Source organism: Myxococcales bacterium (genome assembly GCA_012517325.1).
Taxonomy (GTDB): Bacteria; Lernaellota; Lernaellaia; order Lernaellales; family Lernaellaceae; genus JAAYVF01.
In genome coordinates this window covers 1-43113 of record JAAYVF010000094.1, presented here as the reverse complement: position 1 = coordinate 43113, position 43113 = coordinate 1, and the positions used below count along the sequence as shown (strand labels likewise).

Here is a 43113-nt window from a genome sequence, read left to right as displayed (position 1 = left end):
TCGAGCCGCCCGCCGGGCGGCCCGCGCCGCCCCGGCGGCACCAAATATCCCACCAGCGATCGCCGTTTTTGCTGCCGCAACCGCCATCAACCCGCTTCACTTCGAAAAATCATGCCGGAAAGTCGATTCTTCAACAGCCTGCTAAAGCAGGATCACCGAAACGACGGCGCCGGCCAAGACGACCCAAAGCAGATCGACCTTGCAAAGCAGCGCCGCCATCGCCAGCGCGGCGATGATCCCGGAACGGATGCTCCACGGCGCCGCCTGGGCGAAGTGTATGGTCACCGAAATTAATAGCCCGACGAACGACAGCGTCAGGCCCCTGGTCACGCCGCGAAAAGTGGGCGAGGACTGCAGGCGCCGGAAATACGGCTCGACAAACGTGACGATGAAAAGCGACGGCAGGAAAATGCCGACCGTCGCCGCGACGGCTCCGGCGGCGCCCGCGGCCTGATAACCGATGAAGGTCGCCGTGATGACGATCGGCCCCGGCGTCACTTGTCCGAGGGCGATGCCGTCCATGATGGCGGACGATGACAGCCACCCGTGCACACCGACCGCTTCGTGAAGCATCAGCGGCAGGGCCGCGAAACCGCCGCCGAACGCGAAGGCGTCCACCTTCATCATGATCAAGGCGATGGTCGCCAACTTCCGATCCCAGGCGAGAAAAATAACGAGAAAGACCGCGGCCGCGACCAGCAAAAGCAGCGGCGACCATGACGAACGGTCGTCCGAGACTACCGGCCCGGCGCTTTCGTTCTTCCGGTCTCGGAAAAAAACGCCGCCCGCCACGCCCGCGCCGAGCAGACAAGCGAAGGGACTGATTCCGGACAGGAAAAAAACCGCCGCCAGGAAAACCAGCAAGGCTTCCCGCCAGTCCTTCACCCACGACCGACCGAAGGTCCAGGTCGCGTTCGCGACCAACGTCACGACGATCACGCGCAACCCGGTCAAGGCGGCGGCCGAGTCGGGAAGGCCGGCCGCCCGGCGATACACGATCGCGAGTCCGACCATGACCAAAAAAGCCGGCAAGCCGAAGCCGGTAAAGGCGGCGATGGCCCCCAGCAGACCCCGGGTTCGCCAGCCGACGTAGGCGGCGCACTGCATGGCGGTCGCGCCGGGGATCGTCTGGCACAGCGCCACGCCGTTCTTGAAATCCTCCGGGGTCAACCAACCCTTTTTTGTCACGGCGAGTTTTTGGATGTAAGCGATCATCGCCGGCCCGCCGAAGGCGGTCGCGCCGAGCCGCAGGAACGAGGCGAAAAGCTCGGTCAGCGACGGCGATTGGCGGATGGAGGGAGGCAATACAATTACCATTGAGGTTTGTCGCGCGGATCCGCCGGCGGTTTACAGGGGCTGCACACCAGGACGCTGCGCCCGTCGATCTCGAACGAACATTCGCGCTGGAGGATTTCCTTCAGCGCCCGCCGAGCGCGGTGCAGTCGGACCTTCACCGCGCCGATGCTCAGGCCCAGCAGCTCGGCGATCTCCTGGTGGGAAAACTCCTCTTGATCGAACAGCACGAGCACGGTCCGGAGCGGTTCGGGCAATAAGGCGATCTTGTCCCGGACGCATTGGCTCATCTCCTGGCGCTCGATCTCGCCGACGAACGCCTCGCTGGCGGGATCTTCCGTGCGCGATTCCTCTTCGTCTTCGTTGGTCGTCGAAGGTTCCCGCTGACCCGCGCGCACCCGGTCCACATATAGGTTGTGCGCGATGCGAAATACCCAGGCCTTCGCCTTTTCCGGATCGCGCAACTCGGCCAGGGATGTGTGAACGCGGGCGAATGTCTCTTGCGCCAGATCGTCGGCCGCCGCTTCATCGCGCAGGCGCGCGGCCAGGAACGCCCGCACCGGGCCGTACCAGCGATCATAAAGTTCCCACCAGTCCAAGCCTCGTCTCCTTGGTGTGGTCACCCGCAGCAACAACCAGAGGTGTTCGGCTCACCACAGGGCGCGTCCCGCTTCGCGTTGCCCTTCATCAGGTCGCTGATGCGGTTCAGCAGCGCGAGGTGGGCCCCCTTCTTCACCTTCGCCGACACCTCGAGGACCTCGGCGATCTCACTGGCGGTGATGCCTACCGCCGTTGCCTTACCGTAGTAGTGCTCGAAGCAGGGTCCGCAGTTGGCGGCCATCGCTGCTCCGATGCATACCAAGAGCGTCGTCTTTTCGTCAATGGACATTTTTCCTCCTGTCTGTCATGCGCCGGCCATTCTCGGCGCTCAAATACCAGACGTATTTCGGGCGGTCGAGGTTACAGGAACCGGCGGTGAGATTTTCTGTAACCTTGAGCAGTCGGGAAACGTCTGGTTCGGTGCGCAACGAAGTGCGCCCTAGCCGGGTGTTGAAAAACACCCGGCGTGCGATTCAGGGATGGATCGCCATTTTCGGCAACTTCCGAAATTGCCGAAAATGAAGCGAAATAAAAACCACGCTTTTTGTTGAGCGCGGTTGAAAAAGGCCAGGACGGCCTTTTTCAACAGTCTGCTCGATGGGCAGGAGGAAAGTCATGAAAAACCTGGTTGCTTATGTGTTGATCGCGTTCGCCATCCTGGTCGGCGGCGGGTCCATCGTTTTGTTGCTTCATTTCCCCGGCATCGGCCCCGCTTTTACGTCGCTTTCGTCGGCGGAACGCCTGTCGCTCGACGCCTTCCTCTGCCTGCTGTTCTTCGTCCAGCACAGCGGCATGATCCGCCGTAAGTTTAAGCGCTGGGCCAGCTCATTTATCCCTGCCTACTTCTATCCTTCCGTTTACGCGATCGCTTCCGGCGTGGCGCTCGCCCTCCTGGTGGTTTTCTGGCAGCGGACGGACGAGACGCTCTTCACGCTGACGGGTCCGGTCCGTTGGCTGCCGACGGGGCTGTCGCTGCTGGCCGCGGCGGGGTTCTTCTGGGGAGCCTGGTCCCTGGGTAAGGGAGGCTTCGATCCGCTGGGGCTATCCCCGTTGCGGGCGCACCTACACGGCAAGACCAATCAGCCGGAGGGACTCGCGATCCAGGGGCCCTATCGCCTCGTCCGGCACCCGCTCTACTTCTTCGTACTCATCGCCTTCTGGTCCGTACCTGCCCTCACGACCGACATGCTTCTCTCCAACGTGCTCTTCACGGCCTGGATCGTCGTCGCCACCCGCTGGGAGGAACGGGATCTGGTCGCGCAGTTCGGCGCCGCTTATCGCCGGTATCAGGAGGATGTTCCGATGTTGCTTCCCTTTTCTTTCCGGCGAATGAAGCAAGGCCAATGGGGGCGAATTGCCAACGATACGGTCGCCAATTTAAAATAAAGTCATTCCATTTCGAACATGATCTTGGCGGGAGGTATTAAAATGACCGGCGATCGGTTTATCTGGGGACTTGTACTCTTCGCTTTTTTGACGTTGGCGGCCTTTACCTGCGGCGACGACGACGACAATGACAACGACGACGACACCGGCGGTGACGACGACGCGGGCGATGACACTGCGGCCGATACCGTTCCCGCGGGCCAAGTGTGGCTGGATTCCTCGACCGGGCTGACCTGGCAGGTCCAGGCCCAGGATGAGGAAAACCGGATGCTCTGGAATGAAGCGAAATCCTATTGCGAACGGATGGTCGGCGGCGGTTTCACCGATTGGCGGTTGCCGACGATCACCGAACTTCGCTCGTTGGTACGCGGTTGTCCGAACATGGAGGAAGACGGCGCTTGCGGGGTGACGGAAAACTGTATCGTCGAATCGTGTTTGGACGATTGCATTCGTTGCTATTGCGGGGATGGGCCGGCGGACGGGTATTATTGGCCGAACGAGCTGAGCGGCAGCGACAACGGATACTGGTCGACGACGCCGATCCAATATCCAGACGGGGATACGACCTTGGGAGTCTGGCTGCTTGGTTTCGGTTGCGCGGAAATTTTTCCCGAAAGCAAGGGTTTCATGGCGCAAGCCTTTTTCTGCGTGCGCGGCTGAATCGCGCCAATCAATATTTTGCGGTTTCGCCGGGATGGCCGTTTGGCCTTTTCCCGGCGATTGTGTACGATGCGATCCATAAAAATTCCGACGGCTCCGCCGCGCCGAATGACCGGCGCGGTCGACCGACCAGGGAGAGAAAATGAAGCCGCCAAAGAACCGTTATTCGATTTGGTTTCGCGCGATTTTTCCGGCCTTCGTCGTTTTGTTGTTCTGGATCGGGCCGGCGACGCCGCTCTTCGCGGCCTGCAATGCCGCGACCTGTCCCGACGGCTGCTGCCTCGGCTTCCTTTGTCAGCCGGGCACCGCGGACAACCAATGCGGCACGGGCGGCGCGGCCTGCGTCAACTGCGCGGCGTCCGGTCAGGCCTGCGGGTGGGAGCAAACCTGTCTGACCTGCGGCGAATATCTGCACCAGGAAATGGACCTGGAGCCGGTCACCGGCGTTTTGTCCACCCAGTTCGCGGAGGATTACGCGAACTACAACGCCTATTCGGCGGAGGATTTCACCGTGCCCACGGATCAGCGGTGGGTGATCGACCGCTTCGACTTCAACGGTTGCGGCACCGATGGCGGCGATCCCGGGCACGCGACCGGTTTTCACGTGTTGATCTACCGCGATCAGGACGGCCATCCGGCGGGCTATCCCGAGGGCGGCGACGCGCCGGTGTGGTCGGATTACTGGTCGTACAACGATCCGCGCATTTCGTTCGACCGCGACTACCATAACGGCATCACGTTGTTCGCCACCGACACCGCGTCGGGCCTGCCGCCCGGGCATTATTGGGTGATGCTGTATCTCGATTGGGTCACCTGGGAAACCGACGTGTTCTGGTACTGGGCGCTTTCGGCGGCCGGCGGCGGCGACCCGGCGATGTACATCAATCCGGGCGGCGGCTGGCTCATCGGCAAGAATTGGCAACCGGTGCACGAGGTGGCGAATTTTTCGAACTACGAGCTCGGCCTGACGCTGTCGAACTGCGGCACGCCCGACGACGGCACCATTTTGGATGACGACACGGCAGACGACGACGCCACGCCCCCCGATGACGACGCCACCAATGACGATGCGGCCGGCGACGATGATGACGATTCCGCCGGCGAAACCGACGACGATGCGGCCGGCGACGATGATGATGACGACAACGACGACAGTGGTTGCGGCTTCTGAAAAGAGGAACCATGCGCGAATTATGGTTTACCGGCGATCGGACCAAACTGTTTGTCGTCGAGGACGGCGCCGGTCGCCCGGTGGTCATGCTGCACGGCGGGCTGGCCGATCATACGGCCGCTTGGGGCCTGGTGGCGCCGCTGGCGGCGCGGTTTCGCGTCGTGGCGCCCGATCTGCGCGCCAGCGGCAAATCGTGGGATGCGCGGCCGCTTTCGTGGAATAGGCTTGCCGACGATCTGGCGGCGCTTCTGGATCGACTCGAAGCGCCCCGCGCCGTGGTCGGCGGCGTTTCCGGCGGGACGGGGGTCGCGCTTCGTTTCGCCTTGCGCCGGCCGGAGCGGGTCGCGGGACTGGTAATGGCGATGCCGGTATACGCCGGCGCTCAACGCGGATTGACCGAGGTGCAACGGATGGCGTTCGGCCTGGCCGACGCGCTCGGCCGCCGCGCCCCGGCCGAGGGAGTCGACGTGTTGCGCCCGCTGTACGGGAACCTGCCGCCCGAGATGCGGGATCAAGCTTTGGCCATGTTGGACGGTTTCGACGCGGGCAGCATCGCCGCGACGACGGCGTTCCTGGCCGCGGGCGCCCAGCCGTTCGATGATTTCGCTGAATTGCGCGCGCTGGCGGTGCCGACTCTGTTGCAGCCTGGCGGTGACGACTTGCATCCCGCCGCGGTGGCGGCGCTCTATGCCAAAGCGATTCCCGGTTGCCGCACGCTGGCCCCCGGCGCGGATTTCGCTGCCGCCCTGGCCGACTTTTGCGACCACGATGCGCAGTGGTAGTTCACTGAACCGACCGGATCGTTTTTTAGCGGCGCGGTAGTCGCTTCACTCGCAATCCCAGACATATTCCCAACAGTCGTCGACGGTGCCGTCGCAGCCGTTGTCATCGGATTCGGACACGTAGTTGTCATTCTCGTCGAACTCGAAGGTCGAACAATAGTCGTCAGGCGACGGGCCGTCGCAGTTGTCGTCGAGATTGTAACCAATCTCGTGGCCTTGTTCGTCGTAGACGTATTCCGAGCAGAATTCGGGAGTCCCGTCACACCCAGTGTCGCCTTGATAGGTCGCCACCCGTCCGTTCGCATCGTACGTCCAATGAACGCACCAGTCATTCGTTCCGTCACAACCGGTATCTTCACGCAGGTCTGTTTCCAGCCCGTCCGCGTTGTATTCGTAGGTGCCGCACGTATCCGGAACGCCGTTGCAGTCGGTATCCAGTTCGTAGGAGACGGCCTGGTTCTCGGCGTTGAATTCGGTCGCATCGCACCAATCGGGCGTGCCGTCGCAGTCGTTGTCCAACTGAATCAGAATTTGATTGCCGTTCGCATCGTATTCGTAATCGCCGCAGGTGTCGATGACATCGTCGCAATCGATATCCCGTTCCTCGTGCTGCAAACGGTTGGCCGCGTCGTATTCATAGGTGGCGCAATAATCGTCTTGCGAAGGCCCGTCGCAACCGTCGTCCAGCATTTCCGACGTCTGGTTGCCGTCGGCGTCATAGGTGTAGTCGGCGCAGTAGTCGTCGACGCCGTCGCAGCCGTAATCGCCGGTATATGAATCGAGCCGGCAGACGTCGTCATCGGCCGCGTCGTCGTCCGTCTGGTCGTCGTCATTTTCATCGTCGCCGGAGTCGTCATCCTGACCGCCGGAGTCGTTGTCGTCATCGTCATCGTCGCAGGAACAGCCCGTTGTGAAGATCGCCAGTAGGAGCAGCGCCGCCAACCACAGCCAGGTTTTCATTGTTGCCGCCTCTTTCGGTTTGTCTTGTTTCCCGCCCGCCGGGAGAAAATATTACTTCTGAAAAAATGCATCCAGAAGCCTATATCGCGATCGACGCTTTTCGGCAATAGGCACCCGAACCGGACGCCGCCCACCGCAATCCCCCAAGCGTTTTTTAGTCGGGCGGAATGAATTTCGCCCGCGGCATGATTAATCTGCAAGTAGAACGGAGGCGGCAATGAAAACGATGATTCTGGCGTTAATTCTGACGACGCTGGCCGCGACCTCGGCCTGGGCGAAAATCGTGGTCGAACCGGCGCCCTATTCGCATGCGGGAACCACCTTGGCCGGCCGGCTGGTTTACGACGATACCGGGAAGGACAAGCGTCCCGGCGTGCTGGTCGTTCATCAATGGATGGGGCCGACCGATTACGAATTGGGACGGGCCAAACAACTGGCGGAACTCGGTTACGTGGCGTTGGTCGCGGATATCTACGGCCAGGATTTGCGGCCGAAAAACCCGGCGGAGGCGGGCGCGGCCGCCGGTAAATTCCGGGCCGACCGGGCGCTGTTGCGCGCCGTCACCGCGGCGGGGCTGGCCCGGCTCAAAGCCAGTCCTCTGGTTGATGCCAGGCGCGTGGCGGCCATCGGCTATTGCTTCGGCGGCGGTGCGGTGCTCGAACTGGCCCGCGGCGGCGCGGATCTGGCCGGCGTCGTCAGCTTTCACGGCAATCTGGATACGCCCAACCCGGCGGACGCCAAACAGATCAAGACCCGGCTGTTGGTCCTGCAAGGGGCCGACGATCCGGTCGTTCCGCCGGCGCAGGTCGCGTTGTTCAAGAAGGAAATGGACGACGCCAAGGTCGATTATCGTTTCGTTTCCTACCCGGGAGCGGTTCACGCCTTCACGCAAAAAGAGGCCGGGAGCGATCCGGCCAAGGGCGTGGCTTACAACGCCGCGGCCGACGCCGATTCGTGGCGGGAAATGGTCGCGTTTTTCGCGACAATCTTCCGCTAAGCGCGACAGTGTGTCCGCCGAAAAATTAAAGCCGGCGAACCGGCTTTAATCTTCCCGTTTTTTCGCGCGGCGAGGGGCCGCGATCAACTGTAACAAGTGCGATTGATGATGATCTTTTTCAAGTCGTCGGAGAGGTCGTTGAAGTACGCGCAGTAACCGGCGACCCGCACCAGCAAATAGGGATATTTCTCCGGGTGCTCGTACGCATCCAGCAGGATTTCCCGGTTGATGACGTTGGGCTGGAACTGCATGCCGCCCTTCTTGAAATAGGTGCTGAAGATGCTCGCCAGATTGCGGACCCCGCCCGGTCCCTGGAACAGCGCGGCGTCGATCGTGAAGGTGACCGTGGTGCCGTTCGGCGCGTACTCGACGAAATCGACCCCGGCGACGGAATTCAGCGACGAGAGCAGATCGGCGAACTGCATGCCATAGTGCGGCGTGACGCTGTTGGCCAACGGAACGCCGCGCAAGCGGCCGGAGGGCAGGGCCGGTGTCTTCTTGCCGTAAATGTCGTTGACGTTGAGCGCGTAATAGCCGGCGGCGTAAATGCCGTTGCGCGGGCAGTTCGGCACCTGTTTCAGGGCGTCGGTATACGCCTGCAAGGTCCGGTTCACCCAGGCGACCGCGGCCGGCGATTCGTCCTGGCCGAATTTCGGCACGGCCAGCAAGGCTTCGCGGATTTGCGGGCGATTCTCCCCGACGAAGTCGTGTTCGATGGCGTCGATGATTTCCAGTAGCGTGTAGCGTTGTTGCTTGAAGACGACCTCGTCGATGGCGTGCAGCGAATCCGCGACGTCCGTGATGCCCACGGCCTGGATGCCGCTGCTGTTGAAGCGGGCGCCGCCCTCGGTCACGTCCTTGCCGCGCTCGATGCAGCTTTTAAAGAGCGTCGAGGCGAGGGGCGTCGTGAAGTTTTCCCGGATGGCTTTTTCGATCGTCTGGTGATCGGTCAGGATGGCGGTCGCCAGGTGGTTCAACCGCCGCTGGAACCGCGCCAGCAGTTCATTCATGTCGGCGGGCGGATTGGGCTTGGCCGCGCGCGATTTTTTAAACAGGTCGCGGACCTTGTGATAGTTGGCGGTGACCGCCTGGGAGATCCCGCCGTCTTTCCCGTCGAAGTTGAAATCGATGAATTTGGTGGCGATTTTTTCCACCTGGTCGGGGATGCCGAAATTCCACAGGTCGTCCTCTTCGCCCTTCAGCGCCTGCAGGAAGGGCAGGGTGACGTTCATGTTGGCGCAGTCGGTGTTGCCGTAGTGATCGTCCGAGGCGTTGGGTTCGACGCAGCCGATGATCGCGTAGTTGCGGGCGTCTTCCAGCGTCGTGTCGTAGTGCTTTTGCAGGGTTTCGAGATAAATCTCGTCGTTGTACAACGCCGGCATGGGCGCGCCGTTGATGTACACTTCCGCCAGCCGGTCCAGGTATTCGGGCGGGCTGTCGGGATGGATGCGGGCCGTCATGTTCGCGGCGTAGGGCTGCAATTCGCAGATATCCAGCAGCGCGTAGGTCAGGTCGTTGGTGGCGTCCTTGCCGTCCTTGTCCAGCCCACCCGCCGTAATGGTCTGGTCGATCGACATGGTTTCGAAAAGCCGGCCGAAACGCATATAGGTGTTGCCGTCGTTGGCCAGGATGGATTCGTCCAGCTTGAGGATGAACAGCGCCAACAACTCCTTCGCTTTCTCGTAATCGATGAGGCCGGCCGCTTTGTCCTTTTCGTAATAGGGATTGAGGATCTGATCGAGGCGGCCGGGGGAAATGGCGTTTTCGTAGGATTCGATGCAGATGGCGATGTGCAGAAACATCATGCTCTGCAAGGCTTCATGGTAGGTGCGGGCCGGGTTCTTCGGAACCCAACGACAGATGGCGGCCATTTCCTCCAGTTCCCGGCGGCGGATCGGGTCGGCTTCTTTCCGGCTCAGGGCGGCCAGGCTGTTGGCGTAATTTTCGGCGAAAGTCTCCAGCGCTTTCAGGCCGATGATCGCGCCGAGGTAGAAGTCCCGGTTGTTTTCGGGTTTTTCCTTTTGCGTCGCCTCGATCTCGGCGATGAGGCCCGTCGTGCCGTATTTGAGGATGCGTTCATAGTTGACGACGAAATGCGCGATCGCCGACAGGTTGTTGTTGAACCCGGTATTCATCTCGGAAATCCGGGCCAGGGGCAGGCGGAAGTCGTGGATCGTGGGATAGACTTTCCGTAAAAGGCAATGCTTCATCCAGAACGGCAGAATATTGCGATAAAAGTCGATCTTATCTTCCCGGCTGCACTTGAAGGGCACCGGCTCCTGGGTGTCGATCTGGTGGAGAATGGAACCCAGCAGAATGCCGTAGTGCTCTTCCCACACCTGGGCGCCGCGCCGTTTCGAGGTGAAATTGCCGACCAGCAATTCGCCCGGATAAACGATGACCTGCTTGTTTTGCAACACGTAGGCGAGGCGCTTGGCCCGGTGAATCGGGTTGGGCTGGTCGAAGCCGTTTTTCTTGTAGAAGGCCGTTTTCAGGCGGGACACCTCGAAGCAAAGGCTGTGATCGCTTTCCCGGATCGCCTTTTGGATGTCGTAAACGCGCGGCGTGAAAACCGCTTTGTGCCGGGGCGCGTCCAGGTCGTAGCACTCGGCCTTGATCTTTTGGTCGGCGAACACCCGCACCGCGTTTTTAACCGCGGCGAGGGCCTGGTCGTTCCCGATGTGCAACGATTCACGCTCGATGCCCAGCCGGCGGGCTTTTTCCTCATACATGCTGTGGTACTTCAGCAGTTCGAGCGAGCGGTGGCCGACGGACTTCAGAAATTTGGCGGCCGCCCGGAGATGGTCGTCGGCGTCGTTGTAGCCGGGAACGATCACCATGCGGAATTTGACCTTGGCCTTCAGCGCAAGCAGCTTTTTGATGTTGCCGTGGATCAGGCCGGTGGTCTGGTGGGTGTATTTCTTGTGCAGCAGATCGTTGCCGACGATTTTCAGATCGACGAGAAAGAGGGAGATGTACGGCGCCAGTTTTTCGACGTTTTTCCAGGGCACGTGCAACGAGGTTTCGACCGCGACGTGGATTTTTTCCTTCCGCAATTTTTTCAGCAGGGGGATCAGCGTCGCCGGATCCTGCAGCAGCGGGTCGCCGCCGCTCAACGTCACGCCGCCGCCCGTTTTAATGTAGTAGTCCTTGTCGCGCGTAATGATTTCGACGATCTCGTCGACCGAACGAAACTCGCCGGTCGCGTCGTCGGCTTTCAGCGAAAGCGCCTCGGGATTCTGGCACCAGGCGCAGCGCAACCCGCAGCCGAAAAAGAAAACGGTCGTGCGGATGCCCGGGCCGTCGTGGACGCAGGTGCGCTGGATTTTCAACAAGTGCAGTTGGTCCGCGTGCAGGCGGGGATTCCGGTCGGGGGAGTGATCGGATTCTTGTCGTTCGAAAGGATAGCGGCCGACGGTCACCATGATTGACTCCGTGAAAATCCCTGTTGTCCGCATGCCGCGCGCTTCGAGGCGTGAGTTTCAGGGTTGCTCATGCGGCATGTCTCTCCGTTTCAGGCGCCAAAGCCCAAAAATGCGAAATCCACCAGTTCGTTGATCAACTCGTGAATGTCCGTCCGGTTCGTTTCGTCGTGCAGCCAAAGGTTGATGTGGCGCAACCCCATTCCCACGATGGCCTGAGCCACCATGGTGGTGTTGCAAGGCCGGGCGAATCCCCGGTCGACCGCGTAATCCAGATAAAATGCGGCCAGACCGGCAAACTGGTTGTACAACTCGTTGACGCGTTGCTCGAAGTCGCGATCCACGGTCGGGGCTTCCCGCAACAGCAGCAAGGCCAGCTTGCGGTTTTTTTCCAGCAGCGTGGCCATCGCCTGAATGGCGTTTTTGCTGGCCTCCCGGTACTCGTCGGCGTTGGCGGGCAGGTGGACGGTCATGAAATCGAACTGGCCCAGCATCATCCGGCCGAACTCGTCCATGATGGAATCGATCAGGTCGCGCTTGCTTTTGAAATGGCGGTAGAACGTTCCCTGGCCGACGCCGGCTTTCGTGACAATGTCGGAAATGAGGCTGAAGTGATAGCCTTTGTCACAGAACACGTCGATGGCGGCGTCCAGCAGTTCCTGCCGGGTGCTTTCCTTGCGGTCGAAATCCCGCTGTTTTCGCAGTGGAGAAACCGTGGCTTGCCTCCTACCATGTTTAACGGCGCATCGCGTCAACAACTCCAGGCTAATCGAAACGGACGGACTAGTCAATCTCATTTTTGTCCGTTTTAATCCGGTCTGAAAAACCTTCTGTTTATATCCCCAGGTTCGGCAGCGATATCCATAACCCATCAATAACAAATGATTATTATTTTATTTCCCGGTTGGTTGACGGCCGGCAGGATGGAAGAGGGCGAATGTCGAGTCAGCGTGCATTCGCGGTAATGAGAAGAAAACGGCGGTAGGCGTCCTGGCGCCGTTCGCAACGGATGCCGGTGAAATTCGCTGCCGCGAGCAGGCGTTCGAGTTCCTCCGCTTCGAAAAGCTTCAGGCCGTGGCGGCTGAATTTTTTTACCCGCAGGCTTTCCTTTTCGGTCAGGCACAGCACGAGGCGGCCGGGCGTGGCGAGCCCGCGGCGGATTTCGGCGAAACCGCGCGACGGGTCGTCCCAATAGAACAACGAATTGACGGAAACGACTTGATCGAAAGCGGCGTCCGGAAAGGGGAGCGCTTCGGCGGTCGCGCAATGCAAAGTCAATTTTTGCGCGCGGATCAGCGGCCGCAGGCGCCGCGAGACGAAATGAACGAGCGTCGGCGAGGCGTCGACGCCGTGGAGGACCGCATCGTTGGCCGTGGCGGCCAAACGCTCCAACAGGTAGCCGCCGCCGAACCCGATTTCCAATACCCGGCCGCCGGGGAATTTTAGCAACTCTTCGAGCGCCGCGTCGTTCAGCACGGCATTCCGCCGGTTCCACAGGGGCCCCAGATACCACCGGGCGAAAAGGCCGGTGGGGTTTTTCAGCATCCGGGCTTGCCAGCGAGCGAACATGTTCGTTCATCCCGTTTGGTGGCTGACGATGGCGGAATCATAAACCGCGGTGGCGCGAACCGCCAACCGTAATTCGTTTTCCTTTTGCTATGTGTTACAAAAAGGCAAATTCAATTCTGGAAAACAATGAAAGAAACGTCGCCCGACACCGCGCCGAGAGTTTTGCTGCCGCGCGGCAAACGGTTGTTTTTCGCCCTGGTGCTGACGGCGGCCGTTCTGGGCGCGGCGACGCTGATCGTGGCTTTTCTGGAAGCGCGGGGTTGGATCGACACGCAGCGGCCGGAGGATCGGGTGGCGTATCCGCCGGTCGATTGGCTACGGCTGGAAGACGGTCCGCACGGCAAGGTTTACCGTCTGACCGACGCCAATATGGTCGCCTCGACGTTTCCGCTGCGGAAGGAACCGGGCGTCGTTCGCGTCTTCGTCACCGGCGAATCCTTCGCCATGGGTACGCCGTACGCCCATCAGGATCGCGCGAAAAATCTCGGCGGCGATCTGCCCAACTGGATTCGCGCCCTGCTGGAAACGCGGTTTCCGTCGCGCCGGTTCGAGGTCGTCAACGCCGCCGCCGGCGCGCAAAATTCCACGCGGGTCGCCGAGATCGCGCGGCAACTCGTGCGACTCGACACCGATCTGCTGATTCTTGCCACCGGCAACAACGAAGGCTACGTGCCGCCGACCCAATACAACGCGCTGTTGCATCGGTGGGTGCTGTATCGCCTGTTGAAAAAGGGCATTCGGCCGTCGCCCGCCGCCCAGGGCAATTATTTTTCGCCGGCTGACGCCGATACCGCCGCGATCCGCCGGGCTTTTCAGCGGAATATCCGCGTGATCGGCGAGGCGGCGCGCGAGCGGGGCGTGAAGCTGGTTCTGGCCACGCTGCCGATCAATTTGCGCTACGACGCGAAGCAATCGCCGTATCCGCTGCCGGAGAACGACGCGGCCCTGACGGAAGGCCGCCGCCTGCTGGCCGCCGGAAAGTACGCGGCGGCGCTGAAAGTATTGGCCGAGAGCCGCCACACCGCGTACAGCCTGCTCTATATGGGACGTTGCGCCGAGGCGCTCGGCCGGTGGGACGATGCCCGTCAGTACTACAAGCTGGCGGTCGAGCAGCGGCCGACTTCCCAGATGCGGCCGTCATTCAATCAATTCCTGCGCGACTACGCGACGGAAAACCGGTTCGCCCTGGCCGATCTGGAAAACCTGCTGGAGCAAGCCGCGCCGCACGGCCTGCCCGGCTCTGAGTTGTTCGTCGATGTCTGCCACCTGAACTGGCGCGGCTATCACCAGGCCGCGCATGGGATCGTCGCGGCCATCCTCCAGGCGGGGCTGACGGCCGCCGGCCCCGGCGAACCGCGGCCGGAACCTTCGCTCGACGAGTTGCTGCAAAAATACGGCTGGGAGTGGTTGCGGATGCTGCCGGAAGGCCGGGAGAACGATCAACCGGTTTGAGTTCTCTCAGCGAACTTCGACGATTTATAAAGCAAGCGCCGCTCATTATTGTTCTGGATGAAATCGACCAAATGCCTCTAAAAGATCGCAATGACACGCTTCACACTCTTTCCACGCTTGGCAATGTGGGTATCGTCTGCGCCTGTACGAGCCGCTATGACCTTTATTGCCTTTATAGCTGCGTCGGATCGCGCTTGAACGTCCAGATAATCGGATTCCCGCCATATCTTGACGATGAACTTGTCCATATCTTGATAAATCGTGCTTCCCACGCATTGAAGCCCGACACATGGAGCATGACTCATCTTGAGCAGATTGCTTCGATGGCTCAGGGCGACTCACGAATCGCGATACAAACGTTGCGTAGTGCATCGAATTTCGCGGAACGTGAATTCAAAGGGTTCTTGGAAAGCGAACACCTACACAAGCGATTCAGCAGTACACGAGAACTGAAGCAACTCTATGTATCGAAGAAAATGACTGAGCATCACCAATTGCTCTACGAGATTGTCAAGAAGAATAAAAAGCTACTCTCAGGCGAACTTTATAATTTATACCGCGACGCTTGCATTGAGAGAGACTGGGTTCCAATTGCTAGAAGAATATTTTATGCGTACTATAATGCACTCATGCAGGCGCGATTGATTCATGGAAAGCGTGCGAGAGTCAGAGGCAAAGTTATGGAGTTCAATCCAGCCGAATGAGCTGTAGAGTGAATATCCATACTTGAGACTATATGTCGGAAGGAGTTTTAGGTTGAGCAAAATAAATAAACGAAAACGTAAAAATAAACATATGAAAATTAGGGTTGGCGACCATGAAGTGCACAAATATGGCCCAATAACACTCGAACGAAACGGACGAGTGCTAAGGATGGGATCGGATTTGGGAGAAGCTGAGTTCGAGTCACATTTAAAGAAAATGCGGGAGTCGCGTCCTCGACTTAAAGGTAATATCAATAATAATATTGCTGAACTATTGGAAATAATTGACAAGTATGATCCGTTAGAACTCTTGGCTATAGTCTCAATGACAAATTGTTTTGGTGATCCCGAAGAGTATACGGAGATCACACATCAGGGGAAGGAATCTTATGCGGAATATGCACTGAGCTTGGTCTTAGGAAAATCGAGAAAATCGAAATATGAACACGCCTCAAAGGAGGCGATCAAGAGATTTAGCGAGCTAATTGAAAAGATCTATCAAGAAGTTGCCTGGTATTTTGGTACAGAAACTGTTGAGCATAAGAGAAATTGGGAGGACGACCGTCTTCGCTTTCACTCCATTGTGCGCTTTCTGCACATTCGTGGTGATTCCTATCCTGAACACCACGTTGAAATGGTTTTGGAGATATTTTCAGAGCATGACAACTTTTTTGAAAAACATTATGGATTTTCGGCGAGAACCTTTATTAGCGCTATTCAAGAATTAGAAGACCAAGTTATAGACAATATCAACAACGGACGGAAACGGGGAAAAGCGCTCATAGAGCACTATAATAAATTTCAAATATATGTGGCAAAAAAAGGAAAGAAGGCTTTCGAATCCGAAGCACAGGCCATGGAGATGTTTAGAAAAGAACCAGGAAGTTCGGAATTGGAGGAGAGGGTTGCCGTTGCTTTTAGAGACATAAGTAAAAACCCATTTGAAATTATTCCAAATAATTCGGTCAAGAAAGAGGCTCTGGACCTGATATGCGCCGTCCCCGGTGACAACTATAAGTTTGTGGATTTTAATAAAAGCCCCGGTTGGCCAACGAATGACTCAATAATCTTTGAATTTCCGGTCTTGCGTTGGGGAGAAAAATATTATTGTTTTTCTCCTCAGGTTCCATTTCGAAGTTTGATGACAATATTTGAAAGACTAATTCGAGATGCTGATTCCAGGTATTATGCGGAAATATACTTGGAAAAACGCGGCAAGTATTTGGAAAATAAGGCAATTCAGTATATAAAAAACATCTTCCCGACAGCGCAAGTCTACAAAGGTCTCTTCTATAGGGTTGAGGAAAAGGGAATTCCGGTCCGGGCTGAAACAGATGGCATCATTTTGTTTGATGAAAATATCTTTATCCTTGAAGCAAAATCTGGAGAGATTTCTCTTTCGGCAAAACGGGGAAGTCTTGAGAGAATCCGCAGGGACCTTTCTTCTATTGTTGACGAAGCTTACACGCAAGCCCTACGGACAAAAAATTTCATTGAAAATAGTGAAACCCCGATTTTCGAAGATGAGAAGGGCCAACAAGTTCTAAGGTTAACTGACAAGCAACAATATAAAAACGTATTCTTAATAAACGTCACGCTGCAATACCTGGGGCCATATGCAACACAGTTGAATTCTATAAAGCGGCTAGGTTTGCTTGAGGGAAAAGAATGGCCTTATTCAATATTCATTAATGATTTGCGCATCATTTCCGAGTTATGCGAGTTTCCTTCTCAGTATTTACACTATTTGAAAAAGAGAATTCGATTAAATGATTATCCACAGTTTCAGGCAGAAGACGAGTTGGATATCTTTATGTATTACTTAAACCAAGAATTTTTCCCCGATGAGCTTCCCAAAGAATACGACAATATTGCGTTGGTTGGATATACGGAACAGTTGGACAGATACTATGATCTCCTTGCTGGCCGGGTTTCCAGTGGAGAAAAACCAAAGCAGAAAATACCTCAACCGTTCAAATCTCTGATTCAAGAAATTGAAAATACTAATAAACTGGGGTTCTCCAAACTTACAACAAGGTTGCTTGATCTTAGCGTCGATGCACAGCAGCAGGTTCTTCAGTACATTCAACAAACAAAACAGATGCATTTGCGAGATGGGCGAGACCATGATTTTTCAATGGAGTTTCGCAAGGCAAATTGGGGACTGACCATATGTACGACCGCCGAGATCAATTCTGAAATACTAAAGAGATTGGAGGCGTATTGTCGTATAAAAATGTATGAGACAAGGGCGGAGGAATGGGCTGTTATTCCGCTCAAATGGCGTGGTGAGAACTCAAGAGTTCTTGACTTTGAAATGTTTGAGGGCAAATGGATTTTTGACGAGGAGTTAGAGAAGGAGACTAGGAATCTCAAAGGTAGAAAAATTGCCTTCCAGAAAATCTCAGCCCAAAAAATCGGCAGAAATGATCCGTGCCCATGTGGAAGCGGAAAAAAGTTTAAGAAGTGCTGTATCGACAAGGTTAAAAGCAAATAACGGCATAATTGGCGAGAAAAATACAATGGCTATTAAAAATAGCATGCTATTGGAATATGATGACATATTATAGCACTTATTAGTCATTTCTTTGCTCCTCAAATCTGCCAGCAAACCTCCGGATGCAGGCGATAGAACTTGAGGGCGGTTTCCAGATGACGTTTGAGTTCTTCGTGCAACTTGGTAACGAAGTAGGTGAAATATTGGTTTTTGATGTCCAGCCAAAGGCGTTCGATACAGTTGAGGTCCGACGAGTAAGGCGGTAGGTAGAGCGGCTAGATTCGGCCCCAGTTCAAACGTTTCGCTTTATGCCATGACGCGTTGTCCAGGACCAATACGATCCGGCCGTCAGGAGCTTGGTCTTGGAGATGATTCAGAAAAATCTAAAAGGTTTCGGTATTCACCGCTGGCATCATCAGGCAGGCGAGTTTCCCGTCCCGCGGTCGCACCGCGCCCACCACATTTTCTCGCAAGCATGAGCAGGCGAATGATATTAAGGCGAGTCGAGAGGCGGCTATCTCGTTCCTGTCGATACAGCCGAGTGACTTCCTCAAGATCCCCATATTGCGAGTCTGGCTTGATTAGATGAACCATGAAAAAAGTTTTAACACAGGAAAAATGAAATTAATACCGCTCAGCCAAGAAATCGTTAATAAGTGCTATAATCATTAGGATAAAATGATTCCTCCGATGATGCATTACGACAGGGTTCAGTGGCACGACGAACAAAGCGGTTACCCGTTGAAAAGCCTGTGGCAGGCGCCAGATGGCGCCGTAATAGGTATTAATGAGAATGTCACCAATTTTTACCATTTGCCAACAAATCACCGTTCGAGTGTGGTTATGCGCCGGATGCCGCAATAATCAACTATTGCAAAGAAAAAAGCGGACTCCGTAGAGCCCGCTTTTTTCATGTGGGTCAGTCGATTCTTCGGCCAAGAGCCTCAGAATGAAAGGTTTCCCCTACCGCTTCGGGAACCGCTTGATGATCTGCGCCTCGACGGGCATCGGCAGGCGGCTGCCCGGTTTGAGGTCTTCCGCCCCCGGGGATTTTTTGCCGCCGGCGGGCAGGGGCAGGATCAGGATCGGGCCGAGCGCCGCTTTCTTTTGCTGCACGTAAGCCTGGCCGACGAGCAAGCCCTCGGTGTCGGTGGCGCAACTGGTCACGTAACCCAGGCAGGCGCCCTTGTCGTCGATGATCGGATCGCCCAGCTTGACGGGCTTGCTGCCCTTGGCGGGCACGGCAAAGCGCACGATCTTCATCTCGCGGCCAGCCACCTTTTTCATGTAGGGCCGTTTGCCGATGAAGAACGGTTTGTGCAGCTTGACGTAGCCGGCGAAGCCCGCCTCGTCGGGCGTGATGTCGTAATGGCCCGCCAGTTCGTGGCCGTAGAGCGGCAACCCGGCCTCGATGCGCAGCGAATCGCGGGCGCCCAGGCCGATCGGCAGCGCGCCGAATTCCTTCCCCGCCTCGAGGATGGCGTTCCACAACGCAGTCGCCTGATCGGGATGGACGAAAATCTCGAAGCCGATCGCTTCGCCGGTGTAACCGGTGCGCGAGGCCACGGTGTCGAAGCCCGCCAGCTTGAAGTAGCCGCACTTGGTGCGGCCCAGCTTGCGCAGCACTTCCTTCTGGTGCACATCGACCAACCGGAGCAGGATTTCCTTCGATTTCGGCCCTTGCAGCGCCAGATCGACCCGCCGTTCCGCGCCCCACTGCGCTTCTTTAAGGTTGCGCAGCACCGCCGGCGCTTCCATCGCCCGCTGCGGGGTTTCGGCGTCGAGCAGCACCCGGCCCTCGTTGACCGCGGTCAGCCACGCCCAGTCCTTCGCTTCGTTGGCGGCGTTGACCACCATGAAGAAGCGCTCTTCCTCGAGGCGGTACACCAGCAGATCGTCGAGCAGGTTGGCGTCGTGATCGAAGAGGTAGTTATAAAGCGAATCGCCGACCGCCATCGCGCCGATGTAGTTCGAGCAGACCAGATCGAGGAAAGCCAGGGCGCGCGGACCGCTGACCTCGAAGACGCCCATGTGCGACACGTCGAACAGGCCGGCGGCCTTGCGGACCGCGTTGTGCTCCTCGATGGTCGAGACATAGCGCACCGGCATTTCGTGGCCGGCGAAGGGCACCAGTTTACCGCCGAGCTTTTTGTGTTCCTCATAGAGGCTGGTGCGTTTGAGCGCTTCCGCGGGCTCTTGCCAGGCGAATGCGGGCAGGTCGGGCTTGGGGGCCGCCTTGGCCAGCGCGTGTTGGCCGATGAAATAAGGCCGCTTGACCGGAATCCGCGCCAGCAGTTCGGCGCCGCTCCGGCCGGCCATTTGCGGGTCGGTGTCGGGCAGTTTCGCCGTCCAGGTTTTGACGAACTCGCAGTCTTCCTCGAGTTGCTCGATGACGGCCGGCCCTTCGATTTTCGCCGTGACATCGCCGGGTTCGAAGAGCGTGAAGCCGTCGGACAGGCCGCGCAGCCACACCAGCAGCGACCGGATGTTTTGCGGATTGGCCTTGAGCACGAAGCCGTCGCGGCGCGCGTCGTTTGCCCGCGGCAACCGGGCCAACGACACCTCGTCGATCACCCGGCCGTCGCCGTCGAGCACGAACGCGGTCATGACGCCGCCGTTTTTCAAGGTCGACAGATCGCCGGCGATCGTATCGGCGAGAAACGCCTCGGCGTGCGGGCCGGTGATTTTGATCAACCGGCCGCCCTTGGCCGGATCGAGGTACGGGAAGTGCGGATAGCCGGAAACGCGCGGCGGGCGCACCGCCAGCTTGGCGCAGAAGGCGTCCACTTCCTCGCTGACCTCGCGCAGGACGCGCGGATCGACCTTGCCGCGCGGCAGCGGCCGGGTCAGGCCTTTGTAGAGGAAGGGTTCGCAGGCCGTCAGGATGCGGTGGATGAAGCGGGCGACCTGCCGCACCTCGGCTTCGCCGGCGCCGCGCTGGGTCAGCCACGGGGTGCCCATGCGCAGGCCGGTGCCGAAGGCCGTTTCGGCGTCGCCGGGGATGGTGTTTTTGTTCAGGACGATGCCGGCCAGTTCCAGGATGTGGGCCGCCGGTTCGCCGTAGAGGACGACGCCGTTTTTCTTGCCGAGGGACTTCAGGTCGATCAGCAGCTTGTGGGTGTCGGTGCCGCCGTAAGCCAGGCGAAGGCCGAGCTTTTTGAACTCGTCGGCCAGGTGCCCGGCGTTTTCGACGATCTTGCCTTGCAGTTTTTTAAAGCCGTCGGATTGCGCCAGGTGGAACGCGACGGCGAGGGCGGCGATGGTGTTCATGTGCGGGCCGCCCTGTTCGCCGGGGAACACGGCCGCGTCGATCTTGCGCGCGTGTTCCTCGGTTTTGGTCAGGATGACCGCGCCACGCGGCCCCATCAGCGTCTTGTGGGTGGTGAAGGTCACCACGTCGCAGTGGTCGATGGGGTTCGGATACGCGCCGGCGATCGCCAGGCCCACCGGGTGCGCGATGTCGGCCATCAGAATCGCGCCCACCTCGTCGGCGATTTGCCGGAATTTGGCGAAGTCCGGCGCCCACGGATAGGACGTGTAACCGGTGATGATCATCTTGGGCTTGGCTTCCTTGGCCAGCGCCAGGATGGCGTCGTAGTCGAGCAGCTCGGTCTGCGGATCGACGTGATAGGAAACGATGTTGTACCGCTTGCCGGTCATGTTGAACTTGCTGCCGTGGGTGAGGTGGCCGCCTTCCATCAAGCTCAGGCCCATCACGGTACCGCCCAGGGGCACGAAGGCTTCGTAAACCGCCAGGTTGGCCGCCGCCCCCGACAGGGGCTGCACGTTGGCGAAGATCGAGCCGAACGGCGTCTTGGCGGTGGCGAAACATTCCGCCGCCCGCCGCCGGCAAAGCGCTTCCACCGGGTTGACGTAGGCGTTGCCCTTGTAGAAACGGCGGTCGCCGTAGCGCCGGTAATGGGCCAGGCGCATCGGCAGGTCGCCGAGGTCGGCCGTGGACATCAGGGTGTTGTCGGCGGCCGGATAGCCTTCGGCGTACAGGTTGGAAAAGGAGCTGTCCAGGACCCGGCGGACCGGCCAGGAGCAGATGCTTTCGGAGGGGATCAGCACGATTTGACGCGCTTGCCGTTCGTCTTCCCGATCGATCAATTCCGCGAAGAGGGGGTCGATTTTGGTCAGGTCGGTTTCGAAAAGGAATTGGTTCGTCAAGTCTTTCGGCATGGCATTACCTCTATTCGTTGGCGCGAGGCGATAAACACCTCATTTTAAGGGCTTGCTTTTATTAACACCGTGTCCCGGGAAAGTCAATTAAGCGAACCCCGGACGGGCGGCGCGTCATCAAATCAACTGCTGCTTTTCCCCGGGGCCGTCGCCCCACTGCAACGCTTGCCGGGCGAAAATCGTGGCCCACGAATTGGGGTGCCGCAGGTGCGACGAATAATAGACCCCGCCGGCGGGCGCGATCGAGGCGCGCAGATACGCCAGGCCGCGCGCGATCGGACCGGCGTAAGCCGCCGCGTCCAGGCATTGCCAGAGCCGGACCGCCTGCGCGGTCGCGTCGCCCGCCGCTTCCCGCTCGCCGTTTTCCGGATGCCACCGGGGCAGGGCGCCGGACGGCATTTGCAGCCCGGCCAGCCGGTCGCCGATCGCGGGCGGCAGGATTTCGGCCGGCCGATACCCCGAATCCGCCAGACCCAGCAAACCTTCCGCCGCATAACAATGGGCGTGCAGGTAGACGCGATCGGACGGCCCGGGCAGGACGAAAAGGCCGTCGCGGTAATGCGCGCCGATCCATTCGTCGGCCAGCGCCCGCCAATCCAGCAATTCGCGTAACTCCGACAGCCAGGGAAGAGAAAAAGGCAGCGCCTTCAACAAGTGGAAGGTGAAGGCTTCGGACCAGCGCGGCGAGCCGGCCGGCGCTTCGTCGTCGAGAACGGCCCGGCGTCGCCGAAACAGCGACAAAACGGTCCGGGCCAGCCGCGTCGCCAAAGCCGATAAAGCGGCGCGTTCCGCGACATCGCCGGTTTCGGGTGGCAACGCGAGCACCGAGCCCAGCGCGCGCAGACATACGGCGGTGTCGAAGAGATAAATCCGGCCGTCGCGCCCGCAGCCGGGCCGGTCGCCCAGCGCCCGCGCCAGCGCCGTCGCCGACCGCCAGGCCTCGCGACAGAAACGCGGCTCGCCGGTTTGCCGGTAGAGCCAGGCCAGGAGCGAAATCAGATAGCCGGTCGATTCCTCATAAGGAAAGACGGGCCGCTGATCATCCAGCCAGGCGGCCAGGCGGCCGTCCGGGTAGCGGATCGGTTCGCGCAGCAGCCAGTCGAGCAGAGCGGCGCTCTCGGAACACAAACGAACGGAGCGTTCGCCGGCCCGGCGATCGGGCGCGACGCCAGACGTCATACCCCGATCGTCGCCGGTTTGGTCAGACCATTTTTCGCACACGCCCGGACTCCTGTTGCTGGCTACCGCCTAGGCTTTCTTACCCGGTTTGCCGATCGCCCACAAGAAGAAAAGGCCACTTGAAGCGGCAAGGAAGCGGCGTGATACAATCGGCGGGCCAGAGGGGAGGACCATTCCGATGAGACAGTGGATTACCATCTCGATTGTCTTACTTTTTTTACTATTGGCCGGTTGTGCCTCGGATAAGAAAGCGACGGAGGAAGCGGGCCCGGCCGCCAGCCCTAAGCTCGGCGTGATTCAAGAGGCGGCGAAGTTGATCGATACGGCTAAAAGCGAGGGCCGGTCGGACGGTTACCGCCGGGCGGAGTCGCTGCTCCGCGACGCCCTGGACGCCGATCCGCGCAACGACGCGGTGATGGCGGCGCTGGCGGAAGTGTTGGTTTCCGACGAGGCGGGGCCGACAGGGCGCTGGCGGGAGGCGCGCGAGTTGTTCGCGCAGGCGCTGCAAATCAATCCGCGCAACGCTCAGGCCGCGCGGGGGCTGGCCCAGGTCATTGCCTACGAGGCGCACGCCACCGCGGACCAAGATACCAGATCCGGCGAGAACTGACGGCGGCCGGCGCTACTTGCCCAGCGACCGGCTGACTTCGCCCGCTTCGGGGAAGCGGCCGGTTCGCGTTTTGGAATAGACCAGGCGATCGTCCGCGCGCACCTCGAAATCGCCGTAGGAACCGCGGATCAATTCCACCTCCGCGCCGAATTTTTCTTTTAACTCAGCCGCCAGACCGACGGCCTTGGGCAGGTACCCTCACAGCGTGCAATAGGTGATCGTCACTTTCATGGCGGGCTCCTGCGCGGCGAATTTTTTCCGCGGCGCGCGTCGCTAACCGGTGAATCGTTTCAGTAATACCTCGATCGCCGCCGGGTCGTCGTCCCGCAGCGCGGCCAGCACCCGGCGCCGGTTGTCGCGCTTGATGGTCGCGTAGGTTGCCGACTTGTGCGCGCCCAGCTTCTTCCCTAGTTCCACCGCTGCCGGCAGCAGTTCGGCGGCCGGGAAGGTCTGATCGATCAACCCCATTTCCTGCCCCTGGATCGGCGTGAACTTGTCGCCGGTATAGGCCAGGTCGCGGAACGAGCGCGGCGGCAGGATTTCGTTGAAGACGGCGGTCATGCTGGGCAGGAAGGGAATGTCGATTTGGACCTCGGGCAAGCGCAGGAAGCCGCGGTCGACGGCCATCAGGCGGTAGTCCATGCAGGCGGTGATGATCAAGCCCATCGCAACGGCGTGGCCGTTGATCGCCGCGATCAGCGGTTTCGGGTAACCGGTCGCCAGGGTCATCAGCCGGTTGATCGAATGAAAGAACGGCCGCAGGGATTCCGGGTCGGCGGCGACCTGGGCCTTGATCCAGTCGAGGTGGAGGCCGGTCGAAAAATATTTCGGCACGCCGGAGGTCACCACGACCGCCCGAATCGCCGGGTCGGCGGCCAGTTGCTCCAGGCCGGCGATGATTTCCTCGTTGAACGGCGACGTGAACCGGTTTTGTTCCTCGTGTTTCCAGGTCATCACCGCCACTGCGCCGCTGATGTCGATCCGCAAAAACTGCATTGCGCTATTCCTCTCCAGGGTTTGGCCACCCTTATTCGTCGGCAATCGACCTGTATTGTAGGCGAACGAAGGTGTCGTTTCATCCGGAAAATCGCGGCAGAGATCCAACGGCAGGGCGATAAAATAATCCTGCGATCCGGTGTTTTCGCTTGACAAAAGGGCGGGTTCTTGGCAATGGTAACACGATTTTGAAAATCATAATACTAATTTTCGACACGAAAGGCTTCGAGCGATGGTGAAAATTCTGGTTGTCGACGACGACGGCGATTTTGTTTTTGCCATCCAGACGGTTTTGGAAGGGGCCGGATACGCGGTGGTTACCGCGCGTTCGGCGCCTGAAGGGCAGGCCATGATCGCAAGTGAACAGCCGGATTTGCTGATTTTGGATGTGATGATGGAATCGCCGGCGGACGGCTTCGTTTTGGCGCAAACGCTACGACGCGAGGGATGGACCAAACCGATCCTCATGATGTCGAGCATCGGGAAGGTCACGGGACTGGACTACGGCCCGGATCAAGACCTGGTTCCGGTGAACAAGTTCGAGGAAAAACCGATTGCGGCGGATCGGTTGTTGGCATCGGTCGCCGAGCTTTTACGGAAAGGGGCCTGAGCGATGCTTGTGACGGAACAGGAGCGATTGCGACAGGAGATCGCCGCGTATTTCGAGCGCCAGGGATCGCGGCGTGAAAACTTGATTCCGGCCTTGCAGCAAATCCAGGCGAAATTCGGCTGGATATCCGACGTGGCGATGCAGCTGGTGGCCGATCATTTGTCGATTCATCCCGCCGAGGTTCACGGCGTCGTCTCCTTCTATTCCTTCTTAAGGTCGCGTCCGCAAGGCCGGTTTGTCGTTCGTCTGTGCCGGACGCTTTCCTGCGTCATGCAGGGCAAGGATCGCGTCGCCCGGCAATTGGAAGCCGACCTGGGCATCGGCTTCGGCGAAACGACGGCCGACGGCCGGTTCACGCTGGCCGAGGCCAATTGTCTGGGCATGTGCGATCAGGGGCCGGCGCTGTTGGTGAACGACCACGTTTACACGCGGGTCACGCCGGCGGCGGTGCACGACATCATCGAGGAATGCAAACGGACCTTCGGCGTCCATGCCATGGCCGAAAGCGCGGAGGCGCGATGATTCATTCCAATCTTGTCGGACCAATTTCCTTTGCCGCGATCGAACCCTTGGCCGGGTTGCGGGCGGCGCTTAAACGCTCGCGCGCCGACCTCATCGGCGAGGTGACCGCCTCGCAAATCAAGGGGCGCGGCGGGGCCGGGTTTCCGACCGGCGTCAAGTGGAATCTGGCGGCGGCCGCGGTCGGCGAACGAAAGTATGTCATCTGCAACGCGGACGAGGGCGAGCCTGGCACCTTCAAGGACCGCGTCATTCTGACCGAATACGCCGATTTGGTGATCGACGGCATGACCATCGGCGCGTACGCCGTCGGCGCATCGCGGGGAATCATTTACCTGCGGGGCGAATATGCCTATCTGCGCGGCTGGCTCGAAGAGGTGTTGAGCCGGCGGCGGCGCGAGGGACTGCTCGGCGACGCGGTGGACGGTCAGGCCGGCTTCGCCTTCGACATCGAAATCCGAATGGGTTCCGGCGCCTATATCTGCGGCGAGGAAACCGCGCTGATCGAGTCGCTCGAGGGCCATCGCGGCGAGCCGCGCAACCGGCCGCCGTTTCCGGTGAATACGGGTTTTCAAAAATGCCCGTCGATCGTCAACAACGTGGAAACCTTCGCCTGGGTGGCGGGAATCGGCGAGAAAGGCGCGGCTTGGTTCAACCGTGTCGGCACGGCGCGGTCGACCGGGCCGAAGCTGTTTTCGGTGTCGGGCGATTGCGCCCGGCCGGGGGTTTACGAGTTCCCCTTGGGGATCACGGTGGCGCAATTGCTCGCGGTCGTGGGCGGCGCCGAAGCCAAGGCCGTGCAAATCGGCGGCGCCTCCGGGCAATGCGTGCCGGCCGGCCAATTCGACCGAACCATCGCTTACGAGGACGTCGCCACCGGCGGGTCGGTCATCGTCATCGGCCCGCACCGCGACCTGCTGGATGTCGCCGAGAATTTCCTCGAATTTTTCGTCGAGGAATCCTGCGGACAATGCACGCCCTGCCGGGAAGGCGCCGCGAAATTGTTGGAAGGCGTGCGGCGGCTGGCGGCCGGAACCTGTTCGATGAGCTACCTGAATGAATTGTGCGGACTCGGCGAGACGATGCAATCGGCCTCGAAGTGCGGGCTGGGACAATCGGCCCCCAACGCGTTTTTGTCCATCGCCGCCCATTTTAAGGATGAACTGTTGGGCCGAGCGGCGAACGGTTTGCGTTGATCCATCCCCCCGCGCAACGAACGAGAGGACAACGATGAAAGAGACCCTGCAAATGGAGGCGAATCGGGCGCCGGTCAGCCAGTTGGGACACGCCATCGCGCGGCCCGACGACGAAACCCAGATCGGCGGTCGGGTGACGGTGACCGTCGACGGCCAGGAAGTCAAGGTTCCCCTCGGCACGACGATTCTCGAAGCCGCGAACCGCTTGGGCATTCGGATCCCCACCTTGTGCGCGCACCCGGATCTCCGCGCCGCCGGCATGTGCCGCGTTTGCGTGGTCGAAGTCGAGGGCCAGCGCACCTTGCAGGCGGCTTGCGCCTATCCCGTGTTCCAACCACTGAGCGTGTGGACGCATACCCGCAAGGTGCGCCGGGCGCGGCGGCATGTGCTGGATCTGCTGCTCGCCAAACACTACGGCGAATGCTACGCCTGCGGCCGCAACAACAATTGCGAATTGCAGGCGCTGGCCAAGGAATACGGCGTCGATTCGTTCCGCTTCGGTCATCCCGAGCGGCCGTTGTACGAAATCGACGGCTCCAGCCATGCGGTCATCCGTGACATGAACAAGTGCGTTTTGTGCCGGCGATGCGTCCGCACCTGCATCGACCTGCAGGAAGTCGGTTGTCTGGAAGCGATCAACCGCGGCGAGCGGACCAAAATCGCCACGTTCATGGACCGGCCGCTTTCCCAGGTCGTTTGCATCAATTGCGGGCAATGCATCAACCGTTGTCCGACGGGTGCCTTGCGCGCCAACGATCCGACCGACGAGGTCTGGGCGGCGATCGACGACCCGCGCAAACACGTCGTCATCCAGACCGCGCCCGCGCCGCGCGCGGCCATCGGCGAGTGCTTCGGCTTGGAGCCGGGGCGGCCCCTGACCTTCGAGATGAATACCGCGTTGCGGTTCTGCGGCTTCGATAAGGTGTTCGACACCAATTTCACCGCGGATTTGACGATTCTCGAGGAAGGAACGGAACTGATTCTGAGGTTGTATCGGGCCTTGGTGGAAAAGGATGCCGCCGTGGCCCTGCCGCAATTCACCTCCTGTTCGCCGGGCTGGATCAAGTACCTCGAACATTTTTATCCGGAATTCATCCCGAACGTCTCGACCGCCAAGTCGCCGCAACAGATGTTCGGCGCGATCATCAAAACCTTCTATGCCGGAGTGGCCGGCATCGATCCGGCCGACATCGTCACGGTCGCCCTGATGCCTTGTTCCGCGAAAAAATTCGAGTGCAATCGGCCGGAAATGGTCGCCAGCGGTTTCAAGGACGTGGACTACGGCCTGACCACCCGCGAGCTGGCCAAGATGATGCAGGAAGCCGGGATCGATCTGCCGCGGATGGAAAAATCCGACTTCGACGATCCCTTCGGCACCGCCACCGGATCGGGCGTGATTTTCGGCGCGACGGGCGGTGTCATGGAATCGGCGCTGCGCACCGTGATCGAATTGGTGACGGGTGAAAAGGTGGAAAGCCTGTTCACGCACGCCGACATCGTCCCGGTGCGCGGCATGGAAGGCGTCCGCAAGGTCGAACTGGCGATCCCCAAGGTGGGCGCGGTGCCGGAATTGTTGCGGCCTCTGGTGCCGCATTGGGATTGGCTGAAGGGCGCGACCTTGAAGGTGGCCGTGGCGCACGGCACGGCGAATGCGCGGCGGGTCGTGGAAAACATCAAGGCCGGCGGCGAACTGGCCTCGTTCCATTTCATCGAATTCATGGGCTGCCCGGGCGGTTGCCTCGGCGGCGGCGGCCAACCGATTCCCACCGGGCCGGACATCCGGGAAGCGCGGGCCCGGGCCATTTATGCCGAGGACGGCGCCTACGCCGTTCGCAAATCCCACGAAAACCCCGCCGTGCTGCGGTTATACCGCGAGTTTCTGACGGATGGGCCGTGCGGTCACCTGAGTCACAAGCTGCTGCACACGCATTATACGCCGCGCGGCAAATTCATCCTCTGATCGGCGGCGGTCGCGCGCGCCATACTCCAAGCGGATCGAGGCGGGCATGAAGCCAAACAACAAGGTACCAGTCGACTCCGAGCCGGCAATGCTTGACGATCTGCCGCCCGGACTGCATTTGCACTTCGACACCTTTTCCGGCATCGCCGGCGACATGACCGTCGCGGCCCTGGTCGATGCCGGCGTCCCTGAAAAAATCGTCCGCGACGCGGTGGACGCAATGAAACTTCCCGGGCTGACGATCGCTTTTCGCGACCGGCGAACCCACTCCCTGGTCGGCAAGTCCTTCTGCGTGACGTCCGGCAAGGACGAAACTAGAGTGAGTGCTCACGAGAAAGACCATCCACAAGTTCCGACCGGAACGATCGTCAGTCCCGGGGGTTCTATCGGCGATTCGGACGGCATGGCTCACGACGGGCACGCGCACGGGCATCGCGATTACGGGGAAATCCGCGAAATGCTCAACCGGGCCGAATTGCCGCCTGAAACGCGCGAACTGGCCCACAAAATCTTTCAGGTGCTGGCGTGCGCCGAGGCGAAAATCCACGGCGTCGATGTCGACCGGGTCACCTTTCACGAGGTCGGCGCCGACGACTCGATCGCCGACATCGTCGGCATGGCCGCCGCCTTGACGTTTCTGGCACCCGCGTCGATTTCCGCTTCGCCGCCCGTTTTGGGCACGGGTCTGGTGGAAACGGCGCACGGCTGGTTGCCGGTTCCCGCGCCGGCGACCGTCGAGTTGCTGCGGGGGCTTCCCGTCGGCACCGGCGGCGAGGGCGAATTGACGACGCCCACCGGCGCCGCTCTCCTGGCAACCGTGGCGGAACGCTTCGGCCCGCCGCCAGACATGAAAATCGTCTCGCAAGGTTTCGGCGTCGGAGACCATCCGTTGGCCGATCGGCCGAACGCCCTGCGGGTTTTACTCGGTGCGCCGCTATTGGGAGGAGGAATTCATGATTGAAGTCGAACAAGTCTGGATGGGTGAAAAGGCGCCGCCGCCGGCGGCCGTCGACGACCTGTTTTTCGTGCAGGTCGATCCGGCGAAATGTCAAAAGTGCGGCGAGTGCCAATCGGTTTGCGGCACCGGAGCGATTCAACCGGGCGACGGCAAGGACGGTCCGCGCGCGGTCGTCGATCCGGCCGCCTGCGTCCATTGCGGACAGTGCCTCTATCACTGTCCGTATGGCGCCATTTACGAAAATGTTTCGTTTCTCGCGGCGGTGAGGAAAGCGTTGGCCGACCCCGACAAGGTCGTTGTCGCCATGCCGGCGCCGGCCGTGCGTTACGCGCTCGGCGAAGCGTTCGGCCTGGACCCCGGCCAATCGGTCAACAGCAAGATGTTCGCCGCTTTGCGCCGGTTGGGCTTCGACTATGTCTGGGACAACGAGATGACCGCCGACGTCACGATTCTCGAGGAAGGCACGGAACTCATCGCGCGATTGACCAAGCAGAGCGACAAACCGCTGCCGCAATTTACCAGTTGTTGCCCAGCCTGGATCAAATTCGTCGAAACCTATTATCCCGATTTGCGGCCGCACCTCTCGACCTGCAAGTCGCCGATCGGCATGCTCGGGGCGCTGGCGAAAACCTATGGCGCGGACGTCACGAAACAGACCGCGGAAAAAATCTATACGGTTTCCATCATGCCCTGCATCGCCAAGAAATATGAGGGATTGCGGCCGGAAATGGCCGCCAGTGGATTCCGCGATATCGACGCGACCCTTCACACGCGCGAACTGGCCTACCTGATCAAATCCGCGGGGATCGACTTCGCGAAGTTGCCCGAGGAAGCCGCCGACCCCGCTCTCGGCGACGCGACGGGCGCCGCCACGATCTTCTGCGCGACCGGCGGCGTCATGGAAGCGGCGTTGCGTTTCGCCTTCGAAGCTGTTTCCGGGCAGGAACTGCAAAACGTCGAATTGACCGCGGTCCGTGGCCGACAGGCGGTTCGTTCCGCGGCCATTCCCATTCCGAACGGTCCGACGGTCAAGGTCGGCATCGTCCACGGTTTGGAAAACGCGCGGATGCTTTGCGAGGAAGTGCGCGCCGGCAAATCACCCTACCACTTCATCGAGGTCATGAATTGTCCGGGCGGTTGCGTCAACGGCGCGGGACAGCCGATTCCGCCGGGAGTGCGAATGTCCGGCCAATCGTTGTTCGGCCGGCTGTTCGCCCATTGGAACCGTAAACTCTCGCTTCGCCGCCGTTCGGTGTAAGGAGGTCGTCGATGAGCCTTTCGCAAATCACCAGGCGTCAATTTCTCAAGGCTTGCGGCGCGGCCGTCACCGTGGCCGCGACGGGCGTGATCGGCATCCGTAGCGCGTGGGCCGCCACCCTGGATTATCTGGATCGGCGTTTGGCGGCCGCGTACCAGCGCGACGCCGGCATGCCGCGACGTAAATCCCAGGACAACCCCATGGTTAAAAAGCTCTACGCGGATTATCTCGAGCATCCGAATTCCCACCGGGCGCATCACCTGTTGCATACGAACTACGCGGACCGCTCGGCAGCCTTGCGCAAGGTTCTGGAAAAAGGCTGGAAACCCAGATCCTAGGCCGCTCGGGACGGTCGAATACGGGTCGCCGGTTGCCGGCGGCCCGTATTTTTTTTATTGGAATCGCGACGCCGCTTGACAGATTCGCGCCGGACGGGAGATAAGAAAAGCCACTCAGCCGCACCTCTATTTCAAGGGAGACCGACATGGCCCACAACCATAAAACCGAGGCGGACGCGATCCTCGATCAACAGTTCGACGTACTGGACCACGGTTTTATCCGCCTGGTCGATTACCTGGGCAACGACGAGCGCATCGTGCAGGCCGCGCGCGTTTCGTACGGCGCCGGTACGAAAACCGTGCGCATGGACAAGGCGCTGATCGACTACCTGCTGCGCCACGACCACACCTCGCCGTTCGAACAGGTGGTCTTCACCTTTCACCTCAAGATGCCCATCTTCGTCGCCCGCCAGTGGGTGCGCCACCGCACGGCGCGGATGAACGAAATCAGCGGCCGTTACAGCGTGATGTCCGAGGAGTTCTACATCCCGGCCGACGCGAACATCCATTTGCAGAACCAGGAAAACCGGCAGGGACGCGACGAAACCCGGCCGGCGTCGCCCGAGGTGCGTGAGGCGATTCGCGAACAGATGACCGCGCACAACAAGACGGTTTACGCCAACTACCAGGAAATGCTGTCGCACGACATTTCCCGCGAACTGGCCCGCATCAATCTGCCGCTTTCGCTGTACACCGAGTTCTACTGGCAGATCGACCTGCACAACCTCTTCCGCTTTTTACGGCTGCGCCTCGACCAGCACGCGCAACTGGAAATCCGCGAATACGCCAAGGTGATGGCGCGCATCGTGAAAACCGTGACGCCGTGGGCCTACGAGTCTTTCGAGCGGCATATCCTCAAGGGATGCCGATTGTCCTCCGACGAGATCAAGGCGGTGAAAAATCTGCTGGCCGGTCGCGAAACCGGGTTGTCGGGGATGGCGGAAGCGGAATTTCGCGCCAAGCTCCGGCTGAACGACACCGAGTAAACATCCGTTACAACAAGATTTTAGTCGGCTGAATTCAAATCAAAGTAATCTCGACTAAGGATGGTTCGTGTAAAAAGTTATGATCGGCAAACCGACTTTTTTATTTCGTACCCATACAACATATTGATTCTTTCGCAAAAGGGACTACACTATCTAGCTTCTAACCCGGTTTTCGGTTTCTTTCAGAGTTCTTGGGCCTTTTGCGCCCTGAAGAGGATTTGGAGATGAAGATCGCGCGCCGTTTCACCCGGAAGAACCAGGGCCCCTATAAAGGAATTCAGTTCGAAAAACGCTTCAGCGTTCTCACCAATCCCGACGGCAGCCAGATCGGCCAGACGATGGAAGCCGTCGTCCCCACCACCTGGTCGGGAATCGCCAGCGACATCCTGGCGCAACGCTATTTCCGCAAGACCGGCGTGCCGCAACTCGATAAAAACGGCAAGCCGCTGAAAGACAAGAGCGGCAAGCCGGTGCTGGGCGCCGAAAAAGACGCGCGGCAGATCTTCGACCGCCTGGCCAAGACTTGGACCGATTGGGGCCGCCGGCACGGCTATTTCGATCGGGACGAGGACGCCGCCGCCTACGAGGACGAAATGGCGCACATGCTGGCGATGCAGATCGGCGCACCCAACAGTCCGCAGTGGTTCAACACGGGGCTGTATCACTCGTATGGCATCACGGGAAAACCGCAGGGGCACTGCTATTTCGACGAAAAAAGCGAGCGGGTCGTCCCGGCCGGCAGCGCTTACGAACGGCCGCAGGCCCACGCCTGCTTCATCCAGTCGGTCGAGGACGACCTGGTGAACCAGGGCGGCATCATGGATTTGTGGATGCGGGAGGCGCGCGTCTTCAAATACGGCTCGGGCACCGGCAGCAATTTCTCGCGGATTCGCGGTGCCGGCGAAATTCTCAGTGGCGGCGGGCGCAGCAGCGGCCTGATGTCGTTTTTGAAGATCGGCGACCGCGCGGCCGGCGCGATCAAATCCGGCGGGACGACGCGGCGCGCGGCGAAGATGGTGATCCTCGACATCGACCACCCGGAGATCGAGGACTTCGTGATGTGGAAGGTGCGCGAGGAGGAGAAGGTGGCGGCGCTGGTCACCGGCTCGCGGCTGATCAAAGCGCGCCTGAACGCCGTACTCAAGGCTTGCCACGTTCCCGGCGGCCAGCCGTCGACCGATCCCGAGCAGAATCCCGAATTGTGGCGCGCCATCCGCGAGGCGCGGCAGGCGATGATCCCTGAAAGCTACATCCAGCGCATCCTGGGTTTCGGCCGGCAGGGCATCACGGCCATCGAGTTCGAGGAATACGACACCGACTGGAACAACGAGGCCTACCAGACCGTCTCCGGGCAGAATTCCAACAACACCGTCCGCATCTCCAACGCGTTCCTGCAGGCCCTCGAAAAAAAGGCCGACTGGGAATTGCGGGCGCGCCTGGACGGCCGGGTCATCAAGAAGATCCCGGCGGCCGAATTGTGGGATAAGGTCTCCATGGCCGCCTGGGCCAGCGCCGACCCCGGCATCCAGTTCGACACCACGATCAACGAATGGCACACCTGCGCGGCGGACGGCCGGATCAACGCCAGCAACCCGTGCTCGGAGTACATGTTCCTCGACGACACGGCCTGCAACCTGGCCTCGCTCAACCTCATCAAATTCCTGAAAGCGGACGGCGAGTTCGACCTCGAAGCCTTCCGCCACGCCTGCCGGCTGTGGACGATCACCCTGGAAATCTCGGTCCTCATGGCCTCGTTCCCCAGCGAGGAAATGGCTCGGCGCAGCTACCAGTACCGCACGCTCGGCCTCGGCTACGCCAACCTCGGCGCGATGCTGATGTGCATGGGCCTGGCCTACGACAGCGAGGAAGGGCGGCAGATCGCCGCCGCCGTGACCGCGATCATGACGGCCGAGGCCTACGCGACCAGCGCCGAAATGGCCGCCCAACTCGGCCCGTTTCCGCGGTTCGCGGCCAACCGCGACAGCATGCTGCGCGTCATCCGCAATCACCGTCTGGCGGCCCACCACGCGCCGGCGGCGAAATACGAAAAACTTTCGGTTAAACCCAAGGGCCTCGACCCGGCGAAATGTCCGGCCGCCCTGGCGAAAGCGGCGCGGGAAAGCTGGGACCGCGCGCTGAAGCTGGGCGAAAAGCACGGCTACCGCAACGCGCAGGCCACGGTGCTGGCGCCGACCGGCACCATCGGCCTGGTCATGGATTGCGACACGACCGGCGTCGAGCCGGATTACGCGCTGGTGAAGTTCAAGAAACTGGCGGGCGGCGGCTACTTCAAGATCGCCAACCAGGCCATTCCGCTCGCGTTGGCCCGCCTGGGTTATCCGAAAAAGCAGAGCGAGGCGATCATCGCCTACGCCGTCGGCCACCAGACGTTGATCGACGCCCCGCACGTCAACCGCGAGGCGCTGCTGGCGAAAGGGTTCCCCGCCGATCTGCTCGATCGCCTCGAGAAACGCCTGCCGAGCGCCTTCGCGCTGGAAGACCTGTTCAGCCCGTTCGCGCTGGGCAAGGAATTCCTGACGAAAAAACTGGGCCTGGCGGAAGCGGCGGTGCAGGCGCCGGGCTTCCGCGTCCTGCCGGCGCTCGGCTTTACCGAGGCACAAATCCGCGAGGCGGAGCAGTACGTCTGCGGGACGATGACCCTGGAAGGCGCGCCGCATCTGAAGCCCGCGCACCTGCCGGTTTTCGATTGCGCCAATCGCTGCGGTCGCCTCGGCAAACGCTTCATCGCCGTCAGCGGTCACATCAAGATGATGGCCGCCGCCCAGCCGTTCATCTCGGGCGCGATCAGCAAAACGATCAACCTGCCGACCGAGGCCACGGTGGCGAACATATCCGACGCCTACCTCGACGCTTGGCGTTCGATGCTCAAGGCGGTGGCGGTCTACCGCGACGGCAGCAAACTCTCGCAGGTGATGACCGCCTACCGCGAGGAACGCGAAGGCGACGAGGCGGACGCGACCCGGATCGTCGCCGAAATCGCCGCCAAGCACGTGCTGGGCCAGCGGTTGCGGCTGCCGGCGCGGTGCAACGGCTACCGGCAAAAGGCCCACGTCGGCGGGCACACGGTCTACCTGCACACCGGCGAATACGACGACGGCAAATTGGGCGAGTTGTTCCTCGACATGCACAAGGAAGGCGCCGCTTTCCGCAGTTTGATGAACTGCTTCGCCATCGCCATCAGCCTGGGCTTGCAGTACGGCGTGCCGCTCGACGAATACGTCGACGCCTTCATCTTCACGCGCTTCGAGCCCAACGGCATCGTCGAGGGCCACCCGCAGATCAAAATGAGCACGTCGGTCATCGATTTCATTTTCCGCGACCTGGCGATTTACTACCTGGGTCGTCACGAGTTGGCGCACGTCAACGGCGATCTGCCGCAGGACGATCCGAGCGATCCGCGGCCGGAAAAAGTCGCCGACCAGGTGGCCACCCAGGTGCGCGAAAAAGCCGCCGCCGGCGCGACGGCCGCGCCCGGCAACGGCGATGCGAAAGACCAGGGCGACAACCAGCGGATCAGCAAGGCGAAGGCCAAGGGCTACACCGGTGACATCTGCCCGAGCTGCGGCCAGATGACCATGGTGCGCAACGGCACCTGCCTGAAATGCGTCACCTGCGGCGAAACCACCGGCTGTTCCTGAGCGGTCGTCCCGTCGCGAAAGGAGAACCACGATGTCGCGCGCCAGTTGGCACGAGTACTTCATGCAGATCGCCCAGGACGTCTCGACCCGCGCCACCTGCGACCGGCTCAAGGTCGGCGCGGTGATCGTCAAGGACAATCGCATTCTGACCACCGGCTACAACGGCTCGCTGCCCGGCACGCCGCACTGCGACGAGGTCGGCCATCTGCTCAAGGACGGCCACTGCGTGCGCACGATTCACGCCGAGGCCAACGCCGTGCTGCAAGCCGCCCGCTTCGGCATCCGGCTGGAGGGCTCGACCTGCTACTGCACCTTCAAGCCCTGCCTGTCGTGCCTGAAACTTCTGCTCGGCGCCGGCGTCGCGAAGATCATCTACCGCGAGGTCTACGGCAATCAAAAATCCTATTTCGGCGAGGCGGAAACCCTCGCCGGACTCAATCCGCTGCAATCTCTGACCGAGGCACTGGCGGAAGAGGCGGCCAAGGGCTGATTGTCAAAGGCCGCGGCGGTGTCTGCCGAATACGGGTTCGCGTTTTACCTTGGATGCCCGCCGGACTAAAAAGATATCTGGTCATTCTTCAGTGCGCGAACCGCGAAGATAAAAATCTTGACGCCGAGCACCCGTGCCATACAGTATGACAGGTGCGATCAAAGCCTGATTGGTTGACGGAACCCTGACGGCGAGTCACGGGGGAGAATTCGAGCCGTGAGCACCGACCAGACACTGAATTTCACTTTCGCCAAGCTCGACCTCGACCTGGCCTACCTGATGAAGTGCTTCCAGGAAATGCTGGCCGAGCTGGGCGAAAAAGACCTGGCGCGCTCGTTGCCATGGGCTTCCGCGCCTGAAAATCAGGCGCCGATGGAAATGTTGTGCTCGGAAGCGGGCCTGCAGGCGCTGTCGCTCAGCTTTCAACTGCTCAACATGGTCGAGGAAAACTCGGCCGCCCAGACGCGGCGGCGGGTCGAGCACGAACGGGGGCTGGCCGCCGAGCCGGGCCTATGGGGCGACCGGCTAAATCAAATGCGGCTGGACGGCTGTTCCGAGGAAGAGATCGCCGACCTGTTGCCCCGGATTTGGGTCGAACCGGTGCTGACCGCGCATCCGACCGAGGCCAAGCGGTCCTCGCTGCTCGAACAACACCGCCAGCTCTACCTGTTGCTGCTCAAACGCGAAAACAACATCTGGACGCCGGCGGAACAGGAGCAGATCCGCGGCCAGATCATCCTCGCGTTGGAACGCATCTGGCGCACCGGCGAAATCATGCTGCAAAAGCCGGACCTCGCCCACGAGCGGCGCGCGATACTCTATTTTCTGCACGACGTTTTCCCCGAAGTCGTGCCGCGGCTCGATTGGCGACTGCGGCAGGCCTGGAAGGAAGCCGGCTTCGATCCGCGCCGGCTGGCGGGCGCGGGGCGGATGCCGTTGGTGTCGTTCGGCACGTGGGTCGGCGGCGATCGCGACGGGCACGGACTGGTCACCGCGGCGGTGACGAATGAAACGCTGCTGGCGTTGCGCCGGGCGGCGCTGGGCCTCCACGATCGCCATTTGCAGGCGGTGGCGCAGCGCCTCAGCCTGTCGTCCGCCCGGCAGGCGCCGCCGGCGGAACTCGCTGCGGCGATCGACGAATTAACGGGGCAACTCGGCGAAATCGGCGCGCAGGCGGTGACGCGCAATCCGTTCGAGCCCTGGCGACAGTTTCTCAACCTGGTGCGCGCCAAACTGCCGAATCTCGACGATTGCCGGATCGAGGCGCCCTATCATTACCGCCATCCCCGGGCCCTGCTCGAACATTTGCGGCTGCTGTACGAATCGCTGGTCGCGGTCGGCGCGGCGCGGTTGGCGGAAGAGGAAGTGCTGCCGGTATGGCGCGCCGTCGAAGTGTTCGGCTTCCACCTCGCGGTGCTCGACGTCCGCCAGAACAGCGCCTACCACGACCGGGCGATCGCCCAGCTTCTGGTCGCGGCCGGCCTGGATGGCGCCGATTATGCCGACTGGCCGGAGGAAAAGCGGCGGGAGTTGCTGGAGCAGGAACTGAAATCGCCGCGGCCGCTGGCGCACGGCTCGGCGGAATTGGGACCGGAAGCGAGGGAAATTCTGGCGACCTATCGCCTGCTGGCCTCGCACGGCGAGGAATACGGCTACGATGGCATCGGCGCGCTGATCGTCAGCATGACCCGCTCGGTGTCCGATCTGCTGGGCGTCTACCTGCTGGCGCGCGAAGCCGGGTTGGCGCGGCCGACACCGGCGGGCCTCGTCTGCCGTTTGCCCGTCGTGCCGCTGTTCGAAACGGTCGCGGACCTGGAGCAGGCGCCGGCGATTCTGCGGGAATTTCTCGCCCACCCGATCACCGGGCGTAGCGTCACGGAGTCCGGCGGCCGGCGCCGCCAACAGGTCATGCTGGGTTACAGCGACAGCGCCAAGGCGGCCGGCGTGTTGTCGGGGCAATGGGCGCTGCACCAGGCGCAACGGACCCTGGCGCAAATGGCGGCGGAAGCCGGGTTCGAACTGCGCTTCTTTCACGGCCGCGGCGGAACGATCAGCCGCGGCGCGGGGCCGACGCACCGCTTTTTGCAGTCGCTACCGCACGGTTCGCTTTCCGGGGCGTTCCGGGCCACCGAGCAGGGCGAAACCATCAGTCAGAAATACGCGAACCTCGGCACCGCTTCCTACAACCTGGAACTGCTCGTCGCCGGCGTCGCCGCGATGAAGCTGCGGCACCAGCGGCCGGTATCGCGCAACGTCAAACTCGCGCCGATCATGCATCTGCTGGCGACCCGCAGCCAGAAAGTCTACGAGGATCTGCTGGACCGGCCCGACTTCATGGCCTATTTCAGCCAGGCGACGCCGATCGACGCCATCGAACAGGCGCGGATCGGTTCGCGCCCCGCGCGCCGCACCGGGCGGCGCACACTGGAGGATTTGCGCGCGATTCCCTGGGTGTTCGCCTGGAACCAGTCGCGCCATTACCTGCCCGGCTGGTACGGCGTCGGCACCGCCCTGACGGAATTATTGGCCGAGGTGCCCGCGCGGTTCGCCGATCTGGCGGCGGGTTTCGAGAACTGGCCGTTTTTACAGTACGTGTTCACCAACACCGAAACGAGCCTGATGTCCGCCGATCTGCGGATCGTCGAGCGATACGCCGAATTGGTGGCCGACGACGCGGTGCGGGCGACTTACCTAACGCTGATCGGCGACGAATACCGGCGGACGCGCGAAGTGCTGGGGCGCCTGTTCGGCGGCGATTTCGCGGTGCGGCGGCCACGACTGCTGGGCACCCTGGTGCGGCGCGAACGCGCCCTGACGATGCTGCACCAAATGCAGATCATGCTGTTGCGGCAGTGGCGGGAGCGGTCGGCGGCCGGCGATCAGACCGGCGCCGAGGCGCTGCTGCCGCGCGTGTTGTTGTCGGTCAACGCGATCGCCAGCGGGTTGCGGACGACCGGCTAGCATCCCCGAAACATCCTGTTCCGGAGCGAAGAAAAACATGCGGCGACGACTGACGACCGGCGGTTGGTTCCTTTTGGCGGCAATGGTTGTGTTCGGCTTCGGCGGCGGCGCGACGTGGGCCGCCCGGCCGGAGGCGCGGCTCGACACCGCCTGGTGGCGGGCCGACGAAAATACGCCGCCGGAAAGCGGCCCTTATCACGGCCTGACGCTCACCTCGCAATACCTGACGATGCGCGACGGCGTGAAGATCGCCGTCGATGTCTATCTTCCCGCCGGGCTGCGACCGGCCGACAAGCTGCCGACGATTCTCGACCAGACGCGCTATTGGCGGCGCCTGGATATTCACTGGCCGGCCAGCCTGTTCTTCGGGCCGCTGGATGAAATCCGACGCATCGTCGAGGCGGGCTATGCGCTGGTGCGGGTCGACGTGCGCGGCTCGGGCGCTTCGTTCGGTCAGATCCCCTATCCGTGGAACGACGGCGAGGTGCGCGACGGCGCGCAGGTCGTCGATTGGATCGTCGCCCAACCCTGGTCCGACGGCCAGGTCGGCGCCGCCGGCGGCTCCTACGAAGGCACCACCGCCGAGTTCCTGTCGTTCAACCGGCATCCGGCGGTCAAGGCCATCGCCCCGATGTTCGCGCTCTTCGACGTTTATACCGACATCGCGTTTCCGGGCGGCATCCAGCTTTCCTGGTTCACCCGCGAATGGGAGCGCGGCAACCGCATCATGGACCGGAACCGGCCGCAGGAAGCCTTCTGGTTCGCCCGCCTGCTGACCAGCGGCGTCGCGCCGGTCGACGGCGATCGCTACGGCGAAGAGCGCGCCCGCGCGGTCGCCGGGCATCGCGGCAACGTGCAGATTCATCAAGAAACGCTGACGCTGAACTACCGCGACGACGTCAGCCCCGGCGGCATTTGCACCGACCGGTTCAGTCCGCATACCTACAGCGACCGCCTGCGGGCGGCCGGCATTCCGGTTTACAATATCAGCGGCTGGTTCGACGGCGCTTACCCCCACGCGGCGGTCAAGCGCTTTCTGACGGTCGAAAACCCCGGCAGCCGCCTGTTGCTCGGCCCCTGGGATCACGGCGGCGCCGATCAGATCCGGCCGTTCGACAAGACGGTGCGCAGCCGGTTCGACCTGATCGGCGAAGTGCGGCGCTTTTTCGATTTTCATCTGAAGGGCAAACAAACGGGGATCGAGGTGGAACCGCCGGTCCACTACTACACGATGGTCGCCGACCGCTGGCGCTCGGCCGATCATTGGCCGCCGCCGGCCCGGGAAACGCCGCTGTACCTGGCCGCGGATCACCGGCTGTCCTTCGCCGCGACGAAAGACGAAGCCGGCCGCGACGATTACCACGTCGATCCGCGCGCGGGAACGGGAAGCCTGTCGCGATACAACGCGCTGGCCGTGGAAACCCGCGTCGCCTATCCGGACCGCAAACACCGCGACCGCCGGCTGCTTTACTACCAATCCGCGCCGCTGCCGGGCGACCTGGAAGTGACCGGCCACCCGCTGGCGCGGCTGTTCCTGGCCGCCGACGCGCCCGACGCCCAGGTGTTCGTCTACCTGGAAGACGTGAACGAAACGGGCGAGGTCAGCTACGTGACCGAGGGGATGCTGCGCGCTTTGCACCGGCAATTGAGCGACGCGCCGCCGCCGTACCGCTCGCCCGCGCCTTATCGCACCTTCCTGCGGCGCGACGGCCGGCCGCTGCAACCCGGCGAAACGGCCGAGCTGGTGTTCGATCTGCAGCCGGTCTCTTATCTGTTCCGGCAGGGGCATGCGATCCGGGTGGCGATCGCCGGCGCCGACGCCGATCACTTCCGGGAGTTGTCCAGTCCGCCGACGAAATTCACCGTGCAACGCAACGCCGCGCAGCCGTCGCGGATCGTGCTGCCGGTCGTGGAACCGTAATCGATCTCAGGGCGCGGCGGCGCGGCGGTAGATCCGATAAGGATCGACCTCGGCGACGGGAACGAACGGCGAATCGGGGGCGGCGAGCAGGGGATACAATGGCTCGTTGGACCGGCTGATCACCACGCGGCAGTTCTCGCTGGCCAAAAAATCGCGGCCGATTTGCGGCCAGTCTACTCCCTCGGCCCGGCAGTCGCGGCCATGCTCCAAACAGGGGTGGAACGGATAGGCATAAGGCGGCGCCGCGAGGCCCTTGGCTTCGATCAGCGAATAGAGAACCGTCGGGTGCAGCCAGAAATCCAGGCAGATTGGTTCGTCGGGCCGCAACTCCCGCTTCATCCAATCGATCAGGCTTCGGGTGGCCGGCGGCGCGGCGGCCAATCCTTCCTCGTCGACCACGTGGAAAAAATTGGCGGCGGATTGCCAACCGAAAGCCAGCAGAATCGGCAAGGCCAGCGCCGCGGCGGCCCACGACCGGGCGGTTTTGATCCGGCGCGTCAGGTCGATCGCCGCGCTGAAGGCATAGGGAAGAAAAAAGAGCAGCGGCAGGACGTCGTAGCGCGGAAAAACGCCGGCGAAGATGAACCGGTGGCGCATCGTGCGAAACAGATAAAAGGCGGCCACCAACCCGAGGTAAAGCAACAGCTCTTTCTGGTGCCGTCGTTGCAGACCGAGAACAATGCCGACGACTCCGGCGGCCAGGGGCACGAGCCCGACCTCGCGAGACAATTCCCGGCCCCAGACGCCGGCGGCGCGCCAGTCCAGCCAACCGGAAAACGCCCGATCAATGCCGCCCGACACTTCGAGGAAGGGGAAAAAGTCGCCGTACTTCGCCCGGGCGAACGCCAGGTAAAGCAGCGGGAAAGCGGCGGTGAGCGCGCCGAACACTGCTGCCCGGCGCCACTGTTTTTTCCAGCCCAGCCAAACGACCAGCGGCACGATGAACAGCCAGGATTCGAAGCGCAGGGTGCCGGCCGCGACGAAACAGAGCGCGGCGCCGATGAGGGCGGCCCAGGATCGCCGGGCGGAACCGACGAGCGTCAGGCTCTCGCCGAACAGCCAGCAACCCGTCAGTAAAAAGAAAAAGAACGGCGCGAAATTGAGTGAGTTGACGCTCAGCAGGATGTGCGTGCTGTAAATCGCCAGCGCCGCGCCGGCCAACCAGCCCGTCCAGTCGCCGAGCGCCCGGCGCACCAGCAGAAAAAGAGGGATCACGGTCGCCGTGCCCAGCACGAAGCTCAAGTAGCGCCCCAGCGCCACCACGTCGTGAATTCCGCCGAGCCGGATCAACAAGGCCAGCAGATACTGGTAGCCGCCGGGATGGTTGGCGACGAGCGGGAAGTGAAACGGCTGGCGGAGAAACTGCACCGTGTCGTAGAGATAGAAAAACGGTTCTTCGTTGTACCAGTTGATGGTCCGCCGCAGCACGATCCAGCGCAGCGCCCCGGCCAGCGCGACCAACAAGGCGACCGCCACGGCCGGCACGAGTTTCGCGGCCGACGACGGCAGGCGATCCGAAGAATGCAGGTCGGCGCTCATGGAATCAGCATTTTCGGTTGCGTTTTCGTTCATTGGCTTTAGTGGCGAAAGACCTCCCGGCTACTATCGAGGGGTTCGGCGCGGATGGCAAGCGCCGCCGCGACCGGAAAAAGCCGATCTGTTTATACTTAGGCAATATGTCCCCTCAACTGTGCAGCAAAAATGTCCCCTTGGTTACGTAGAGTTCGGAGCCGAGGCCTGATAGACCCACGTCCAGTTGGTTGTTCCCTTTCGATTTTCCGTTTTGCATCGGGCTTT

At 61.0% G+C, this 43113-nt stretch carries 33 protein-coding genes and 1 pseudogene; 21 read left to right on the top strand and 13 right to left on the bottom strand.

What is annotated here, in order from left to right; all coding sequences use genetic code 11:
* Nucleotides 1-141: 141 nt before the first annotated feature.
* Genes chrA through GX444_16975 form a run of 3 tightly spaced genes read right to left on the bottom strand, consistent with a single transcriptional unit; the run spans nucleotide 142 to nucleotide 2182 of the window.
* Nucleotides 142-1305: a chromate efflux transporter gene (gene chrA / locus GX444_16985; protein NLH50277.1), complete on the bottom strand. Its 1164-nt coding sequence runs from the start codon at nucleotides 1303-1305 to the stop codon at nucleotides 142-144.
* Between the two features lie 5 nt (nucleotides 1306-1310).
* Nucleotides 1311-1892: an RNA polymerase sigma factor gene (locus tag GX444_16980; GenBank protein ID NLH50276.1), complete on the bottom strand. Its 582-nt coding sequence runs from the start codon at nucleotides 1890-1892 to the stop codon at nucleotides 1311-1313.
* A gap of 20 nt (nucleotides 1893-1912) precedes the next feature.
* Nucleotides 1913-2182: a carboxymuconolactone decarboxylase family protein gene (locus tag GX444_16975; protein NLH50275.1), complete on the bottom strand. Its 270-nt coding sequence runs from the start codon at nucleotides 2180-2182 to the stop codon at nucleotides 1913-1915.
* Between the two features lie 326 nt (nucleotides 2183-2508).
* On the opposite strand from GX444_16975, the gene GX444_16970 reads away from it, so the two are divergent.
* The 4 genes from GX444_16970 (at nucleotide 2509) to GX444_16955 (ending at nucleotide 5892) form a co-directional block, all read left to right on the top strand.
* Nucleotides 2509-3279 carry an isoprenylcysteine carboxylmethyltransferase family protein gene (locus GX444_16970; protein ID NLH50274.1) on the top strand — a complete coding sequence of 257 codons (771 nt, stop codon included), beginning with the start codon at nucleotides 2509-2511 and terminating at the stop codon, nucleotides 3277-3279.
* Between the two features lie 42 nt (nucleotides 3280-3321).
* Entirely contained in the window at nucleotides 3322-3939 is a 618-nt protein-coding gene (locus tag GX444_16965) for a DUF1566 domain-containing protein (GenBank protein NLH50273.1), read from the top strand.
* A 142-nt stretch (nucleotides 3940-4081) separates the two neighbouring features.
* The gene (locus tag GX444_16960; GenBank protein ID NLH50272.1) at nucleotides 4082-5110 is read left to right on the top strand and encodes a hypothetical protein; all 1029 of its coding nucleotides are present in this window, start codon (nucleotides 4082-4084) and stop codon (nucleotides 5108-5110) included.
* 11 nt (nucleotides 5111-5121) lie between these two features.
* Nucleotides 5122-5892, top strand: a complete 771-nt coding sequence (locus tag GX444_16955) for an alpha/beta hydrolase (protein ID NLH50271.1) — start codon at nucleotides 5122-5124, stop codon at nucleotides 5890-5892.
* 45 nt (nucleotides 5893-5937) lie between these two features.
* Here GX444_16955 and GX444_16950 read toward each other — a convergent pair whose 3' ends face one another.
* On the bottom strand, nucleotides 5938-6852 hold the full coding sequence (locus GX444_16950; protein NLH50270.1) for a hypothetical protein: 915 nt from the start codon (nucleotides 6850-6852) through the stop codon (nucleotides 5938-5940).
* A 217-nt stretch (nucleotides 6853-7069) separates the two neighbouring features.
* On the opposite strand from GX444_16950, the gene GX444_16945 reads away from it, so the two are divergent.
* Nucleotides 7070-7849, top strand: a complete 780-nt coding sequence (locus GX444_16945) for a dienelactone hydrolase family protein (protein NLH50269.1) — start codon at nucleotides 7070-7072, stop codon at nucleotides 7847-7849.
* Between the two features lie 83 nt (nucleotides 7850-7932).
* On the opposite strand, the gene GX444_16940 is transcribed toward GX444_16945, so the two are convergent.
* The 3 genes from GX444_16940 to GX444_16930 all read right to left on the bottom strand — a co-directional run bounded on the left by GX444_16940 (nucleotide 7933) and on the right by GX444_16930 (nucleotide 12840).
* Nucleotides 7933-11274 carry a radical SAM protein gene (locus tag GX444_16940; protein NLH50268.1) on the bottom strand — a complete coding sequence of 1114 codons (3342 nt, stop codon included), beginning with the start codon at nucleotides 11272-11274 and terminating at the stop codon, nucleotides 7933-7935.
* 89 nt (nucleotides 11275-11363) lie between these two features.
* Nucleotides 11364-12068, bottom strand: coding sequence for a TetR/AcrR family transcriptional regulator (locus tag GX444_16935; protein ID NLH50267.1), 705 nt, complete (start codon nucleotides 12066-12068; stop codon nucleotides 11364-11366).
* Nucleotides 12069-12216: 148 nt separating this feature from the next.
* A complete protein-coding gene (locus GX444_16930; protein ID NLH50266.1) occupies nucleotides 12217-12840 on the bottom strand; it encodes a methyltransferase domain-containing protein in 624 nt (207 codons plus the stop codon).
* A gap of 126 nt (nucleotides 12841-12966) precedes the next feature.
* Here GX444_16930 and GX444_16925 point away from each other — a divergent pair, with 126 nt between their 5' ends.
* From GX444_16925 to GX444_16915, 3 genes are all read left to right on the top strand, one after another.
* Nucleotides 12967-14292: a tetratricopeptide repeat protein gene (locus tag GX444_16925; GenBank protein NLH50265.1), complete on the top strand. Its 1326-nt coding sequence runs from the start codon at nucleotides 12967-12969 to the stop codon at nucleotides 14290-14292.
* Entirely contained in the window at nucleotides 14289-14996 is a 708-nt protein-coding gene (locus GX444_16920) for a hypothetical protein (GenBank protein ID NLH50264.1), read from the top strand. The genes GX444_16925 and GX444_16920 overlap by 4 nt, the downstream gene beginning before the upstream one ends.
* A 2101-nt stretch (nucleotides 14997-17097) precedes the next feature.
* Complete coding sequence (locus tag GX444_16915; GenBank protein ID NLH50263.1) at nucleotides 17098-17493, top strand: hypothetical protein; 396 nt, start codon at nucleotides 17098-17100, stop codon at nucleotides 17491-17493.
* A gap of 98 nt (nucleotides 17494-17591) precedes the next feature.
* On the opposite strand, the pseudogene GX444_16910 reads toward GX444_16915, so the two are convergent.
* The 3 genes and pseudogenes from GX444_16910 to GX444_16900 all read right to left on the bottom strand — a co-directional run bounded on the left by GX444_16910 (nucleotide 17592) and on the right by GX444_16900 (nucleotide 22854).
* A pseudogene (locus GX444_16910) lies at nucleotides 17592-17765 on the bottom strand (hypothetical protein).
* 691 nt (nucleotides 17766-18456) lie between these two features.
* A complete protein-coding gene (gene gcvT, locus GX444_16905; protein ID NLH50262.1) occupies nucleotides 18457-21675 on the bottom strand; it encodes a glycine cleavage system aminomethyltransferase GcvT in 3219 nt (1072 codons plus the stop codon).
* A 117-nt stretch (nucleotides 21676-21792) separates the two neighbouring features.
* Nucleotides 21793-22854 carry a hypothetical protein gene (locus GX444_16900; protein NLH50261.1) on the bottom strand — a complete coding sequence of 354 codons (1062 nt, stop codon included), beginning with the start codon at nucleotides 22852-22854 and terminating at the stop codon, nucleotides 21793-21795.
* Between the two features lie 178 nt (nucleotides 22855-23032).
* Here GX444_16900 and GX444_16895 point away from each other — a divergent pair, with 178 nt between their 5' ends.
* Complete coding sequence (locus tag GX444_16895; protein NLH50260.1) at nucleotides 23033-23464, top strand: tetratricopeptide repeat protein; 432 nt, start codon at nucleotides 23033-23035, stop codon at nucleotides 23462-23464.
* 12 nt (nucleotides 23465-23476) lie between these two features.
* On the opposite strand, the gene GX444_16890 is transcribed toward GX444_16895, so the two are convergent.
* Together GX444_16890 and GX444_16885 are read right to left on the bottom strand one after the other, a co-directional pair.
* A complete protein-coding gene (locus GX444_16890; protein ID NLH50259.1) occupies nucleotides 23477-23656 on the bottom strand; it encodes a SelT/SelW/SelH family protein in 180 nt (59 codons plus the stop codon).
* 81 nt (nucleotides 23657-23737) lie between these two features.
* Nucleotides 23738-24460, bottom strand: a complete 723-nt coding sequence (locus GX444_16885) for an enoyl-CoA hydratase/isomerase family protein (protein ID NLH50258.1) — start codon at nucleotides 24458-24460, stop codon at nucleotides 23738-23740.
* Between the two features lie 232 nt (nucleotides 24461-24692).
* Between GX444_16885 and GX444_16880 the strand changes: the two genes are divergently transcribed.
* From GX444_16880 to GX444_16825, 12 genes are all read left to right on the top strand, one after another.
* Entirely contained in the window at nucleotides 24693-25070 is a 378-nt protein-coding gene (locus tag GX444_16880) for a response regulator (GenBank protein ID NLH50257.1), read from the top strand.
* A 3-nt stretch (nucleotides 25071-25073) separates the two neighbouring features.
* The gene (nuoE, locus tag GX444_16875) at nucleotides 25074-25592 is read left to right on the top strand and encodes an NADH-quinone oxidoreductase subunit NuoE (protein NLH50256.1); all 519 of its coding nucleotides are present in this window, start codon (nucleotides 25074-25076) and stop codon (nucleotides 25590-25592) included.
* The gene (locus GX444_16870) at nucleotides 25589-26785 is read left to right on the top strand and encodes a dehydrogenase (protein NLH50255.1); all 1197 of its coding nucleotides are present in this window, start codon (nucleotides 25589-25591) and stop codon (nucleotides 26783-26785) included. The genes nuoE and GX444_16870 overlap by 4 nt, the downstream gene beginning before the upstream one ends.
* Before the next feature lie 52 nt (nucleotides 26786-26837).
* A complete protein-coding gene (locus GX444_16865) occupies nucleotides 26838-28745 on the top strand; it encodes a 2Fe-2S iron-sulfur cluster binding domain-containing protein (GenBank protein ID NLH50254.1) in 1908 nt (635 codons plus the stop codon).
* Between the two features lie 46 nt (nucleotides 28746-28791).
* The gene (locus tag GX444_16860; protein ID NLH50253.1) at nucleotides 28792-29706 is read left to right on the top strand and encodes a LarC family nickel insertion protein; all 915 of its coding nucleotides are present in this window, start codon (nucleotides 28792-28794) and stop codon (nucleotides 29704-29706) included.
* Nucleotides 29699-30961: a 4Fe-4S binding protein gene (locus GX444_16855; GenBank protein NLH50252.1), complete on the top strand. Its 1263-nt coding sequence runs from the start codon at nucleotides 29699-29701 to the stop codon at nucleotides 30959-30961. Before GX444_16860 ends, GX444_16855 begins: the two co-directional genes overlap by 8 nt.
* An 11-nt stretch (nucleotides 30962-30972) precedes the next feature.
* Nucleotides 30973-31299 carry a twin-arginine translocation signal domain-containing protein gene (locus tag GX444_16850; GenBank protein NLH50251.1) on the top strand — a complete coding sequence of 109 codons (327 nt, stop codon included), beginning with the start codon at nucleotides 30973-30975 and terminating at the stop codon, nucleotides 31297-31299.
* Nucleotides 31300-31445: 146 nt separating this feature from the next.
* A complete protein-coding gene (locus GX444_16845; protein NLH50250.1) occupies nucleotides 31446-32285 on the top strand; it encodes an FAD-dependent thymidylate synthase in 840 nt (279 codons plus the stop codon).
* Between the two features lie 224 nt (nucleotides 32286-32509).
* The gene (locus GX444_16840) at nucleotides 32510-35944 is read left to right on the top strand and encodes an adenosylcobalamin-dependent ribonucleoside-diphosphate reductase (GenBank protein NLH50249.1); all 3435 of its coding nucleotides are present in this window, start codon (nucleotides 32510-32512) and stop codon (nucleotides 35942-35944) included.
* 31 nt (nucleotides 35945-35975) lie between these two features.
* On the top strand, nucleotides 35976-36434 hold the full coding sequence (locus tag GX444_16835) for a dCMP deaminase family protein (protein NLH50248.1): 459 nt from the start codon (nucleotides 35976-35978) through the stop codon (nucleotides 36432-36434).
* 279 nt (nucleotides 36435-36713) lie between these two features.
* On the top strand, nucleotides 36714-39395 hold the full coding sequence (locus GX444_16830) for a phosphoenolpyruvate carboxylase (protein ID NLH50247.1): 2682 nt from the start codon (nucleotides 36714-36716) through the stop codon (nucleotides 39393-39395).
* A 37-nt stretch (nucleotides 39396-39432) separates the two neighbouring features.
* A complete protein-coding gene (locus GX444_16825; GenBank protein ID NLH50246.1) occupies nucleotides 39433-41316 on the top strand; it encodes a CocE/NonD family hydrolase in 1884 nt (627 codons plus the stop codon).
* A gap of 6 nt (nucleotides 41317-41322) precedes the next feature.
* Here GX444_16825 and GX444_16820 read toward each other — a convergent pair whose 3' ends face one another.
* Complete coding sequence (locus GX444_16820) at nucleotides 41323-42855, bottom strand: hypothetical protein (GenBank protein ID NLH50245.1); 1533 nt, start codon at nucleotides 42853-42855, stop codon at nucleotides 41323-41325.
* Nucleotides 42856-43113 lie beyond the last annotated feature (258 nt).

What these genes read in the sequence shown, in the direction of transcription:
- gcvT (NLH50262.1), bottom strand. Translation starts at nt 21,675, where the DNA reads ATGCCGAAAGACTTGACGAACCAATTCCTTTTCGAAACCGACCTGACC.
- GX444_16965 (NLH50273.1), top strand. Translation starts at nt 3,322, where the DNA reads ATGACCGGCGATCGGTTTATCTGGGGACTTGTACTCTTCGCTTTTTTG.
- GX444_16835 (NLH50248.1), top strand. Translation starts at nt 35,976, where the DNA reads ATGTCGCGCGCCAGTTGGCACGAGTACTTCATGCAGATCGCCCAGGAC.
- nuoE (NLH50256.1), top strand. Translation starts at nt 25,074, where the DNA reads ATGCTTGTGACGGAACAGGAGCGATTGCGACAGGAGATCGCCGCGTAT.
- GX444_16865 (NLH50254.1), top strand. Translation starts at nt 26,838, where the DNA reads ATGGAGGCGAATCGGGCGCCGGTCAGCCAGTTGGGACACGCCATCGCG.
- GX444_16850 (NLH50251.1), top strand. Translation starts at nt 30,973, where the DNA reads ATGAGCCTTTCGCAAATCACCAGGCGTCAATTTCTCAAGGCTTGCGGC.
- GX444_16830 (NLH50247.1), top strand. Translation starts at nt 36,714, where the DNA reads ATGAAGTGCTTCCAGGAAATGCTGGCCGAGCTGGGCGAAAAAGACCTG.
- GX444_16955 (NLH50271.1), top strand. Translation starts at nt 5,122, where the DNA reads ATGCGCGAATTATGGTTTACCGGCGATCGGACCAAACTGTTTGTCGTC.
- GX444_16880 (NLH50257.1), top strand. Translation starts at nt 24,693, where the DNA reads ATGGTGAAAATTCTGGTTGTCGACGACGACGGCGATTTTGTTTTTGCC.
- GX444_16950 (NLH50270.1), bottom strand. Translation starts at nt 6,852, where the DNA reads ATGAAAACCTGGCTGTGGTTGGCGGCGCTGCTCCTACTGGCGATCTTC.
- GX444_16945 (NLH50269.1), top strand. Translation starts at nt 7,070, where the DNA reads ATGAAAACGATGATTCTGGCGTTAATTCTGACGACGCTGGCCGCGACC.
- GX444_16840 (NLH50249.1), top strand. Translation starts at nt 32,510, where the DNA reads ATGAAGATCGCGCGCCGTTTCACCCGGAAGAACCAGGGCCCCTATAAA.
- GX444_16935 (NLH50267.1), bottom strand. Translation starts at nt 12,068, where the DNA reads ATGAGATTGACTAGTCCGTCCGTTTCGATTAGCCTGGAGTTGTTGACG.
- GX444_16975 (NLH50275.1), bottom strand. Translation starts at nt 2,182, where the DNA reads ATGTCCATTGACGAAAAGACGACGCTCTTGGTATGCATCGGAGCAGCG.
- GX444_16960 (NLH50272.1), top strand. Translation starts at nt 4,082, where the DNA reads ATGAAGCCGCCAAAGAACCGTTATTCGATTTGGTTTCGCGCGATTTTT.
- GX444_16825 (NLH50246.1), top strand. Translation starts at nt 39,433, where the DNA reads ATGCGGCGACGACTGACGACCGGCGGTTGGTTCCTTTTGGCGGCAATG.
- GX444_16925 (NLH50265.1), top strand. Translation starts at nt 12,967, where the DNA reads ATGAAAGAAACGTCGCCCGACACCGCGCCGAGAGTTTTGCTGCCGCGC.
- GX444_16855 (NLH50252.1), top strand. Translation starts at nt 29,699, where the DNA reads ATGATTGAAGTCGAACAAGTCTGGATGGGTGAAAAGGCGCCGCCGCCG.
- GX444_16915 (NLH50263.1), top strand. Translation starts at nt 17,098, where the DNA reads ATGCATTTGCGAGATGGGCGAGACCATGATTTTTCAATGGAGTTTCGC.
- GX444_16870 (NLH50255.1), top strand. Translation starts at nt 25,589, where the DNA reads ATGATTCATTCCAATCTTGTCGGACCAATTTCCTTTGCCGCGATCGAA.
- GX444_16885 (NLH50258.1), bottom strand. Translation starts at nt 24,460, where the DNA reads ATGCAGTTTTTGCGGATCGACATCAGCGGCGCAGTGGCGGTGATGACC.
- GX444_16860 (NLH50253.1), top strand. Translation starts at nt 28,792, where the DNA reads ATGAAGCCAAACAACAAGGTACCAGTCGACTCCGAGCCGGCAATGCTT.
- GX444_16895 (NLH50260.1), top strand. Translation starts at nt 23,033, where the DNA reads ATGAGACAGTGGATTACCATCTCGATTGTCTTACTTTTTTTACTATTG.
- GX444_16900 (NLH50261.1), bottom strand. Translation starts at nt 22,854, where the DNA reads ATGACGTCTGGCGTCGCGCCCGATCGCCGGGCCGGCGAACGCTCCGTT.
- GX444_16930 (NLH50266.1), bottom strand. Translation starts at nt 12,840, where the DNA reads ATGTTCGCTCGCTGGCAAGCCCGGATGCTGAAAAACCCCACCGGCCTT.
- GX444_16845 (NLH50250.1), top strand. Translation starts at nt 31,446, where the DNA reads ATGGCCCACAACCATAAAACCGAGGCGGACGCGATCCTCGATCAACAG.
- GX444_16970 (NLH50274.1), top strand. Translation starts at nt 2,509, where the DNA reads ATGAAAAACCTGGTTGCTTATGTGTTGATCGCGTTCGCCATCCTGGTC.
- GX444_16820 (NLH50245.1), bottom strand. Translation starts at nt 42,855, where the DNA reads ATGAGCGCCGACCTGCATTCTTCGGATCGCCTGCCGTCGTCGGCCGCG.
- GX444_16940 (NLH50268.1), bottom strand. Translation starts at nt 11,274, where the DNA reads ATGGTGACCGTCGGCCGCTATCCTTTCGAACGACAAGAATCCGATCAC.